The organism is Campylobacter sp. BCW_6871 (genome assembly GCF_001762325.1).
GTDB lineage: Bacteria > Campylobacterota > Campylobacteria > Campylobacterales > Campylobacteraceae > Campylobacter_D > Campylobacter_D jejuni.
Map to the genome: position 1 here is coordinate 1 of NZ_MJWQ01000069.1, position 49,215 is coordinate 49,215.

Sequence of the window (49,215 nt, forward strand, 5' to 3'; positions counted from 1 at the left end):
ATAATTAAGAAAATTGACTAAAAAAGTCGTTTTTATATCGTTTATTTGCATTTCATCTTGATAATCTAAAGAATATTCTACAAATTCTAGTAAAATACGCCTATAAAGTAAAAAAGTATTATTTGAATAGGATAATGCTTGAATATGTTTCAAATAAGCTTCTATCCAACGCTCTAAATCTTCGCTTATTGTAGTATTTTTAAGTTTCATTTTATTTATATCCTTTTTTTATAACATAATAATATATTATGTTATATTTATTTGCTTGTGTTAATACCAAAATATATATTTTAATAGGCTTATTTTGAAATAAGATTATGTTATATATTTTAAATTATACCATAAAAATATTTATATTTTTGCATTATTTGTCTATTTATACAATTTTTTATTAATATTATGGTATAATTTATATATTTTAACAAATAAAGGATAAAAATGGAAAAAAATACAATAAATAATGAAAATATTCAAAAAAATGAAATATTAATTCCAAAAAGAGTATTATTTGATGAAAAAACATTAAAAATGATAGAAATGATGATTCCTACTTACAAAGATGAAATTTCTAATGCAAATAAAGAAAATGAGAAAATTAATCAAATGATTAAGCTTGCTATAGAAAAAATGTTTAAAAATGATTTTTTGAATAAAATAAATAATTTTTAATTAGGTTTTTTTATGAATAATGTTTTGTTGCACAGAATAACTGAGAAAGGAAACATTCGCTATTATAGCATAGAAATTATTGCCACTCTATTTGAGGAATATATGGTTGAGAGAGTTTACGGAAATGTGCGTTTTAAAAGTTGCACAGGAAGAAAAAATAATGTATTTCCAAGTTTTAATGAGGCACAAATTTTTTTTGAGAAGTTAAAGAAACAAAAAATGAAAAAAGGGTATGCGTAGGTTTTTGCTCAAAAAATAAGAAAAAACATTGATAAAATAGGCTTTTGAGATAAGTCTATTTTACCATGTAAACAATTAATAATAGGCTAAAACAACTTCTTTGAACATAAAAAACTCCTTTTATTTTACCATGTAAACAATTAATAATAGGCTAAAACACAAAAGGTCGACCGCGCAAAGAATACTAATTTTATCATATAAACAATTAATAATAGGCTAAAACTGTATGTTCTAAATTATCTGAATTTTACCAATTTTACTATATAAACAATTAATAATAGGCTAAAAAATAGCTAATAATGATAAGATTATGAGTTTATTTTATCATATAAACAATTAATAATAGGCTAAAACATTTTGCTTGATTTTACTCAAAAAAATGCCATTTTATCATATAAACAATTAATAATAGGCTAAAACTTCAAACATATTGCATAATATTTTATATTTATTTTTTTATGCAAATATTTAATAAAGTATTATTTAAAAATATAATATTTTTTTAAGTAAAAGAATATTACAATTTCATAAAACAATTAATAATAGGCTAAAATAAAGGTTTAGCACTTCACCTGAGCGTTTATTCGTTAAAAAGTGCGTTTTCTACAATTTAATTTTATTACAATCCTTTCTAAAGACTAACTTTATCAGGGCTTGAAACTCTCTTATAAGATTTTCATCTAGCCTTTTTGGAAAATCAGACAAAATCAGTTCATCTCCTACCTTTTCCATCTCTTGCGGTAGTCCTGCAATCTCTAAAGTGTTTAAATTTGCTACATAGCCTTTATATTTGATTAAATTCATATCATGGCTAAATTCAAATTTATTACCATCTATTGTATGTTCTATCAAGTTTATAAAATAATTATCGATGATGATATTTTTTAAATCTATTATATTTGCTAAAATTTTTTTAGAACTTGCTTTAGAAACATTATCCAAAATGCACTCGTATTGAGTTTCTATCAATTTTCCTAACTCATCATAATTAAAAATTCTGCCATTTTCACAAACTGCTAAATTATCTCGTATTAGCCAGAATTTATTACCAAATTGACTTTTTTGGGGCAATAAGATTTTATCATCTTTCATATTTTTTGCCTTTTTTATTTTTTTAAATTCTAGCAAAAAATACTTTTGATTTCAAAAACCAAATTTTTTCTTTTGAAATTCTTCGCAAAGAACTTTAAAAGAAAAAAGGTTGAGCAAGTAAGGACAAAAGCCTTACTTCTCTAAAAAATTATTTAAAAATAGATTTAATTAAATCAAAAATTGTAGGCTGCAAAATAAACATTAAAGTAGCAAGAATAATTACATATGTTTTAACTTCTGTTTTAAAATTATCTAGCTTGTTTTCAACCTTATCGATTCTAGTATCAACCTTATCGATTTTGGCTTCAACCTTATCGATTTTGGCATTCAAAAGATCTGTAGTTGCTAATTTTGAAAGCTCTTCTTTAATTTCTCTAAGAGCTTCATCTTTTATCTCTTGAGAATTTATTTGATTTTCTTTGTTGAATTCATTAAGAGCTTTAATAAAATTTTCTTCAGTTTGATCTTTAAAATAGACAGAAAATAAAGCTTTTACACCTTCTGAAATATAATAATTTCTCACTATATTGCCTTGCATTGTATTTCTCCTTGATTATATCATATTTTTTTTACATATAGCATTTAATTCTTCAAGCATTTCATCTTTTTCATTTTCAAAATACTCATTAATGCTATTTTTTGCATATTTTGTTACATTTGGAAGCACGATAGTTTCTTTCTCTTTCAAAAGTTTTTCTATTGTATCTTCACCTACTTTCCCTTCAAAAACAATAGGAATTTGTTCACTAATGTATTTGATTTCATTCTCTAAATTTTCTTTTAGATTCTCTTTGTTGATTTCACCTTCTTTAATTTTTGTCTTCATGGCTTCAATTAAAAAATCTTTCTGAATTGAAGGATTTAAAGCACTAACAGCATAACTTAAGCTATCTAAGTCAATATTTGTATCATTTGGAACGAACACAAAATATTCATTATCAAAATCTTCAAAAGGTGTGCTTTTTAAGTCTTCTTTGTAACAAAGAATTCTTGGAATATCAAAATATCTATTTTCATCAAGAGTATCACTAAATTTATCTGCAAAATCTTGACTATTTTTGATTTGATTTTCGGCTAAAAAGCATTCAAAATCAGGTGTTAAAGTGATAACTAAATCACCTTCATCAGTAAATCTAAAAGCTTTGGTAAAAATTTCATTATTTTTCATTGTTTCTCCTTTTTTTATTCTATTTTATGTTGATGATTATTACTTTTATGTTTTTATTTCTAGCTATCTCGATCATATTCCTTGTTCCTTTTGAAACTCCATTCCAAAAAGCCAAAACACAATCGTTGCTATCTAACATAGATAACATTCTTTGATTTCTAATAGGACCTGCAGCTTTTCCAAAATGTTGCCAATCTGCCTTCACCTCAATAAGTTTAATCTTATTTTTTAAAGCATAATTTTTAGCCATATTGTCAGCACCACTAGCCCCACCTTCAACAATAGTATCTATTTGATTTTGATACAAAGAAAATATATTACTCATTTCTTTATTGAAATGTTCTACATCTTTGTAATCCCTTCCTCCACATACTAATAATTTCATTGATTTTCATACCTTTCTTTGTTGTCATTTTTAATTCTTTTTTGTGATAATTGTATAAGCAGCTTGAAAAATACATTCTGCAACAATTGTTCTAATAGCTACTAATAATTCATTTGTAAAAAAATCACTAATATCACTTGAACAATTATTGCATATGAAGTCATTGTAATCTCGATAAAGCTTAATAGCTAGATCTTCATCTAACATATTCATAACCTTGCTACATTCAGAATAGCATTCCCTAATAAAGAAAAGTTCTTCTTTTGTGTAGTTAAGATTTTCAAAATTTTTATCAAATAATTTACAACATAATTCGTAGCTTAATGCCATTTTGTACTCCTCTAAGCTTTTAATTTAATGCTATTCATTTTATTTGCTAAAAGCAAGTCATTTAAATCTTTTCCATCCGCTATATCCCAAGTAAGGCTATAGTTTTTAATATTCAAAAGGTTTAATTTCTCGCTTAAACTTTTTTCTCCATTTACCCCTGCTTCATCTTTATCAAAACAAAGCATAATTCTTTTATCTTTAAACACAGTGAGTATTTCTTCTCTAAAACTGAAAGTTCCTGCAAAGCTAATAAACAAGGTTTTTGAATCTTGTTTGTAGTAGTTTCTTGCTGATAAGCAATCAATGTGTCCTTCGGTGATTACTATTTTTTCACATTCCTTTAATAATTTATTTTCTAAACCAAAAGGCGTTGCAAAAACAATATTACCGCAGGAAATATTTACTTCTTTAGCTCCATTATAGGTACTATCAATAACGCGAAGAGAAAAACCCACAACCATATTTGAGTAAAGATCAAAATTTGGAACAAGAGCTACATTAAAAGCATATTTCCAAGCTTGTTTCTCTTTACTGAAAATTTTAAACTCAATTAAATCTTCTATAGGAAAATATTCTTTTAAAAGATTTTCAAGTTCTTTTATGTTGTTAAAATTTAAAAAACCAATTTTTTCAACTAAGCTCAAATCTTTAATACCCCTTTTTAGGTAATAAAGGTTTTTTGCTTTTTGCTCAGTTGATAAAGAAAAGCGATAGATAGTTGTGTAAACTAACTTTAATTTTTGTGCTTTTGTTAATGTTGAATAATTTTTCACAAAAGGGGCTAATTTTTCAACTTCTACATATTTTTTGTTAGGTTCAAAAAACACATAATCCTTTGCTTTAGGTTTTGGTTTTTCAAACACCTTTTTATAGGTTGCTTGTATTCCATTTAAGAATGGAATATTAAATTGTGAATGCAAATATTCACAAGCTTCTTTAAAATTACCATTAAAGATGGTTTTTACAACATTGACAGGATTTCCACCTATTCCGCATGCAAAACAATGACAAGTATTAGTGTTTTCATAAATGCCTAAAGAAGCATTATGATCGTTGTTTTTATGCGCGGTTATATTAAAGCAGTGTATAATCCTTTTATTTTTGTCGCTAATTGCACCTAAAGACTCCAACACATCCATAATAGGAATATTATTGAGTCTTTCTATGTCGTATTTCATATTTTTCCTTTCTTAGTTTAGCGCCAAACTTAAAAGTTTGGCACAAAATTAAAAATTTTTAAGATGTGTTTAATTAGTTTATTTTCAAAGCTTTAAGTACTTCGTAATATTCTAAATCACCTTCAAACTTATATATCAATTCTTCCCAAGCATCATTTGCATCATCTTCTGTTTCAAGAACCCTATATATGCCATACTGTTTTAAGTCAAGCTGAACATTGTCTATGAAAACTTTTAAAGCTTCATTGTAATCATCATAAAGCATTACGGCATCCTCAGTATCAAATTGGCATTGATCGATTAATGGTTGCTTAAGAATTGCATAGACTTTTTTAGTCTTTTTATCTTCAGGTAAAAAAGATTTTTCTAAAGTAAGCATGTTTTCTTGATCAATCTTATAGTCTTTGAAATAATCATCAGGAATTAACTCCAATAATGATTGGACATTGCTACCACAATAGCAATTAATGACTTTTAAATCATCAACTAAGCAATAATTATCATGCACTTCACAATCAATATTGTTTTCTTCCAACTCCATTTTTACTTTTTCCAAATCTTCTATATTTTGTAAATAATATTTTTGCTTTTGAATGTCCCATAGAAAAAAAACTGTATATCCTAAAGGGTCTTTTCCTTCTCTAACCTCAAAATCCATATAGTTAAGAATTTCCACAATTCTTATATCCAATAGATTAGTAGGTGTTGTGATTTTTTCAGTATTTTTATCAATAATCAAGCAAGAATGATCAAAACACAGACAATCATCTATTAAAGACTGTAAAGTCTTTTTATAAAGATCACTCAAGCTCTTTTCAAAAGCGTTTCTTGAAATACCTGTTGTTGCGAAGTTTTTTTCAAAAATATCCAATTCATCATCTTTTAAAACATAATAAGTTGAATCTTTATAAGAAAAAGTATAAGGTGTATAGTTGTGTTTTTTAAAGAAGCCTATAAACCTATCATCGCATTCATTTTTACCTTCATTTAGCCTATTCAAAGCATCAATATTAATAAAAACAGGAAGTTCTGTGTTCACATTTTTAATGCTTTTTCTATTTTCGTATATTTTAAACGCATTGTCAAAACCTTCTCTAGCAATATTAAGAATGTGATGATCTAACAAAGCAATGCTTGCCCCTTTATCAAATTTTTTTGATGCTATAGGAGCAAGTTTGATAAGCTCTTGAGAGCATTTTCTATATATTTTAAATAGCTCTTCACTTTCTAATTGATAGTCATAAGCCTTTATTGAGTCTATTTTATAACCAAGCCCTGTTACGGTTTTAATTATTGCGTTTATTTCATTCATTGTATTCATTTTAATTCCTTTCTGTATTTTTAAAACAAAATTTTGTATATTCGTTAAGCTCATTGTCAAACATGACATATTCTTTTATTCTTTTTAAAAAAGATTCTGCATCATCGCAAAGAAAAGAAACTTGATATCTGCCATCAATTCCCATTTCGACTTTATCAATGAACAGATCTCTACCTATATTGTCAACAATCTCTTCAGGAACTGAGTTTAACAGCATTGAATAATGAAGGCTATAAACTATATCCTCTACGCTTTGTTCATTGTTAGGTTCATTATCGCCTTTGACATAATTGTCAACAATTAAGCGTTTGAAATCATCAACTTGTTCTTTTGTTAAGCTGACATTTTCTTGATTGTACATTGCGCAACAATCTTGTAAGGCATAAGTTAAAGCATTAATCTCAGTTTCATTTGCTACATTTTCTAAGCCATAGTGTTTGATTAAATCCTTAGACATTTCTGTGAATTTTTTCATATACTTTCCTTTGTATTGTTTAAAATGTAGTATTTGTATTTAATTAGGCAGTAAAACGCTCAAGTGTTTGAAGCATTTGTTCTTCATCGTAACCGATAAATGTCTCTTCAGGAATATCATCTACATAAAGCGTATAAATATTTCCTTCCAAATAAGCTTCAAGTTCTTTGATGAAAAACTCAATATTTTTGCAAAGCTTGTCTTTAAGCTTTGCACTGATTCTTTTTACACCAAAAATTTTTCTCACTTGTTCTTTTTTATAATAAGCGTATCCTGCACATCCATAATCCCAACCATAAGAATATTTTCTAGGTTTATTTCCTTCAGAATACAAAGCTATACCACTATGAATATAAGCTCCTACTCTAATCCAAATATAACCTTTGCTATTCAAATAGTTTTCTATTTCTTGAATGTTTTCAAAATCTGTGCAATTTAATCCATCTATCTCTTTTTCACCAATATTATATTCTTTTAAAAGGTTGAAAAAAGAAGGATTTCCACAATCATCAAATGGATTATAAAATTCATCTCGTTCGATTTCTATTTTTTTACCATCCAAAGTAAAAACACTGTTACCTTTGTGCATTAATTTTTCAAACATATTTTCTAAAACATTTATTTTCATAATTTTTCCTTTTCTATATTTTTTAAATTAAAAAAGGATAGAAGTATCCCTAGTGGGATAGGTTTCTATCCCAACTAAGGGCTTGATTATTTAATAGTCAAATTATTAGCTTTAATATATTCTAATAATTCTTTTTTTAGCTTTTGAATACTTTCTGTAGGTAATTTGTTATTTCTACTAAAATTTTCATTCTTAGAAACAAACAAAATCATGTCTTTATTACGAATGGATTGAAGTTCTAAATAATCCTTGTAAAAATAGACATCAAGATTAAAATTTCTTAATCAACTTATATTTCATTGTTTTTCATAAATGAGGCGTATTTATCATTAAAAATAACTTGAACAGAACCTCTTAATGTAAAAAGATACTTATAAATATATTCATCATTGGAATTTACAAAATCTTTTTCATTCTTAAAGTAAATATTTTTAGCCTCATCATCAAAAACTGTTATGTTTTTTATATCTTTTTCTAAAGAAGTTATATGCCTTAGTTTTAATAGTTTGTTGATTTGATTATTGTATTTAAAGTTAAAAATCAATCTTGAATCATCATCAAATTCATCGTTATGTGTCGCAAATTGACATTTTAAAGCTTTGATTTTGCCACTTTTTAATTCTTTTCCTATTAAAGAGTAAGCTTTCTTATTTCTTAGCATAGAAAAAGCTTTTCTAAAGTGTGTTTCTTGCAAAATCTCATCTAGCAATTTAACTTCATCATTAGTTTCTTTATAGTTTTTTACATACCAATTGCCATTCCTGAATAGATAAAAATATTCTATATTAGAAAATTTTAATAAATTTTCTAACGGATTATTTTTAAAATATTCTTCACTGTTTTTAAATATATTTATGTGTTGACTGTTTTCATGAAATTCACTTTCATTGACTGTAGTTTTCAATGAAATTAATGAACTGCTATTTTTAAACAACTCATCTACCTTTTCCTTATTGTTATAGAATTTGTTTAAAATAACACCATTCCAAGATAAACATCCATCACAATGGCAATATTTTGCAACTACCGATCCATCATATCTTTCTTTTGCTATAAAAGACCTTGTTCCCATAATTTTTCCTTTTTTATATTTTTAAAACTAAAAAAGGATAGAAGTATCCCTAGTGGGATAGTTTCTATCCCAACTTAGGGCTGTTTAATTTTAAAAAATTATACACTCTCCAGCAAATTCAAAAAACCAGAAAATTTAACTTCATTATATCTTTTTAAGTAATCAACCCAATCAAATACAGCATAATCCATATAGGCAAATACAGCAATTTGTTTGTTTTTGTTATTTATTTTATTGAAAATAAATAAAGGTGCATTTGTTAATCCAAAACTGTTTGGATACAACTTTTCATTATTAGATACATAAGTTATTCTTGATTTTATAAATCTCTGAAAAGATTTCTCATTGCGATTTGAATGTAAATCCAATTCGCTTTGAATATTTTTATTGTCTAAAAATTTTTTTAATTCACCTGTATAAATTAATACAAGTTTTTCATTTTCAATTTTTAACCAGTCTTTTTGAAAATTCTGATTAATATAATGGATTAATTCATCATTTTTCATAATTTTTCCTTTTTTATATTTTTAAAACTAAAAAAGGATAGAAGTATCCCTAGTTGGGATAAAACTATCCCAACTAGGGGCTGATTATCAATCTATAGACTGATTCTTTGTTATTTCATTAATAAAAGTTTCCATATTAGGATAAAATGGATTAAAGTTACCTCTATTAGGCTTATAAGAAAAATAATTGCGATAAGCTTCATCATAACACTTTAAATGGCTTGCAATATTAAGCCATAAAGCAAAACTCATATCCATTCCGCAACCTCTAATGGTAATGCCTTTTTCATCTACTTTTCTATCTGAAACCGCCTTGGCAATTTCATCAGGAATAGGCAAATATTGTTCTTTTTTATTTTTATAAAACACTTTAAAAGTGCGTGTCATTCCGCTTTTTGAAACACTTGTTAAAACAAGTGCAAGATTGCCTTTTAAAAGCGCTTCTTTAAAATCTTCGTAATTTTTTTCCATTCTATGTCTCCTTTTTTATAATTTTAAATAATCTCTTAAGAATAATTTGATGATTCTGTAAATTCTAAAACCATGAAAATCATGGAATTGTGTTTCATGATAATTTGTAAAAAAACTTTCTTCGAATAAAATTTCTTCTTTAATCTCTTTTTCTTTGCGAGAGATTTTAAGAATTTCAATTTTAATCTTTTCTTTCACATCTATAACGCAGGAAATTCTTGCTATAATCTTTTCACCTTTTGCCATTCTTTTGACAAAGATTTCTTGATTTTTATTCTTCATTCCTCTAAGACGAAATGCTTCTTCACATTCACGAAACTTTTTAAATTCTTTTAAATTTAAGTCATCAATATCATTTCTTAGTAATATGTTCATTTCTTTTTTCCTTCAAAAATTAGTTCTAAACAAACCAAAGGTACTGTTAAGAAAAACATTAAAAATCTTAATAAGCTCATAGGCTTTAACTTGCCAAAACACATCATAATTAACATGCAAAAAAGGCAAATTAAAACATAAGCCAAACTAAATATCCCAAACATACATATTATGCCCATTACAAAACTCCTCTTTTTTTAAGATCAGCCAATTCTTCATCAGAAAGCAAATTTTCTTGTCCCCTTTTATATGTGGTAACTAAAACCGCCCCAAATTCGCCTTGTCTTTCAAGAACGACAACAATATTGCTATCTTCATCAAAATATTTTTGAGTTGTTGCGATATGATAATCAGCACCACGCTGTAAAGGTGAGGTGTTTCTAATAGCTCTTGAAATAGCAACTGATAATGTATCATTTTCGACTTCTTCAAATCTTTGTGATACACGATCTGTAAAATGTTCTGTTGCTTTAATGCAGTTTTGGATTTGTTTTTTAAAAAGATTTATTAAAAAATCAACTTTGTTTTTGTCTTTTTTAGCTTCTTTATAGGCTAAAGCTCTTGCAAGCTTAGCTACAACAAGCTCGTTTGTATAAGTTAACATTTTTGTATCTCCTAATTGATTAGCCAATAAGAGATACTAATAACCCCTTTAGGGAATAAAAGCATCCCCTAAAGGCGAGTTTTAAGTAAAATAAGCTACATTTTATAGCATTCTTCACAAAAGACAAAGTAGTTATTATTAATACCACCATCGCCTATATGAAAAATTGCACTTTCTTTTTTGCCACAACGATCGCAGTCCGCTTTTAAATGTAAAATTTCATCTGCATAAGATTTTAGTGTTTCCACATTATCCCAAGCATTTCCTTTTACATCATTAAGCAAACCTGCTACTGTTATAGTTATTTCTTTTTTTCTTGAAAGATTGATAATTTGTTCTAAAAAATCTTTCTTAAAAAATTGTATTTCATCTACAAAGATAAATCTGTACGAACTTAAGCTTGTATTTTCATTTCCAAAATTAAAGCGCTTAAGATCATCATTCTTGTATTTTCTTGTGAAGAATTCCCTTGTATCACAACTTGGGCGAATAATGATAACTTCATCTTGAAACAATATATTAGAAGCTTCATCTATAAGTTTGGCAGATTTACCTGCTTTCATAGTGCCTAAAATCATTTTAAGCATGCAAACTCCTTATTTAACAGGATAACCTGTGATAATTGTAATAACTCCATTATCTCTATCTACAGCAAAAACAATAGCAGAGTTATTGTTTATAAGCTTGTAGCTTTTTTGAAATGGATTTTTTGCAATTTCTTGATAAATCAAAGCTACAAGGCTAAGATCAACTTTTCTTTGTTGTAATCTTTCCGCAAAATGTTTGCTTGGTATAATTTTAAAACCACTCATTATTCTCTCCAATCTATTCTAATAAAACCAAAATCTTTACAATATTTAGCTGTTTTAGCTGTTTTTATAAGATTTTCCATAAAGATTAGCTCATCGCTATCCAATTGATAATCAGATAATTTCAAGCTAAACAACTGTTCTGTAGGGATTTCTATAATAAAATCACTTGGCTCAGAATAATCAATTTGTAATTTTTCAAATAAATCCTCAAGCTTTTGCGTTTCATTTTGAAAATACCCTTTACCATAAACTATTTCATATTTCTCAACTATGCAACATTTAAAATTCATATTAAGCTCCTAAAACCATGATAATCTAATATAGCCACTATTTTTAGCATAAGGCGCTGTTTTTGCAACTTTAATTAAATCTTTTAAGAAGTCTTTTTCATCCTCATTTAAATCATAATCTTCTAAATTAAGATAAAGAACAGCTTCAGTAGAAACTTCAATTTCTTCATGCCCTTCATTCATCCAAGTATCATCAAGTAGTTCAACTTTTTCTAACAATTCCAATAATTCATTTTCACTGTTGTTAAAATAACCACCTGTATATTTAACTTCATAATGAGTTGCTATATGACATCTGTATCCCATAATATTTTCCTTTTCTATATTTTTTAAATTAAAAAAAGGATAGAAGTATCCCTAGTGGGATAGGTTTCTATCCCAACTAAGGGCTGTTTAAAAAATCAAAGTAAGTATGTTTTACCTGTGAATACTACAGGAGATAAATCATAATTATCTTCAACCAAGAATTCAATAGTATTCTCAGTTGTATCAAGTTTATCAACAAAACTATCTATTGAAGCGTAATCATGATCTGTATATGCCTTATCTGCAAACTCATCAAAATATTTTTTCAAATATTTTTTTGCAATATTAGGATTCTTATAAACCCTAATATCCGATTCTTTTGCAATTATGATAATTTTTTCCATTTTATTCTCCAAAATAAGCTTTTAATAAATCAATTTGTTTTTCTTTAACGAATTTATCTAAAGTAGTTTCTTCGCCAAAGCTAAGATTTTCAGTGTAACTAAAGAAATATTTACGAATAAGATTATCGATTTTTTCATCGAAAATTCCTACTAGATTGACACTTCTTTCTTCTTCTAAATAGAGTTCGAAAATTTTTTGAGCAATTATTTTTGATAAATATTCATCACTCAATTTCTCTTCAAATTCAACATCTAGCAATTCAAGATTGTCTTTTATTTCTTTGTAACTTAACTTTAAATCAACTATTTCCTTTTCAAACAATTCATAAGCTTTGTCTTGATTAATATAAGCTAATTCCCAATCATAATTTAAAAACTTAGCCAAATTTGTATCCAAACAAAGTTCTTTATTGTTTTCAAATTGTTTTAACGCATATTCTTTTGCTTCTTCTAATAACTTTTCTTTATTGTAATTAAAACAAAGCTCTTGCGTTAAGATACATCCTTCAGAAGCTTTGCAATAATGCCAACGATTTTTTGAATAGAGATAAAAATACTCTATATCACATAACTCGTTGCCTTCGGTAAAATCTAAAAATTCCGTTAAAAGCATTTTATCGCTTTGATCAACTTCTAATTTTTCACACTGATTTAGTTCTTTTTTTAAAGAACTAATATCACCATGCTTCATTAATTTTTTAACAGACTCAGGATCATTGTAATATTGTAAAAGAGTATATCCTACACCTTCTACATATCCATCATAATGACAATAGATATGATCTACATAATAACCGCTATCTGTTTCCATTGCAATCCAAGATCTTGTACCCATTTTATTTCCTTTTTTTTCTTTTTAATAAAAATAAAATAAATTGAATTATCCATTTAACAGGATAAACGCTTGCGAAAAATAAAAACATTATCCAACAAGCAGCTGCCAATATTGCTAATTTAGCGAATGCAAAAATAACTGTGCAAACAAAAAATAGCGTTATCATGGCTACAAAATCCCAAAACTCTTGTTCTAATTTTCCTTTATTCATAAATTTTCCTTTTCTATATTTTTTAAATTAAAAAAGGATAGAAGTATCCCTAGTTGGGATAGTTTCTATCCCAACTTAGGGCTGATTAATTTAAGCAGACAATTTCATCGTGAAAAAAAGGTTCTATAATTTGAATCAATCTTCCATCATTTAAAAGAATAAAATTGCTAGTATCAACCCTAATACGGATCTCTCTTGCATCTATATTCACATTTTCAATGTAACTATCTGTTATTCTATTCCTGATACTTTGATTTTTGACTTCATCATTATCAATAACCCAAGTGTCATTTGTTTCTCTTGAATAAGAAATTTTAGACTTTTTGCTTTTGTAAAAATTTTTGGCAACAAAATCCAAAGCTTCATCAAAACTAGCAAAAACGCCAATTCTATACCGCTCTGAAAGATAATCATTGCATAAAGCTTCAACAACATATACATATGCTATATCAAAGCTTTTTTTACAAACGCTAAAATTCTTTTTTTTATATTTCATTTTTAATCCTTTTTTATTGATAAGTCCAAGTCTGACTTTTGACATGTAATATTTTATGTTCAGCATAAACTTGAAAAGTGCGTTCTAAGTCCAATAAAATATTGTCGTAGTTTGCATATGTTATAGTTGAAATGGCTGTTAAAAATATCTCTTCAACATATACTTTTTCAGGTTCTTGCGGATGTCCAGAGCTTTTTAAAAAAGCTGTAAAAACTATAGATAGTTTTTGATGCTTAATTTTTAAAGCTTCATATTTTTCAATAATTTGTCTTTTTGCCTCATCATTAAATCTATCAAATTTAATTTGACCAAGAAATCTACCTTTTTCTTCAAAAACAGCTTCAAAACTTATTTGTTTTTTAAAAACTTGCCAATGAGTACTTTCAATCAAATCAATATCAATAGTAGCATCGTATCTTTTCTTGTCTAACATATAAGAAGGTATAATTTCGTGATTTACTATAAAATGCGAAAGCATTCCCAACCATATTTTTTTATAGCTTTTATCATAAACAAAAAACTCATTTCTTTTCATCAATGGATTGACTACAAGATACATAGGAAGTCCTTGTTTATTTAAATAGAATGCTTTGTTTCTTGGTTCAGATAAAAAGTTTAACAGTTCTCTAAGCGTCATTCATATCCTTTCATAAATACATTGCACTTTTAATTCTTCATCACTAAAAAGTTTCGGAAGTTTCCTATCTTCTAGTTTTGAAATATAATTTTTAAATTCTTTAGAATTTTTTATTTTTTAAATATAAAAAATTCTATTTCCTCAACTTCTCTCATGAATTCCTTGAAAAGCAAAAATAGCTCTTTTTCTCGAGCCTTTTTTGCTAGTCTTTTTGTTGATGTTTTACTCATGTTAATCCTACTTAATACTTAAATAGCCTTTTCTTTGAGAAGTTTTTTGATATTTTTCAAAAAGACTTTCATAAAGCTCAGGCTCATTATCTTTCAAAGCTTTTGTATCGAAGCTTACGCTTGTGGTGTCGTTTGATAAAGAAATAAAACTATCATCGATCTTGATTTTCTTAGTACCGCAAGTTCGCATATACTCTTCAATCAAGGTTTTTTTCTCTTCAAGTTCTTTTTCAAGTTCTTTTTTCTTAGTATTTAGCTCAATTATTTTTTTGCCTACCTCAAGCAAATCACCACTTAGTTCACTACCTTCACTTTTCTTTACCATTAAAGGACAAGAATCTTTATGAGGGCAAGTAGAACAATAAAGTTGTTCGCTAGCAATAGGCTCTTCTTTGTTTAAAAGAGCATTTGCTAAAATTTGAGCATTCTCAATTGCCATTTTTTCATGCACTTGATTGCCATTCACTTCAAACGATTTAAACCAACCTGTATTTAGATTGATAGCAACAACATAAGCTCTTAACTTTTTTTGTGTTTGTGTTGCAAGCATAGCAAGCTGAAAATTAACCTGCATAACCCAAGAGTCATAAGGCTTATCAACAGCTGTATTAACACTTTTAGCTTCAACAACCACAATCTCATCTTTATTTTCCAAGCAAAAATCTATGTGAGCTTTTAGATCAAAACCATCTATTGTCACTTTAACTTCTTTTTGAAGTGTAGGATTTAATCCATCGAGCATTTTTTCAATAATGCCTTCAGCAACATGTCCCCTTTGAAAGCGAATAAGAGTGGCTAAATCGTGTTCATAATTAGTTGTTTTATCAAGATAAGCCTTTCTAAGACAACCACCTATGTCAGATGATCCAATATATTTAGATCTATCTCCTAAGCTCTGTTCAGTATCTTTTTTCAAAGCCTTTGGTAAGTTTTTTGCTACAAATTCATCAAATTTATTTTTTTTCATAATTTTTCCTTTTTTATATTTTTTAAATTAAAAAAGGATAGAAGTATCCCTAGTGGGATAGTTTCTATCCCAACTTAGGGCTGATTAATTTAGATTAAGCGTAATAAGCTTTTTTATGTTTTTCCTTGCGACTATACTTAGTCTTATCTTTACTCATACGAGTATTAAGAGAAATTTCTCTACGATAAGAAGCTAATACCATCACATCTCTTTGTGTTTTTTTCATTTTTTTCCTTTTTAACAATAGCTTGTAAATTCAAGAGCTTTGCCTTTATATTTAAAAAGACTTTTAGTATAACCGTCTCTTGAATCTTGTGGATATCTTGAGAATGTCTTAAAAGCTACATTGTTGAAATTGAAAGCATTTTTGCATGGACTTTTTAGACCTTGTTCCCAACCTGTTATTTTCACATTTTCCTTTATATCTGCAAGATAAATAGTTTTTTCAGTTGTGGCTACAACTTGATAAAACTCAACATTTGTTTGTTCATAACCCCAATTTGAATAAAGGATATCTCCTACTTTATAGCCATTTGTATTATCCTTGCTTTTTTTATTGATAAAAGTCTGAAGTTTTTCAATATTTGTGATTTTTTCTAAAAAATCCCTATAGTCTTGGGCAAACACCATTCTCTCATCCCATTCTTTAGTTTTGCAAAGATATTTCTCATTTACGGCTTTGTAAAATTTTGAAAATTCCTTTTCAACTACAAGATTATAAAGTTCAATTTCATTAGAAGCTTCAAATAAACCTTTATGCGCTTTAAGAAGCTTCTTTTTTTCTTTCTCAATTTTTTTTATTTTTCCTTGTAAATTCATTGTATTTTCCTTTTTTTGATTTAACAATTAAAAAAAAGGAATAGAATACTCCCTAAAAAGTGGGAATAACTATTCCCACCAATAGGAATTAACATCAGAAGTATCTCTAGCTAGGATAGTTATTTCCCAACCAAAGGATTAAATTAGCACTAGATTGTTCTAGTGCGAGAATATTATTTTAAATGTTCTGTCATTAGGCTACATTTCCAATTTGCTTCCACCATGTTTTTTTCTTAGAGTGAAATCTATAACCTAATTGCTTGATTTTTTCATTTAAACCATAGGTATTTCCTACAATCCAATAATAACCATCTTCATTTTTCACTTCGAGTCCCAAAGATAACAAAACTTGTCTTTCATCTTCGCTAAAAGTTGTAGCGTTTGATTGTGAAAAGTTTTGTGAGAAATCAACTTTCTTTTTGTTTTCTTGAGTATTGTTTTGTTCGGCTTCAATATCGATAATAATGTCGTTACTTTCAGTCATTCCAACACCCATTTCTTCAGCAGAATATAACCCACTAAGATTGAAAGCTTTTCTAAGTGCCTGTGACTCGGCTACTTTTTTCAACATGGTATCAGGTTTTGTAGTCCAAAATGAAGTAGCTTCGCCTGATGCTTTCTTTTGCGCATATTCGCTATAAGCAACTTCTACGACAAAAGGTTTATCGCTATCAGTGCGATGGACTTCACAAACAGCAACTAGATCTTGAATGTATTCCCATTTTCCTTTATTATTTAATCGTGGAAATTGTTTAATTTCACTATAAGAGCGAATTCCACCAAATTTACCTGTTTTGTGGGCAATAGCCAAAAAACCATCTCTTCCCACTAAAGGTTCAATTTTATCCACCCACTCTTTTTTATCATTAATTTTAACCTGCGCTCTTCTTGGCACAAAAAATATCTGTTTCAAAAACGGATCTAAATTGTACTTATTGGCAATATTTAGACAATATTCCATTTCAGCAATTGTAGCATTGTTAGGAAAGAAGTGTTTTTTGATCAGTTCAATTTTTTCTTGTGTGAATGAAGTGCTAACAGCTTGATTTTGAGTATTTGTAATTTTTGTGTTCATTTTTATATCCTTTTTTATATTTTAAATAAAAAAAGGAATAGAAATTTATATTACCCAAGAAGGGAATAAAAAAATCTATTCCCAACTTATAGGGCGTGTTAAGCTAAAAGTTAAAAATTAACTTTTACTTTCGTTAGTGTGTTTGTCATTAAAATAGTGAGCTACTAAAACCAATGTGCCAAAAACGAGAGTGATAGCACCAATTAAAATAGCTATATTATAACCATCCATTTTTTCTCCTTTTTTCAAAAAAAGCTCAATCTTTAAGAAAGATTGATGATAATGCAACTACCGTTAAAATTAGCAAACTTTCGATGAGGATAATAAAAGCTCTACCATCGCCTGTTTGTAAACCATAAAGACTATTTACAAACAATCCTATGCCGATAGACTCCATAAATCTTAAAATTGCTTTTGTAGGTATTTTTGTTGCTATTTTTTTGAAAAAATTTTTCATTTTTTCTCCTTATCTTATAACATAAAAAATGTTAGAAGTCAAGGGATAGAAGTACCCCTAGTGGGATAGTTTCTATCCCAACTTAAGGGCTGTTTAATTAAAAAGGAAAATTCTCTCCTTGCTGTACAGGCTCACTAGCTTCAGGAGCTTGCTGTACAGGCTGACTAGCTTCAGGAGCAGAAGTTTCTTGAACATTTTTATAAGAATTACCTGATTGATTGTTATCAGCAGGTTTGCTATCTAAAAACTTCATAGCTTCGACAGCAATCTTATAGCTTGTTCTGTTTTTTCCTTCTCTATCTACATAGTTTTCTTGAACCATTCTTCCTTGCAAAAAGATTTTTGAACCTTTATGTAAGTATTGATTCATGTTTTCGGCTAATCTACCAAAGACACTAAAGTTCAAGTAGCAAACTTCTTCTTTAATTGTACCATCGTTAGCAGTATATTTATAACTACTAGCAATAGCATTGTTTACAAAAGCCACACCACTTTGAGCATAGCTCAACTTAATATCTTGGCAAATATTGCCTATAACTGTAATTTGATTGAACATGCGTTCTCCTTTAAAAAAAATTATTTAAGACATTGTCTTATAAAAACAAAAGAGAACACGCCCTAAATAGGGATATTCTTTTTGCTTTTATAAAACAAAAAAGAAATCCCTAAAAAAGGGATTAAATTATGCTCTAAAAAAAGGGCGAAACACTTTAAAAACAAAGTGTAAAAATCTGTATTTAAAAGAAGAATAGTTCTTATGAATATAATAACCATCTTCAACAGCAGACCAAAAACCTAAAGAATCTACAGCTTTAGTAATCTGAGAATGAATCTTTAAGCTCATTTTTTCATCACCTTTTTCTAGGTAGTGAAGTTCCATTTGCTCTAAAAGAGCGATGTGTTCATCAAGTAAATCTGTCATCATAATAAGTCCTTTGTGTATAATTTTAAGAATAAAAAATTCTTAAATAAAAACACAAAGAATATACTTCACCAAAAGATGAGATAAAATTTGCGTTCTTATTTAAGAACATTTATCCATCTAATGGATTCCTATTCGTTTAAATTAATACCCATGTATAAACTTACTTTGCGTTCTACGCAAATCGCAACTTTGCGTACGCCAAAATAAACATTAAAAGGACTAAAATGCTTATTTGGCAGCTTTAGCTCACGCTAAAGAACGGACTATATCTTGACTGTAGTAAAACAGCCCCCTCCGTTTGGGTTATCTTATATAAAAAAATCCTTTTTACCCCATTTCAAAAACTACTCAGCTTTAACATTCTGTGCTTGAATTTCTCTAAGAATTGTTCTTCTTAAAACATTATTGGAGATATGTCTTACATTTCCAACTTTTACTAAAATTTCTTTACCTTTATTTTGCAATTCATTGATGCTTTTTTTAATTAAATTGATTTCTTCTACCCATGTTTCTGCATCTTTAGAATCAACTCCGTTTCCCCATAATTTTCTTATGGTTGAGTCCATTGCATCTAACATTCTCAAATCAGAAAAAATTTCAGTACCTGCTATGGAATCACTAACAAATACTTGAGCGTTTGAATTTAAATCGATAGTTCTTTTTTTGCCTTCGATTCTTCTTCTTAAAAACTCTGCCCTAGATATCCTCTCTGAATTTTGATTTGTTTGAGTTGTAACATTTGATTTTTCATTTGTTTGAGTTGTATTTTCATTTTGATTTTTATTTTTTGCCATAGAATTTCCTTGTTTGTTTAAATACTTTGAAAGTTTAAATTGAATGAAATGGGGTTTATTAAAAAAGATTTGAATATATTGCTTATAACCTACTCTACTTGGTTCTCTCATCTAAAAAAGATGATACCCTTTCGATAGTCTCTGAACTTTATTCATATTTAAAACAAATTTGAATTTGCAGAATTCGCTCGTGAGTTTGGTATTGTTTTAACTTAAAAGGATACTAAAAGTATCCTTTGTTTCAATTTTTTAAGATTTGGGCTAGTACCCTTTAAAGTTAAAAGCAATACTTTAGCAAACTCTACAAATTCAAATTATATTTTAAACTTAGAATCTTAGCTGCTGACTGACTCATGAATTGATATTTTTTACCTATCCAATTAGGAAACAATAGTATTTCTACTAAAGCTTGGTATATCAATCCTATCTAAGACTATATCTTAGCGTAATTGCGAGCAGACTTACGAATCTGTCTGATCTCCACATCGTAATGTTCTTGACCAGCTCTTCCCAGCAATTAGAAGGGAATTAATCGGCTAAGAGCTAACCGAATTTCAATATCACAACCTGTTTCTATGTGACTCGCTCATCACAAAGCTATATAAGGCAGGAGGTGTGGACCTGTCATTCCTTATTGCTATTCCGAACTTAATAAAAAGTTAATAGGCAAATTATATTTTGTTTTTTTTAAAAAGTCAATAGTTTTTATTATTTTTTTTAAAAAACCATATAAATACCTATTTTTCCATATTTTTATCACAAGTGGAACTGTTATAATAATTCAAAATCTCTATTTTTACATAATTTTAAATTTTAATTAAGTTTTTTATCTTAATTCTCACCCTTCTAATATCTATTTTATCACAAGTGGAACTGTTATAATAATGAATTTATCCCTATTCTCCATAATCTTAAGTTTTTTATAAGTAAAAAACTCTCTTTTTTTAAAAAAATGTGGAACTGTAATAATAAAATGTGGAACTGTAATAATAATCAAAAAAAATAATTTTTAAAGCTCAAATATCTATTAGTTAGCATTTAGAAATAGTTTTGGAAAAAAACTATTATTATTTATTAAAAAATAAGCTAGACTAAATCACTTTATGCTAGTTATTTTAAAATTATTTTAATTAAAAAAAACGGAACTGTAATAATAAAAAACGGAACTGTAATAATAACCCCCTTTAAGAATTTATTTTAAGAGATTAGTTTATTAAAAAAAGAGAGTTAAATTTATATATTAGATTAATATTCTTAAAGTTAAATTTATATATTAGATTAATATTCTTAAAGTTAAATTTATATATTAGATTAATATTCTTAAAGATAAATTTATATATTAGATTAATATTCTTAAAGATAAATTTATATATTAGATTAATATTCTTAAAGATAAATTTGTCAATTAGAAATTAGTATTTTTAGAAGTGAATCAGAATAAATCTTCTTCATTTTCTTTAGTATTATTTCTATTGCTGTACTTCTTTTGTTCTGTATTAATTTTTTTAAATAAGTCAGGATCTTTAATTAGAAAGGAATCTCCTTCACCTGTAATTAAATAAATAGGATTAATACCTAAGAACTTATAAAGTTTTGTAATTATGTAGCTGTTTAATACTGTATATCCTTTTTCCATTCTCATGTAAATAGCTACTGTTATGCCTAAGATTTCTGCTATACGATCTTGACTTAAATTAAGGGAAGTTCTTAAAAGCCTTAGTCTCTTTCCACAAGCTGCGTTATGAATTTTTTCTTCTTGTAAATCTTTGCTTTCTTTATCTGCATTTTTAATTTTAGCTTCTTCTTTCAATTTTTTGTAATCTTCTAAATGCTTTGCATATATTTTTTTCCATTTATAGACAGTTTGCAAAGTAACATCATATCTTGAAGCTACCACTTTAGAAGGTAAATTTTCCTCTAATTGTGTTAATAAAATATCCATTATTTGAACATAGCTTCTTTTATTTTTTCCTTTATTGCCTTTTACAAATAATTTTCTCATTATTTTTATTTTTCCTTGTAGCTAAAATATTATTTTAATTTTATCTAAAATCTATTTGCAGAATATAATTTGATACTGTTATAAAATAGTATATATTTATATTATATATTTCTTATTTTTATATATTTATATTATATATTTTAAGATGATATATGTGTATTTTTAGGCATTTAGTTGTATTTATAGTAATATATATTTATATTATATAAAACTATAAATTTTTAATTTTTGTATGATATAATTATATAAAAATGTTATGGAAAAAAAATGAATTTTAAAAGGACATCGGAGCTTTTACAAATTGCTAATAATTACAACATTGAAGTATCTGAAGTGTTTTCAGCGCTTAAACAAGCTCTTGAAGTTGTTTTAAAATGTGGAAAATTACATGCTGATTTTTCAAATGAAAAAATTTTTTTCTATGAGATTATTTATAATCGTTTTGGTGAAAAACGCAAAAAATTTGTTCAAATTAAAAGAAACAATTATAAAGCAGTCCAAGATAGATTTATAAGTATTGTAATTTCTTATTCTTTAGAAAAAAAGAGAGAACAAGTTAAATCTTTAAAATCGATGATTTTTAAAGGAAAGATAGAAAAAGTCTTAAAATCAGGTTTTGAAGTTTCTTCAAGTATAGGTTTTGGATTTTTGCCGAAAGTCGAAATTTTACGGAAAGATTTAGCAAGAATGCAATTAGGGGATGAGCTGTATCTTGCTATCAAAAAGTTTAAAGGCTCAAAAAAAGCTCCTAATGGTACTTTGGTTTTTACAAGGAAAAATATGAATATTTTAGAGCATGAAATTATGGATAACATGAGCGATTGTGGCGTGTATTACATTGAAAAAATAAGCGCAAGAAAAATATCTATCTTTTGCACAAAAATGCCTACAAAAGATCAAATTAAAAACACAATGCGTGTAGCAAATACTTTTCTTGATATTCAAGTAAGAAACTAATTTAAAAAAGGAGGAAAAATGAACAATGTAGTATTTATCAATAATCAAGAAGTTGTTTTTGAAAATAAAGATGAACAAGTTTTTTGCACAAGTTTGGATGTGGCTAAGGTTTTTGGAAAGAATCATTTTCATGTTTTAAGGGATATTGAGAACATTTTGAATAATTTGCGAAAAATAGGGACTTCTCAAGACCTATCCAATTTTGGATTGGTTAAATATAAAGATAAAAAAGGCGAACATGGAAAATATTATTAGAAGCAATAATCAAACTACTAATTATTCTGATTATGAATTTATCAAAAAACAAAACGAAATTTTAAATCAAATAACTTGCACTCAAAGCAATACAATCTATGTTTTGCAAGATAGCATCAGATTTTTAAACAATACCATTAGTTCAATGAAAGAAATTAACAAAGAACTGAAAAAAATTGCAGGTATTGATAAATTTTTATGAGATAGTAGGAGAATATAATGGAGAATGGTAGCGGTAATATAGGCAATAAAGGCGATATAAATTCTTATGGCTCAGGTAGATTTGCACATCCTAATTTAGATTTTGGGGAATTAAAGGAGAGACAGGGCGGAAGCGGTAGACATATTTTTCATGCTTTAAGCGAAATTCAAAGATATCATGTTATCGAAGATCGCAGTGAAGAAATTCCAAAAGAATATTTTACCATTGAACAAATCTTAGACTATTTGAAAATAGGCTTTAAAAGCGGTATGTTTGAAAGCTTTATTTTTACAGGGCTTTTATGTTTTTTACAAGTTATTTATCCAAGTTACAAATATTATTTTTTAGATTCTCCTTTGAGTAAAAATGAAGAACTATTTTTTGATTTATTGTCTTACGCTCCTATTTTAGTTTCTACTTTGTTTATGGCTTATATCTCGAAGTATTATAAAGGATTGCTTACTCGCAGGGCTATTTTTGCCTTAATGAATGGCAGAAGTTTTTCATTTTTGCTTAAAGGTTTTGCTATATTTTGGTTATTTTCATGGCTAAAAGAAATATCAATTAATAATCCACGCACTGTATATTCTTGGGCGGATTGGACACTATGGTTGATACAATATTTCAAACCTAATGTCAGCACTGAACAACTTTATGTGTTTTACTATAAATATGCCATTCCTGCTTTGCATGATGCTAGTTATGAATTGCTTTATTCTATGTGTATCTTTGCTATATTGCCTTATTTAACAATTTTTTACAAAGGCTACAAAGAAAGAGTTAAGCGATTTGAAAATAAAGATGCGTATGAAAATTATTAATTTAAAAAGGAGAAAAAGTGATTTTAGAAACCGAAGTTGTAAGCAATAACAATATTGTTCTTTTTGAAAATGAAGAGCTAGGGCAAGTTAGAGTAGCTGTAGATGAAAATAATGAGCCTTTGTTTTGTTTGAGTGATATTTGTAAGATTTTGGAACTTACAACACCTTCAAAAGTTGCGGACTCTACAAAAAGGGAATTTGAGCTATATGAATTAAGTTCATATAGCTTTGATACAGGTTTTGGTATCAAAGAATTCACTATGATAGATGAACCACCTTATAATGATTTTGATATAAGCGATTTAGAATCTAATCCTAGATACTTAAAATATGCCATAGATTTATGCAATGATGCAATATCTAATAATTTTCTAAGTAGAAAATTAATTTAAAATAAAGTGTAAAAATGTTTCTTAAAAAACCAGAAGAAGAAAAAACATTTATCGGCATAGGTTTTGAATTAGAAGATAAAAAACAAGAGAAGCTTTTGGAAATATATCAAATCGATGATAATTCTAAAAATCACACTTTTGTATTTGGTTCCACAGGTGTAGGTAAAACAAGACTCATTGAAGGGCTTATTGAACAAGATATTCCAAAAGGGAAAAATGTTGTTATCATTGATCCTAAAGGTGATATAGGGCTGTTTTCAAAAATGGTTGAAATCGCTAAAAAAAGCAATAGAGAAAAAGAACTTATGTTTTTAAGTCCTATTTATCCTGAATATTCGATCAAAATTAATCCGTTAGCAAATTACTACATGGAAGAAGAAATCATTGCTCATATTGTTTCAGGTGTTCCTGCAAAAGATGAGTTCTTTTATAATGTTGCAAATGAAACAACCACAGCTGTTGTAAAAGCTTTGCTTATCATTAGGCGCTATGAAAAGCTAGAAAAACCTTTAAATTTTGAAGAAATTGCTGAAAAAGTTTATTATGAAGGTTTAAAAGAGCTTCAATCAGAATTAAAAGAAATACAAAGCAATGGTTTTGAAGATGATGAGATTGCTAGATTGCTTGCTCTATACGATAGGGTTTTATCCTCACCACAAGATTATTTTGCCAAAGTTTCATCAACTCTTAGAACCACACTTACTCAAATGACCATGGGTAATGTAGGAAAAATTATAGGTACCGCACAAGAAAACACTTTTATTAAAAGATTACAAGAAAATCAAGGCGTGCTTTTATATATTATGACAGGTTCTATGCTTACAAGACAAGTGTCAAGTATTATTTCCAAAGTAACCATTTCTATGATTCAATCTTGCGTGGGTAGGGTTTATGCCTCAGGAAAAAAATTTGATAAAACATTAAAAATTTACATTGATGAAGCTGCTTCTTCTGTGTATAGAGGTATAGAAACTTTATATGCTCAAGCAAGGGGTGCAGGAGTAGCTATTATGGGGTTAACTCAATCAGCAGCTGACTTAGCGGCTGAAATAGGACAAGATGGGGCAAACAGATTATTAGAACTCACCAACACTAAAATAATTATGCGCTTAAATGATACAAAAAGCTCTAAAATGATTTCAGATCTAGGGGGTAAAAAAAGAGCTTATTCTTATTTTTTAACCGTAGAAGGAGGAATTACTTCAAGAGAGGTTGAAGAATTAAATATTGAGGTTGATGATGTGACTAACCTACAAAAAAGAGAATTTTTTTATTTTGGTTTTGAAGGGCGTTTTAAAGGAAAGACTTTAAAAGTGAATGATGGAAAATTAGTTGTGGATATGCCTAATGTAACTCAAAAAAACGAGGATTTTAATGTTTGATTTAATTGAAAATGTGATGAGTTTTATTTATCGCCATCAACTCATTAGAAAGGTTGTTTGGCAAATTATAATCACTTTCGTATCTATTTTTCTTTTTTTAACCTTTTTATTTTGGGTAAATTTAGAAAAAATGGGATACTCAAGTTTTAATTTTAGTCTATTATTAAATTTACAAGCCTATATATTTTTACTTTGGGAGTATTCAAGAGAAATAGCTTATTTTCTAATCATAGAACAAGCTTTCTTTATTCTATTGTTATGGTATATGAACAATAAACTCAAAAATCCATCAAATGATAAAGAAGTAGCACATATACATATTAAAGAGCTTGCAAAAATTTGGCTTGAAGATGACAATACTCCTATGTTCGATACTTCCAGACAAGCCACTGAAAAAGCTAATATTATTATGGTAAATAAGCAAGTGCGTGATTCTATTATTTCTTTAGCTAATTTAAAACAAGACATAAGTCAAATCTTTTTAAATGATATTATTAAACCTAATCGCGAAAAGATCCATCCAAAGCACCTTGAAATGATTATTAAATTACTTCAATTGCTCGAAGAAAATATTGCTTGTCCAAGTGTTGTGCAACTTTTTGAAGGAGATCCTAATAGCGCTTATGGAAAAATACCTGCTAGAAGAAAAGATGGTGAAAGGGTTGATACAGTTACTCTTGATGGAAAAACTCGCTTTGATATATATGAAAAAATTAGTCTTTTAAGACATTCTTTAAATGTAGCTTACAAGATTATTGAATTACTAAACGAAAGTAAAGAATACAAGTCTTTTAAAAAAACATTGTTTGGTAAAGCAATTATTGTAGCCTTGGGACATGATATAGGCAAGATTAATAATTTTACACTAAGAGAAAGCTATATCAAAGAACAAAGATTAAAAGGTGATTCAAAACAAGCTTTTATGAATTTAAAAAGAATGCAAGAACATCAAAAAATCTCCTATATAATTTTTTACGAACTCTTTAAAAACTATCCTGATTTAAAAGAACTTGCTACCGTTGTTCAAGGGCATCACTTAGGTAGTATTGATAAAGATGATAAACTTTTGAAATTATTAATTGATGCGGACAAACAAACAAGAGATTATGAATTAGATGCTTATTTGCAAAATAGCGAAGAGTTTGAGAAAATAAGAAATAAAGAATTAGAAAGTATTATTACAACAGTTCCGCAAAAAAATAATCTAGCGTATGAAAATACCCAAAAAACAATTTCTAAAACACCAGAAAAGAAAACTCAAACCATTCAAAATAAAACACAAAATGAAAGCGCTGAAAATGAAATTTCAATTTTAGATTTAAAAGAGCTTCAAGATCGATTTGTTCTTAATTTCAATGAATTTAAAAAGCAATTTTTCCTTTTTGTAGCCGAAGATAATTCAAAAGAATTCCAAGAACTTGTTTATACATTCGCTTTCAAAAATACAGAAAAAGAATTTTATAAAAATAAAAAAGATTTATTTATACTTGTTGAATGCGGCGTGATTAATGGAAACAGAACCGATACCATGAATTATTTTTATGATTTGAGCGATGAGATTAATAAAAAATTAAATAAGAAGATTAAAATAGGATTTGCTATGTTTAGAGATTGCAAAGATATAAATGAAGCTATTGATGGTTGTAAAAAAGCATTAGAATACGCCAAAAATAATAATCAGGTTGTTTATTATGATTATAAAGATTTAAAAATATCAAATAGTGATAAAATATTAATTTCAGATAATACAGAAGCTAAGATAACTGAGAGTGTAAAAATCCAAGAAAAAACAGATACAATCACTACAGATAATCAAGTTAATACATTAGAAGAGATTGATACATTAAAACAAAAGACTATTGATACTCAAATCATAAAAAATATGTTTGAAATGATTGAAAACAAGGTTCAAGAAGTTGAATATTCTTTAAGTCAAGAAGAAAATTTTGACATTCCGCTAATTGAAGCAAAATTTATTGAAATTCTAAAGTCCAAAATTAACACTTTTAAGCGTAAAGGTTTTACTAAGTCCCCACAAGCCATAAGTTTTAAAAATTATGTATTATTCAGCCACGAATGTCTTTTAGAAAGTCTTGCTAAAGCACTTAATGTTAAAAATGAAAATTTGAATGCCAAGCTTAATTTTTTAATTCGTTACTATAGAAATCATCCTGATAAAAACAAAAGACTGATTTGGTTTGTTAATGTGGACAAAGGCTTTTACTATTCAACTTATCTTTTAAGATTTGATGAAAAGCAAGATGAAGTTTTCTTTTGTGTGCCTTTTGATTGCAAAAGGGCTTTTGGAATGAGTGTTTCAGAACTTAGTATTCATAAGGATAATAGCGGATTAAGAAATTGTATTGTTAAGCCTTATGTAAAAAAGGAGGAAAAATGAAAAAAAGAAGAGCCGATTTACTTAAAAAGCACAATTCAAAAATCGTGCTTGCGGATACATTGGAATCTGAAGCTATGGTTGATTTGGCAATGAAAGCCAATGATATTTTTTTAAAACTTAAAAAAACTGCAGGCGTGGGTTTGGATTTTAAAGATGCAGATGAAATGCTAATGTTGTGGAATTTAGTATTAGTCAAAAGTTCACAAACTCTTGAACAAATTTCGCAGAAAATAGACATGAAATATGATGAACCCTTTACAATAACTTTAGCTCGTGAGAAGTTAGAAAAATGAAAGTAATCTTTTTTTTAACCTCCCTACTTTTTGCTAATTTGCTCTTTGCTCAAAAAAATTATTTTACACAGGCAGGAGAGAAATTCGGAATCAATCCGCAATTGCTTTGGACCATTGCTTATAAAGAAAGTCGCTTAACGCCCAATATTATTAGCAAGCCAAATAAAAATGGTACTTATGATATAGGCATTATGCAAATTAATAGCATTCATTTACCAAGATTAAAAAAACAATATGGTATTAATGAAAATGATTTATTAAGACCTAAAATTAATATTTTTGTAGGAGCTGAAATATTAAAAATGTGTTTAGACAAACACGGATTAAATGAAGAAGGTATTACTTGTTACAATGGAAAAATTATCAACAATCCCTATGGAAAAGAAGTAATTAAATTACTCAAAAAAGCAAGAATAACAAATGGAAAAATTAATTAAATTTCAAAAGGAGATATAATGAATAATTTATTAGAAAAAAATATTAATGAGATTAATGAAATGCTCATTAAAAGTTTGGATGATTTACCGCCATTACCTGAAACCATTCAAAAATTACAAGAATATATCGCTACACATGGAAGCAATATTGTTATTGATGAAGTGGCAGATATTATTAGTACAGATCCTTTAATTACGGCTAATTTATTGCATTTAACTAATTCAGCTTATTATGGTTTTTCAAAAGAAATTAAAACCGTTAATCAAGCCTTGGTTCTTTTAGGGGTAAGCAATGTTAAAAATATGATCATTGCTGATTATGCAAAAAGTTCTTTTGTAATTAACTTAAGTCCTTATGGCATAGAAACTGATCGTTTTTTAGCTTTGATTCATGAGCAAACCAATTTTATTTCTACTTGGCTAATAGAAGAAGATAAAATATTATGCTACAATCTAATTCCATGTGTTATGATGCTAAGATTAGGCATCATGGTGTTTTCAAATTTTTTAATTCAAAACAACATAGATAAAAAATTTTTATTGCATTTAAGCAAGAATAATTTTAATAATATATTAAGACTAGAAAGAGAATTCTTAGGAGTTGATCATATATCTTTTTTATCAAACTTATTTAAAGTTTGGAATTTAGATGAAGATCTTATTGAAATTATAAGCTCTCTTGATTATCTTGGTTCTACTAGCACAAAAGTAAAAAAAGAAACATACGCTTTAGCTGCCATTGAAGCCCTTTTTAGCCCTGAAAAAAACGCTTATGATGATTTTTGTGTACAAAAAGCTTATCAAATTTTAAAGGATGGTAAGGCAAATGGAGTTGATTTTAATTTAGAAAATTTTTTAAATAAATTGCCTGAAAAATTTATAGAAATTTTAAGCAAAAGCAAGGAACAATTATGAATATAGTTGATCTTGTGAAAACAATAGAAAATATTGAAAATCCACAAAATCTTAAAATTATAAGAGAAGGCGCTTGCTTTTACATGTGTTTAGGTGAAAATAAAAAATATTTTTATTTTTTTAAAGCTAATTCTAAAAATAAAGAAAGTCTTCCTTATACACTCACATTGGATGATTTAAAATCTGATGAATGGAAAATTTTAAAGGATTAAAATGAATACAATACAAAAACTCAGAAGAGAACTAAAAATCTATACAGCAGGAATAATTGTATTGCCTATATTATCAATTATAAGCTATATGTTTAATAATCAGAAACTAGATTATAATTTTTTGATATTTTTTGCCCTGTTTTTTGGGCTTTTTTTCACTATTTGTGTGATAGGTTTTTTTAGCGCTAAAAAAGCAATTAAAACATATTCGCAATTAATAGAAAGATCTCAAGAAGAATTTGGAGAAAAAAATGAAAATCATAGGATTTAATTTAGGTATTGCTAATATCGGTTGGGCATTAAGAGAAAATGATGAAATCATAGATTGCGGAGTAAGAGTATTTGATATACCTGAAAATCCAAAAAATGGTAATTCGCTAGCTCTTGAACGCCGAGAAAACAAAGCTCGTATGAAAATAGTCAAAAGAAAAAAAGCAAGAATGCTTGCAACTAAAACTTTTTTAAAAAAAGAGCTTAATGTTGATTTATCCAAACTTTTTTTAATCGGATCAACTCAATCTATCTACGAATTAAGAACCAAAGCTTTAAGTTCTTTAATCAGCAAAGAAGAATTATCTGCTATTATTTTACACATTGCTAAGCATAGAGGATATGATGATAGTGCATTGAAAAATGAAAATGGAACTATTATTGAAGCCCTAAATAAAAACAAAGAAGCAATGCTTAAATTTAAAAGCGTAGGTGAATATTTTTATAAAAATTTTGTTCAAAATAAAGAAGTTAAAAAAATAAGAAATACCACAGAAGATTATTCTAATTCTGTTCCAAGAAGTTTATTAAAGCAAGAACTTGATCTTATTCTTGATAAACAAAAAGAATTAGGATTAATTAAAAATGCTGATTTTAAAGAAAAACTATTTGAAATCATCTTTTTTAAACGCCCTTTGAAAGATTTTTCAAATAAAATAGGAAATTGTATTTTCTTTGAAAACGAAAAAAGAGCTGCTAAAAATACCATAAGCGCTTGTGAGTTTGTTGCTTTGGGAAAAGTTGTAAACCTTTTAAAAAGCATTGAAAAAGATATAGGTATAGTTTATGAAAAAGATAGCATTAATGAGATTATGAGCATTATTTTAGATAAAACAAGCATTAGTTATAAAAAAATCAGAGATATTTTAAATCTTCCACAAGACATAAACTTTAAAGGCTTAGATTATTCAAAAAATAATGCTGAAAACTCCAAACTTGTAGATTTGAAAAAACTTAATGAATTTAAAAAAGCTTTAGGCGATGGTTTTGCTAATTTAGATAAAGATATACTTGATAGTATTGCTACAGATATCACCTTAACCAAAGACACAGCAACTTTAAAAGAAAAGCTAAAAAATTATAATGTTTTAAATGCAGAACAAATCGAAAAACTCTCAGAACTTGTTTTTAATGATCATATTAATTTATCTTTAAAGGCTTTAAAACAAATCATACCTTTAATGTATGAAGGTAAAAGATACGATGAAGCTTGTGAGCTTTGCAATTTTGCAATTGCTAAAAATCAAGAAAAAAGCGAATATTTGCCTTTATTTGAAAAAACACGCTTTGCTAAGGATATTTCTTCTCCTGTGGTTATTAGAGCTATTTGTGAGTTTAGAAAATTGCTTAATGACATCATAAGAAGATATGGTAGTGTCCATAAAATTCATTTAGAACTAACAAGAGATTTTGGGATAAGTTTTAACGATAGAAAAAAAATAATCAAAGAAATTGAACAAAACGAACAAAGTCGTATAAAAGCTTTAGAAGCAATAAAAGAATTAAAACTAGAAGAAACTTCTAAAAACATACAAATAGTTAGATTATTTGAAGAACAAAAAGGAATATGTCCTTATTCAGGCTTAAAAATGGATTTAAATCGCCTTGATGAATTAGTAATTGATTATATACGCCCTTATAATAGAAGTCTTGATGATAGTTATAGCAATAAGATTTTAACTTTTAAAAAACTAAGCGATTTAAAACAAGGAAAAACACCTTTTGAAGCTTTTGGAGAAGATGAAAAACTTTGGGCTGAAATCAATGAGAGAATTAAAGAATATAATGGCAAAAAAAGATTTAAAATTTTTGACAAATTCTTTAAGGATAAAAAGCCTTTTGATTTTACAGAACAAACCTTACAAGATACAAGATGGCTAACTAAACTTGTTGCGAGCTATCTTAACGAGTATCTTTCATTTTTACCTATCAGTGAAGATGAAAATACAGCCTTAGGCTATGGAAAAAAAGGAAGTAAACAACATGTCGTTTTAAGCTCAGGGATGATTACTCAAATGCTAAGAAATTTTTGGTATTTAGGCTTTAAAAATCACAAAGATTATAAAAACAATGCTATGGATGCCATTATAGTAGCTTTTACAACCAATTCTATTATTTTTGCTTTTAATAATTTTAAAAAAGAATTAGATTTAGCAAAAGCTGAATTTTACGCAAACAAAATATCTGAAAGTGATTATTTGTTAAAAAGAAAGTTTTTACCACCTTTTAGTGGTTTTAAAGAGCAAGCACTTGAAAAAGTAAAAAATATTTTTGTTTCGCATTCTTTAAAAATTAAAAATAAAGGTACTTTGCATGAGCTAACACCACTTAAAATAAAAGAACTTAAAAATACATATGGTGATTTAGATCTTGCGGTAAAATTAGGTAAAATAAGAAAATATAATGATAAATATTATGCGAATGCTAAGGGTTCTTTAGTAAGAACTGATTTATTTGTAGATAAAGAAAATAAATTCCATGCAGTGTCTATTTATAAAGCAGATTTTTCTACAAAAAAACTTCCAAATAAAACCCCTGCAACTACATCAAATGGAGAAACCAAAGAAGGCATTGAAATGAATGAAAATTATAACTTTTGCATGTCATTGTATAAAAATACTCCAATTAGCGTAAAAATAAAGGGTATGAAAGAGCCTATCATTTGTTATTATCATGGTTTTAATACTTCAGGAAGTAAAATTATCTATAAAAAACACGACAACAATTATCACAACCTTAGTGAAGATGAAATGGTTGTTTTTAGAAAAAATGATAAAGAATCTATAGTGGTAGGAAAAATACTTGAAATTAAAAAATACAGTATAAGTCCTTCAGGTGAATTAAGTTTAATTGAAAACGAAGAGCGTAAATGGTTTTAGATATTTTTGCTCAAAAAATAAGAAAAAACATTGATAAAATAGGCTTTTTAGATAAGTCTATTTTACCATATAAACAATTAACAAGAGACTAAAACTTCAGAGCAAGAATATGCGAACTGGATTAAATTTTATCATATAAACAATTAACAAGAGACTAAAACTCGCTTCTTTCATTTTGAAACCTTTATGCTATTTTATCATATAAACAATTAACAAGAGACTAAAACCTTTCAAAATCAATTTTACAAACTTTAAAAATTTTACCATATAAACAATTAATAATAGGCTAAAACGCGATATGAGACTTTATTATAAATATAGTCAATTAATAATAGGCTAAAACACAACAATGTTTGATTACTATGGATTGGATATTTTACCATATAAACAATTAATAATAGGCTAAAACCTTATAAGCTTTCTAATGACAGCGCTTTGAATTTTACCATGTAAACAATTAATAATAGGCTAAAACTATTCTACCCAAATACGCATTAAACTCATCATTTTGCCATGCAAACAATTAATAATAGGCTAAAACCAAATCCAAAGAGTGTGAAATGGAAAATTAATTTTACCATGTAAACAATTAATAATAGGCTAAAACCTTTCAAAATCAATTTTGCAAACTTTAAAAATTTTATCATATGGATAATTAATAATAGGCTAAAAATAGCTTTTAAATATTTAAATTCATAAGAAAATATTTCTTAATCTACTTTCATCACAACTTTTCAAAAAATCATAGATTTTCTTTCTATAAGTTGATTTATCCTTTTTCCAAGTATTTAGCGTTGGCAATGGAATCGTTGTAATTTTGGCAATTTTAGAATCACTTAAGCCTGTATTAGAAGAATTAATAGAATTTGAAAATATTTCTTTTAATTCTTCTTGATTAGTGTTTTTTAAAAAAAGATATATTTTTTCCCTCCAATTATCTTTTTTTTGTTTCCAGTCTCTAATAGTGAAATAAGGGATATTAGTAATTTGTGAAATTTGGACATCATTGTTCATCAGGCTTGAAACCACTATCTAAAATTATTTTTGTCATTACACCCTTAAGTTTATCAAAATGATTTAAAGCTTGCACATTGCTAACTCTAAGCAATCTTATTTTCCCATCTTTTTTATAAAACACCTGAAAAACTTCATCGCTTTGTTTGCATTTCACCATGTCATCTGAAGTAGGACTATCTATGAATTCATATTTTTCAACAAAATCTTCATTTGAAATATCAAATAAATCTTTTCTATAGCCACTTGGCGAATTTGGATCATAAGAATAAACATTAGCCAATGATTCCTCTGTAGCCTTTTGTAGTTCTTCTTTTGAAATTTTATTCATCTTAACTCCTAATAATTTTTGTAAAATTATACAACAATATAAGATTATACAATAGTATAACACAAATAAAAATTGTATAAAAGCTAAAATCTAATGAATGTATATTTGGAAAAATATTAAAGAAAAAAACCAGCACAACAGAACAAAGAAAAGAAATTTGCAAAGGTATGAGAAAAATAACAGTCAACTTCTTTTTTTTATCAGCAAACAAATTTATTAATTGATTGTGTTCGGCTTTAATCTTTGCATCTAATAAAAAACCCATAAATAATATCATATGTAAAATCATAAAAATTCTAACAAAAAAAATAAAAAAAGCTTGAATTTCTGTGTAGAGAAATATTTTTAAAATATTAGTCCAAACATTTTCATATACGATTAAAAAACTAAATAATATTGACATAAAAGCCCCATAAGCTTCTATTATTTTCAATTCTTTATTTCTCATACAAACTTTCCTTTTTTAATACAAGTAAATCTTCCATGGTGTTATCTATAATTAGAATTTTATAATCTTGTTCTTCTTTATTTTTTATATCTATCTTCTTATTTACTCTTTTATTTGATTTAATTTTCTTTATTAATTCCAATACAACAGCAAAAACCATCATGATAGCAAATATTACTAAAACATATTTACCAACATTCCAAATCCATTCCATAATTGGATAAGATAGATTAATAGTGTTTCCTTCTTCAATTATCATGCCCACTGCAGCCAATAATGATGCTAATAACATAAAAAATACGCCTAATGGCGGATTAAGAAACAGCGTTATTACGCTTATCCAAAAACCAATAAAACCTAAAATTTTAAAAATCAATACAATCATATTATTGTACTCTATTTTTTATACTGTTGTCTAGTGAATTTTCGATATGATCTAGTTTGATATCTTTTTCAATGTTAATTTCTTTTTTAAAATCTAAATTTTTAAGTTTATCAAACAACTTTTGAGCTTGTTGAACCAATCGCTCCTCATTTCTTTCCAAATCTGAGGTATGTAGTTTATTTTTAATTAAAAAATATTCTTTGCAATTCTGATTAAGAATTAAAATTATGCTATTTAATTCTTTTTCAATATAACCTTTGCTAATGTTTCCTAAATTGATTGTATCCATATAAACTATAATATCAATAAGTTTTTCTTTAATATCTTTATATATGGCTCTTAATTTATTATTTTCAATGCTATTTAATTTATCGCTATTCATGTATAATTTCATTTTTACTCCTTCACAAATCTTGGTTTTTTAGAATCATCCCACTCCATTCCACTTTCATAAAACATACCATACCTATGTTTAACATTTCTCACATCCCAAGAACTTAAGTCTTGATTAAAAGATTTACATCCCTTAAGCATCTTTGTCATTTTCTCAACATTTTTAACATTCCAATCTGAGATGTCTTGGTTAAAGTTTTTACAATCTCTAAACATGCCATTCATATTTCTAACATTCATTGTATTCCATTTGGAAATGTCTTGATTAAAGTTTTTACAATCCCAAAACATATCTTCCATGGTTTTAACATTACTTGTATCCCAAGGTGAAATATCATAGTTGAAATTTTCACAACCATAAAACATATAATTCATATTTTTAACAAAAAATGTATTCCACTTCTCAATGCCTGAGAAGTCTTTACGAGTAGAGTTTGCAAATAAAAAACTCATATCATCAATATATATTGTATCAATATCACCTAGATAAATACTTTCATCTTTAACTAGAGCCTTAAGCTCTTCTTTGGTTTTAGGCGTGTATTTGTATTTTTTTATGATTTTTACTTCTTCAACAATTTCAACAATAAAATTTTCCTTTTTTAATGCAAATAAATCTTCCATAGTATTATCTATGATTAGAATTTTTGGGTTTTGAGAAACTACTGTGATAACCCTATCTTTTTTAAATTTCTCTACCATTAATGTTTTTAATCCGAATGTAATAGATTCTTTCCAATATTTTTTACAAAAATCAAAACTTGTTGTAAAACTCCAAAAGATAAATAGTGTTTGAATAGAGATGATAAAAATAAAAAAATAAAGCCCTATCTTTTCAAAAGAAAGAGCAAGTTCATTGCTTAATTCAAACATAATTCTTTCCATTTTTATTTAACATGATTGATTAACATATTTTTAGAATTAATTTCATCCATTAATTTGTCAAAATTTTGCAAGTGCTTTTTAATATCATCTGTAGCCTTAATTCTAAAGTCTTTAATCTTCTCAAAACTTTCCAAACATTCTTTAAAAGAAGTTTCTAAAGCTTGCATATCAAGCATTGCTGATGAGGCTTGCATTTGAATACTTGCACCTTGATTTTTAAGTTGTGTAGAAGTTTGTTTAATCAAATCAGAAGTTACTCTATTTAAACCATTTACGCTATTTAATATTCTTTCTTGTTCTGACAATGATTGAGCCATTAAGATAGCAACCCCCAAGGCTTCAACTGTGACTTCTTTTGCTCTATCTAAAGAAACGATAAGCTCTCTATTGTTTGCAATGAGAGTTGTAAATGCAATCACTGATTGTTCCATTACCATTACTCTTTGCTTTACATCAGTCATTTTCTGCAATAAAGGAAAATAGGTATCACTTTTAAATCTATTTATTTCAAATTCATCTTTTTTATTAATAGACAAATATTCATCGCATTCTTGTTGCGCTTGAGACAATTCTTCAATTAAATTTTTAAGTTCATTGCGTTTAATTGCCATGCCTTCAATTTCTAATTTTAGTGCTTTGTTGTCATTTTCAAGCTCTTCTTTGCTTTTATTTAAATAAAGAATAATATTATCAATTAACTTAGATGAATTTTCGAATTTATCAATATATCTTGAAAGATGGTTGATTTTAAATGCTTTGGATAAAATTTTTGGAATAACCCCTGCTTTGCCAAAAACAGATTTATTCCTATATGGGCTTACATTGTCAATTAAAACTTGAAGCTCATCAAGCTTTTTATAGACTTCTCCATTATCTGTATTTTTAAGTTGATCCATAGAAATTTTAATTAACGGACTTGCAGATACAGCAGAGCTTTTTTCGCTATCTTTTTTTAACAATACCATCACTTTTTCATTCATTGCTTCATATTGTTGAGTTGAACTCATTTTCTCTCCTTGAATTTTGTTTGTTGTAGTGTATATTATTAACACTTATTTTATGCTTAAAATTAGCGTATTAAATATATTTTTATATTAAATACACTAAATAAAAATTTTTGTAATTAAACAAGTGTTTGAACAAAAAAAGAAAAAGCGTTATAGTTGCAACAATTAATCCACAAAGGAAAGCTTGCGGAAATAATAAAAAAATCAAAAACATAAGAAATAACCATTATAAATATAAAAATTTTCCATAAAAATAAACACGGCATTTCTGTTGTGTAATATTGAAAAATAAAAGAGCAAATAACATAAACTATTGATCCATTAAAAATAATGCAAAAAACTTAAATTAGTCAAAATGTTAATTAATATATCCATATTTTTAATCATTTTTTACTCCTTATAATTCTTATCTTTTTTAATTAAAGCCAAAGAAATAATTATAAGAAAACATAAGGAAATACCCCACAAAATGTCAATATTAAAAATATTAGATATTAACATCAAAATTAACGAAAACAATCCTAAAAAATAAATTTGTTCTTTTTTTAATTTACCTAATAAGTTCATTTTGGTTCCTTCTTATAATAAGCGTTTAAAAAGTGATATGGTAAATAATTTTTAAAACTTTCTTTATCCATATAAATTGCTATAGTACTATTAATCTCTTTTCTAGTTTTATTATAAAAACTTTTTTCTTGTGAAAATCCTTTAAATTTTGAAATTCGACCATATCTTACTATACGACCTCCTAATTTTTCATTAGTTATTTCATAACTTATTTCATTAATAAATAAATCGCAATCGCTTATAGTATATTCAAGACGCATAATAACTAGAAAAGTTTCTTTATTTTTATTATAAGTAAAACTAAAGCATTTTTCGTTAAATCCTATTTTTTTGGCAAAAGCTCTATTCCAAATATCGCTTAAAACTTCTTTCATTGTTTTTTCATACATTTTCACTCCTTTTTATATTTTCAGTCAATGATTTTTTCATACTCTAAAATATATTTTTTTGCAGTTTTTATATTTACTTTTGCGTGTAAAGCTATTTTTTCTATATCAAAATTTCCTTTTTCATCTTTATAACTATCTAAAAACAATCCGCTTAAAAGGGAAAAAATTTTCTCCTTTTTATTCTTGGCTCTTTCTTTGTTAATTTTAACCATATTAAGTGTTCTTTTACTCTTATTTTCATCTTGGAACTGACTTAATCCTATTATTTTAAACTTCATAAGCAATTCATTATTTTTCTTACATTTTTTACATTTTGCAAGCAAGATTACTTCTTCATTAAAAGAAGTCAATATTTGTTCTGCTTTTTCTAAACTTTTTAAACTTCCTAAGCTTGTATCATTAATCTTTTGACAATTAATACAAGTCCAAATCATTTTATTGATTTTCATCGGTATTTAATCCTGTAAAATGAACTATTACTGCTGTTACAAAACAAGAAAATATAACAATAAGTATAATAAATTTAATAGGAAAAAATTGCAAGTCGCAAAGTTTTCTAAAATAATTGAGACTAAAATTAGCGTCAGAATAATAAAAAAATAAAAAAAGCAATGGAGTAGCAATTAATAAAAATATTAAAATGCCAACTATTTTATTTTCTAAACATATTAATGTTACACAAACAAAGGCTAGGCTACAAAATAAAACAATGCCTGTATAATAATAAACATCCTCTATCGCTGAAAAAAAGTTCCATAAATTTTCAAATATTAAAAATGTTAAATTTAGAAAATCTTTTCCAAAAAAAATAATAAAAGCAATAATGCCTATATAAATAATATAGGCTAAAATAAATTTTTTATTTTCCATACAAACTCCTTTAATAAAATTTATTTTTTATTTTTTCCGTGTGATATTTTTTTCAATCTCTTTTAATAAGTTCATTTTAGCTCCTGACTATATTTAATTAAAATGATTATCTATGTTTCTTTGTCGTTCTATAGCTTCATCGTTATATCCAAAAAGAAATAAATCAAATCCATATTGTTAATCCTCCTACCTTTCAGTTCGTATCTTTAATTCTTGATTTAAGCCGTTTTCGATTTTTTTTAATATTTCTAAGTAATTTTCGATTTCTTTTATTTTTCCAAGCTCAAAATTTATATTTTGATTTGTTCTTACAAAATTCTGAAAGACTTCTTTGACAATAACCATTTCATTGTAAGATAGGGTTAGATTAATTTCTTTGTTTTCCATATAAACCTCCTTGCTTTTTTTAATTTTAGTAATTTTTCTTTTGCATTTTTCAATGTTTTTCTTTATTTCTATAATCTGATATAGAAATACGAAATAAATCATCCTGAGTATTATCAATTATTAGTGTTTTATTATTTTGCTTTTGAGTGTAACTTTCAATATTTATATCATTAGAACGCTTGATAACATAAGAATCTTTTTCGCAAATGATTAATATTCTATGAAAACCAATTATTGTTACAAGTAATGTTAAAAAATCTACTACTGCAATAAATACAGCATATGAAGCACTACCAAAGGAATCATTAAATTCTATAAAACATGATGAGATTATTGATATTACTAGCGAACCTATTATTGAACTAATAATGCCACCAAAATTGTAGCATTCTTTAATAAATTTTTTATTCTGCGTTTCAACCAATATAGTCGAAAGCAGTGATGCTAATATTGTAAAAAATATCCTATATAATTCATTATATGTGGGCTTTATTAAATATTCCGCATTTATTAAAAACACAGACATTAATATTATATAAAGTAATATTAAACCTGTGCTATCTATTTTTAGTTTCACTTTTTTCCTATTTTTTATTTATTTCTTGGATAAAATCTTTTACTAAACCACTAAAGTGAGTTTTTAAAATTTCAATGGTTTTATTTTCACCCATATTTTTAGTGGCATTAATTAACCCAAGAAATAAATCTTGTTGTTCTTGATTTAATTTTTCATATAAATAAACAACATCTTCTACATGAATTTCTTTGATATCGTTTACACTTATATTTATTTCTAGTTTCATTTTTTCTCCTTGATTTTTATTAATGTAGCATACACTATTAACACTTATTTTATTCTTAAATATTAGTGTATTAAATATATTTTTATATTAAATACACTAAACTTTGGATTTATATTTAAGATTATTGTAGAAAATTTCCCCTATTTTCTAGGGGCTTCATGGTTGATATTTGTGGAGCGTTAGAATTGACACTTGATCTGATAAGATCTTATACTCTCATTTTCTACTTCATGATTTGGCACTTGATAACATTCTTTAAAATTATCACCTTTTAAAATCTTAGTGTAAGAGCTTGGAATGGCAAAATGCTTCATAATTCATTTTAATTCTCCGATTTATAATTTATGAAATTGCGTGAAATAAATACCAGTAGCTTTTAAATCTTTTTTTATTTGATTAGAAATAAGATGATAAACAACTTCAAAATCTGTTTTTTTCCAAAAATATCTACTATAATCTACTAAACAACTGCCTGTTATAATTTTATCCTCTTTATTTGCCTTATAACTACAAAAATAATAAACCTTGACTTTAAATAAATCTAATATTTTCATTTTAGTAACTCCTGATTATAAAAATACTCATACTCTTCTTTACAAAAAGAGCCGAAAAATAAAAAGCATAAATAGTTTAATTCTTTAATCTTGTTTTGCTTTAAAAGTTCAAAAAATTTCTCTTTGCTTAATTCTTCTTCTTTTTCGCCACCTTGCGTAAAATAAGGAATGATTTCTATATCATGTTTAATAAAAAAATCAGGCATTACAAATTCTCTTTTTTCAAAATCAATCTTAATGCTTTGCTCTATTAATTTTTTAAATAATGGTGTTTTTTTAAATAAGTCCATTGTTTTAAAAATATCAATGTTTTTGTATTCTTGAAAGTGCTTTTTTGGCAAAAAAACTCTAAGACTTATCATCTCAGTTTCATTTTTTTGATTGAGATCGCACCCAAACAAAAACCTAATTCCGACATTATATTTTTTAAAATATTCTTCTTTGCTCATTGTTTGAAATTTTTTATAATTCATTTTCTATAAATCCTTTATAAACTGCCCAAAATTTCATTTTTAAAAATGCAAATTAAAGCGATAATTGCTATAAAAATTGCATAAGAAAATATTTCTTTTTTAATTAATTTTTCTTCAGTCATTTTTGTATCTCCTTTAACCATTCTTTATCTATTTTTCCACACACAAGATAAAACATACAATCTTTAATTGAGAAACCATAAGCTAATTGAGCATAAGCAAAAAATATAGATATAGCTGTCATTAAATCAACTAGAAATAAAACTGTTCCCATATAAGATAGATCCGCATTAAATACCAATATTAAAAAAAGTAGAGTTCTTAAATTAATAAAAATCGCGTGAATTTTTGTGTAACTTAATAGTTTGTATATTGTATTTCTAGCATTAAATAAAAATCCACACATTAGTTTGTTTAGTCCAACAAGAAAAAATAAAAGTCCTATTGAAATCATTTTCACTCCTTAACCTTCAACTTCTTCTTTTTCTCTAGACATTTCATAAATTGCCACTGGTGCGATAAGAGAAGAAGAAAGAATTAAGAAAATAACAAACATTGCTTCACTATTAAGGTAATCAACACTCAATTTGGCGTCAGAATAATGAAAAAATAAAAAAAGTAATGGAATAACAGTTAATAAATACACTAAAACACCCTTTATCCCCCTTTTTTCCAAGAAGCTTATTACAATAAAAACGAAAAACATACTTATAGGCAAAATGAGCATATAATAAGCAGGATTTACTGATAAGAAAAAGTTTTTTAAATTATCAAAAACTAACAAAAAATCTTTTCCAAAAAAATAAATCAAAGCAATAATGCTTATATAAATAGCATAGACTAAAATATTTTTTTTATTTAATAAGTTCATTTTTTACTCCTGATATTTTTTTAATTGTTAAATTCATAATCTTTACTTCTTATATTTTAATAAATTAGTCTTATTGTGTATATTTCCAATGACTTCGATATCTTTCATATCATTAATTTTTGAAAATAAATACAATGAAAACCTATCGTTTTCAGTTCTATTATATAGTTCAAACTTTTCTAAATCAGCTATTCTAAATATCTCAAAGATATTAATATCCTTGTTTATAGTTACAAAATAAAAAAGAGTTGTTCCTTGAAATGTTATGTAAGATACAATATCACCTTCATAGATCTTTTTACCATTTTTATCATAAAGTCCTGTAAATAATTCTATCTCTAAATTAGAATTATCTAAATCATCTAATTCAAATTCATAATCGTAACAATCTTGACTCCTATTTAAGCATTTAATATGGTCATTGATTTTGTGTATATAAACACCGCCTTTAATATTGTTTATATATTTCTTACCATCCCAAATTCTAAAATCAAAATCTTGTAGTCTCATTGTTTCTCCTTGTTAGTTTCATTAGCAATTGTCTTTTTTGTCTTTAAAGAGTATATATCATTAACACTTATTTTATTCTTAAATATTAGTGTAATATATATATTTTTATATTAAATCCGCTAAATAAAATTTTTTATTTTTATTTTACTTTAAGCTTTGGACTTAGGGCAAATGAAATTGGTATTACTCTTTGCGGCTAAAATTGAACATCATTCCACCGCTTTTTTTCTGAGCCTTATTATCATTTTTAGGCTCATTTATATTAGTTTGAACATTGTTTTCTTTTGAAATTTTAGATTGTAAATTATTCTCTTCAGAGTTTTTCTCTTGCTGTTTTACCTTATTTATTCTTCTTGTCTTGGTAATTCCATGAAAAAAGAATTCTACTTTAGGTTTTTTTAAAGAATATTCTAAAATAGCTTGTTCGATAAACATACTCCTAACGCCCTTCGGTAATTGCTCTAAAATCGAAGCAACTTTTTCATCATTCATAAAAAAAGTTACTCTTGTTGATTTATTTTCATTATCTTTCATTGTTTCTCCTTAATTCTTTTTTCTAAAAGCTCAATTTTTTTAATATTTAATTCCAAGATTTTAATATTTAATTCTAATGTTTTTTTGTTTTGTTCTAAAAGCTCAACTTGTGCTTTTTGATATTTATAGTTAAAAAACATCAGAATGAAAAATAATATAAAAAGTAAAACTAAGATGATATTTAACATTTTATAACCTGCAACTTTCATAATCAGCTTTATACCATTTTCTAATATAATAATCTTCATAATCTCCATTATTATCTTCGATTTTTATGCACCAAAAATCACTACCTTCTTTGTCTAAAAAATATTTATTTGGCACATTTGTTAATTTAAAATCATTAATTGCTAAATCAAAAGCCTCTCTTTCACAATAAGCTCCTATTTTTTCGACAAATCTATTTAATCTCTCATCATAAAACCCTGTACGACTTTCAATCTCTTTAATTTTTTCTAGCATACATTTATAGAAGTCAAAACCTAAGTTTTTAACTAAAATCTCTATCTCAACAATTAATAAATATTCAAAATCTTCATCTTTGCTATTATTATAAACTGTCTTATTATTGTGTTCTGTAAAATAGCTTGTAAAATGGTCAATCAAATGAATCATACCTGCTCTTTTTATATTTGAAATTTCTCCAAATTTTAATTCAAAAGCATTAAAGAAAAATACTGCAATATCACACAAAGCTTCAACTCTTTCTAAGTCATCTTTTGCTCTAAAATACTCGCTTACTTTTTCAAAAACATTACCTAAAAATTCTGCTTGCTGATTTTCATAAGTTGAGTGTCTTTCTTCACGCCATTTAGATAATCTTTCTTTAATTTTGTTAAATTGTATTTCTGTCATTTTTTATTATCCTTATACTTTAAAAAATCCGTCTAAGTCTAAATTGCCTTTTTTATCTCTTAAGATAAAACCTAAAGAATATATAGGTCTTGCATATTCTATTTTATAAGAGTCTTCATTTTCTTTCATATCATTATAATTTAATCGTCTAAGTGTAACTTTTATATTTTCTTCATCTTCAACTTTAACCTCCCAAAACCAAAAAATCCTATCATCTAAAATATTCATAAAATCTTTTAAATCTTCTTCAAGTATATATTCCCTACAAAACTTTTCGCAATGTAATGTATCAACGCTTCTAAAAAGATATTGTTTAGTTTCTAATTTAGATTCTACGAATTTATAAACTTTTCCATAGTAATACTTATTGCTTTTATTAACACAGACATAATAATCCCCTTGTGTTAAGCTATATTTTAATTCTTCTCTAGGCTTAACCCTATAATCACAAGATAACCAATTCCATTGTGGTTCCTTTACATCATGCCAATCAGAATTTGTATCTTTAACCTGAACTTGTTTACCGTTTTTGAAAGCTTCCATAACTTCTATTTTTTCTTTTAAAGTTTTCATTTTAATAACTCCTTGTTTTCGTGGATATTGCCTATTATTTCGGTATCATATCCTTCATCTTTAACTAAATAAATTAAAGAGCCTATGTAATCTCTACTTTTACTCTCAAGATAAAAAGTCCCTTCTTTATGAATGCTAACTTTTGCCAAAAAGCAATCGTATGGACTTTTAGTTTTAACAATATCCCCTTCATAAATCTTATTTCCGTTCTTATCATAAAGTCCAGTGAAAAGCTCTATTTCACAATCTTCTTTAAACTCGGACAACCTTGTTTTGGCTTCTTCACCATAAACATATTTTGTTTGGCATTTGCAATCCTTATTGCCACAACCCTTGTGATGTTTATCCCATATCCTAAAATCAAAATTTTGTAGTTTCATTATCTCTCCATACCCTATAACAATACTAACTTTATAAGTTCGCTAATTTCCATTGTTTACCCTCTTCTAACAGTTCTGGATTTTCGTGAATATTGCCAACAACACTCATGTTTTTATCTGAAACAAGCATTTTTAACAAATTGATACCACCAGAATTTCTTTTTCTGTAAAGGTTTCCATTATAGTCTTTACCATAAAGGATTATTTCAGACATTTTATAAGTGTCATCTCTAGTAATATAAAAAATCTCTTCAGTCAGTTCATTCATGAGAATATCATTTTCATAGATTTTATTTCCATTTTTATCAAAATAGCCTGTAAATAATTCTATGGAAAACGCATTTTCATTATTAAAATATTCCTTATTTTTCCAATCATATGGGTTATCTACTGAAAATCCTACGTGGTCATAATTCTCTATGATACGATTACAGTTACTAGCATCGTTATGTTCGGTATTTTCAATATATAAACCGTGCGGTGTTTTAATATACTTCTTTTCAATATTATCCCAAATTCTAAAATCAAAATCTTTTAATTTCATTCTCGCTCCTTAAAAATTTCTCAACATCTTCAAATGCTTTAACAATAAGCTTTTTTTCATGAAAGAAATTTCTTTCATGTGGCTTGTTTTTATAAATTGCATAAACTTTTTTAAGATCTTCTTTGTTTATGTAATTTTTCCAATTTATCTTCTCAATTTTTATTTCATTCTGTTTTGCAAAATCGCAAAAACAAGTCCTTCTTTCGCTAAATGGTATGATTTTTACAATCGCAATATAGTCATCAGTATTAAAAGTTTTCATATATTCTCTTCTGCATTATAATATGTGCCTAAAGTGATTCATGCGTTGAATATCCTAATAAGGAAATTCAACTTTTTCTTCACGCTTTGCTTCTATTCTATTCTCGCCTTCTTCAATGTGTCCATTAAAAAAAGTATAGAAAAATACTTCATCTCTCCATAACATTGTAAGAGCAGCTTCAATAGCTTTTTCTTGCATGTTTTTTGGAACTCTTTGCCATTTTTTATAAGCATTTTCATTCATTGGAACTTCTACATTTTTAATTTCTTGATTCATTTTTCTCTCCTTTGTTAAAATTATTGTTGATATTGTTGTGAATTTCTCTATCTTTAAAAAACTCTTCCCTAGCTTTTTTAACTTCATTTTTAATCTTGTTTTCAAAATAAAAAAGATAGTTTAAACAAGTTTCACCTGTATAATTATTCTCATAGCATAAATTAAAACCAAAAGTATTAGGTATAGAACTAAATTGTTCTTTGATTTTATCTTTAAATCTTGGTTCTATTTTGTTTTCTATAGTTTGTATATAGTTTTGAACAGCTTCTTTTTTGGCGCTATTTGTTTCATAAGAAAAAAAGTTATAAAGCTTATAACTTACAAAAAACCAAATAAACAACACTAAGTGTATCAAAACTAATGTGGTTTTAAAGTTTATATTTTCACTATACCGTTTTGTCATGAATATCACTAAGCTCGCTAAAGCCATTAAAGACAAAATAATAATAAAATAATCAATATTTATATCAAGTATTAAAGAAAACATTATTTATCTCCTATATATTAGTTTTCAAAAGCGCCTTTATAATAACCTCTAACATTTGAAAATTCATGCGGACTAGGCGCTAAAATAATATTTGGGTGCGTTTCTTTTATATATTCTTGATCTAAGAAATAAGCGCCGCCTCCGCCTATAATAACACCATCAGAACGCACCATCAAATCACCACACTTATTAGCAAATTCATCTAATACAAAATCAATATATCTTTCAGTCATGGATTTAATTTCATCTTTAAAATCAATTACTTTACCAGCGATTTTAACTTCCTTATTTAAGAATACTTTCTTAGCTTCTTGCTCACTAAAATCTACTCTAAACTCTCTTGTTAATATTTTTTGTAAATCTACTATAATACGATTTGCTCCGCCTTGATTTGCAAAACAAAGATCTGATCTTGGTTCTTTATCTTCAAAAACCAAAAAGTCTAAAGTGTTGTAGCCAATATCAATCACACCCACAAGACTATCTTCATGATTTGGATATTCTAAAAATATACCCTGCCCTTGTGCAAATAAAAATACACTTGGTTCAAGATGAATTTTATTAATTGTAAAATTTTCTATCACTTCTTTAAAATCATTTGCGCTATGATAATTTAAAATAGAAAGCCCTGTTGCTATTTCAATAGGTTGTGATAAATCTGCTCCTGCTTGATTAAGAGCATGAAAAACTAACAAAGGAGAGTATTTATTTAAAAAATTAAAACCCCTAGTTGCTATAGCATTTGTAATTGCTTTTTCCCCTACTCTATATTGAGTTCCATTATAGGTATATATATCTGTTTTTGTTTCAGATAAATCTACTTGAGCTTGTCTCACCTCAGAAACAGCTGATGGAAATTTTAAAGTTTTTCCATTGAAAAATACTTTTGTATCTCCATATCCTATATCAATGGCAATTTTTTGTGTTGACATTATTTACTCCTTTTTTGGTAAAAAATTGTTTTTTATCTTATATATAATTATATTACATATTTTTTAAATTTTGTAATAAATATATAATATAATTGTATAAAAAGAAACATAAAATAAACATAAAAAACAACTTAATTACACTTTTTTTTGAAATAAATCACACTTTATTTACAACTTAACTACAACTTAACTACAACTTGAGTGCAACTTAACTACAACTTCACTACACTTTTATTACAACTTGAGTGCAAAAAAACGCTACTTGATAAACTGCACTTTATTTACAACTTAACTACAACTTAACTACAACTTGAGTGCAACTTTATTACAATTATTTTCAACTTAACTACAACTTGAGTTCAACTTTATTACACTTTCACTACACTTTAACTACAAAAATGTGAAAATTTGCATGTTTTTTGAAGTAAAAGTGTAGTTAATATGTAGTTAATGTTATTTTTACTATAACTTGAGTGCAACTTTATTACAACTTAACTACAAAAAAGAGTTTGTTTAAAATACTATTTTATAGGGTTTTTAATATTAATTTAATTTTTATTGTTGAAAAAAATATACTAAAAAGTGTAATAAAAAAATAAAATATCAATATTTAGGGCTTATTATGCTAAAATCCTTATTTTTAGGCTCTTTTGCTTTTTTAAAAAAAATGTAAAAAGTTGAGCCAATGGGCATAATGCAATAATATAGCCTAAATATAGGCGTTTAAATCTTATTGTTGTAGGCAAATTATGCTAATGTTTTACCGACATTTTGCGATTTGTAAAAAGCTTTTAAAATATCTATTTTGTAGGTTTTTAAGCATTATTGATAATCGAGTTATTGTGTAAGATTTTTGGCAAAAATAGACTTTAGAGCTAAAAACTACAAAATTTTCTTCATGGCGTGTATTTTTGATTGTGCTTGATTTATAGCGATAAATATGAGAGCTAGGGCTTATTTTAGAAGTTCTTGCGAATTTTCAAAAATGCTTTGCAGTTTTGAAATGGACTGTGGTTTTTGTAGGTTTTTTTATGTTTTTTTGATTGCAAGTGTGTATCTTGAATGGATATAGGGTTTAAAATGACAGAATTAGCCTTTAAAAGGCTAAAATGATTTTTTTAATGGTTTTTATCGTTTTAGGGTTATTTTTTTGATTTTTGGGTGTTTTTTGAAAGAATATCGATTAGTGTTTCAAAATCTTGGATTTCTGATTTGGTGATTTTGAATTTGTCTTTGAGGGTTAGGAATTGATAGGCTGAAACTATATCAAGCTTTGGGTATTTGGCTTGTAAATCGATAATGCTCTCATGGTTTTTAACTCTTTTTAGTTTGGCAATAAAAGTGTTTTTTGTTTTTTT

Annotated in this window: 73 protein-coding genes and 3 pseudogenes; 14 read left to right on the top strand and 62 right to left on the bottom strand. The window is 26.7% G+C overall.

The genetic code is table 11. The annotated features are described in order from the left end of the window. On the bottom strand, positions 1-210 hold a 210-nt coding region (locus AJ930_RS08480; RefSeq protein WP_070274974.1), incomplete at its 3' end, for a hypothetical protein. Positions 211-438: 228 nt separating this feature from the next. On the opposite strand from AJ930_RS08480, the gene AJ930_RS08485 reads away from it, so the two are divergent. Beyond that, the gene (locus AJ930_RS08485) at positions 439-669 is read left to right on the top strand and encodes a hypothetical protein (RefSeq protein ID WP_044779695.1); all 231 of its coding nucleotides are present in this window, start codon (positions 439-441) and stop codon (positions 667-669) included. Positions 670-681: 12 nt separating this feature from the next. Then, positions 682-909 (top strand): WGR domain-containing protein, encoded by a 228-nt coding sequence (locus tag AJ930_RS08490; RefSeq protein ID WP_044260235.1) that lies wholly within the window; start codon positions 682-684, stop codon positions 907-909. A 603-nt stretch (positions 910-1,512) separates the two neighbouring features. On the opposite strand, the gene AJ930_RS08495 is transcribed toward AJ930_RS08490, so the two are convergent. From AJ930_RS08495 to AJ930_RS08645, 32 genes are all read right to left on the bottom strand, one after another. Further along, positions 1,513-2,001: a hypothetical protein gene (locus tag AJ930_RS08495; RefSeq protein WP_070275174.1), complete on the bottom strand. Its 489-nt coding sequence runs from the start codon at positions 1,999-2,001 to the stop codon at positions 1,513-1,515. A 148-nt stretch (positions 2,002-2,149) separates the two neighbouring features. Beyond that, the gene (locus tag AJ930_RS08500) at positions 2,150-2,524 is read right to left on the bottom strand and encodes a hypothetical protein (RefSeq protein ID WP_070275222.1); all 375 of its coding nucleotides are present in this window, start codon (positions 2,522-2,524) and stop codon (positions 2,150-2,152) included. A 30-nt stretch (positions 2,525-2,554) separates the two neighbouring features. Then, entirely contained in the window at positions 2,555-3,169 is a 615-nt protein-coding gene (locus AJ930_RS08505) for a hypothetical protein (RefSeq protein ID WP_070275175.1), read from the bottom strand. A 19-nt stretch (positions 3,170-3,188) separates the two neighbouring features. After that, a complete protein-coding gene (locus AJ930_RS08510; RefSeq protein ID WP_070275176.1) occupies positions 3,189-3,554 on the bottom strand; it encodes a DUF2493 domain-containing protein in 366 nt (121 codons plus the stop codon). A 30-nt stretch (positions 3,555-3,584) separates the two neighbouring features. Further along, positions 3,585-3,884 carry a hypothetical protein gene (locus AJ930_RS08515; protein WP_070275177.1) on the bottom strand — a complete coding sequence of 100 codons (300 nt, stop codon included), beginning with the start codon at positions 3,882-3,884 and terminating at the stop codon, positions 3,585-3,587. Between the two features lie 11 nt (positions 3,885-3,895). Beyond that, positions 3,896-5,062 carry a toprim domain-containing protein gene (locus tag AJ930_RS08520; protein ID WP_070275178.1) on the bottom strand — a complete coding sequence of 389 codons (1,167 nt, stop codon included), beginning with the start codon at positions 5,060-5,062 and terminating at the stop codon, positions 3,896-3,898. 73 nt (positions 5,063-5,135) lie between these two features. Beyond that, a complete protein-coding gene (locus AJ930_RS08525) occupies positions 5,136-6,383 on the bottom strand; it encodes a hypothetical protein (protein ID WP_070275179.1) in 1,248 nt (415 codons plus the stop codon). A gap of 1 nt (position 6,384) precedes the next feature. Further along, positions 6,385-6,858 carry a hypothetical protein gene (locus AJ930_RS08530; RefSeq protein WP_070275180.1) on the bottom strand — a complete coding sequence of 158 codons (474 nt, stop codon included), beginning with the start codon at positions 6,856-6,858 and terminating at the stop codon, positions 6,385-6,387. Between the two features lie 43 nt (positions 6,859-6,901). Further along, a complete protein-coding gene (locus AJ930_RS08535) occupies positions 6,902-7,486 on the bottom strand; it encodes a hypothetical protein (protein WP_070275181.1) in 585 nt (194 codons plus the stop codon). A 289-nt stretch (positions 7,487-7,775) separates the two neighbouring features. Then, positions 7,776-8,558, bottom strand: coding sequence for a hypothetical protein (locus AJ930_RS08540; protein WP_002840595.1), 783 nt, complete (start codon positions 8,556-8,558; stop codon positions 7,776-7,778). A gap of 98 nt (positions 8,559-8,656) precedes the next feature. Further along, positions 8,657-9,064: a hypothetical protein gene (locus tag AJ930_RS08545; protein WP_070275182.1), complete on the bottom strand. Its 408-nt coding sequence runs from the start codon at positions 9,062-9,064 to the stop codon at positions 8,657-8,659. Positions 9,065-9,151: 87 nt separating this feature from the next. Then, positions 9,152-9,535 carry a hypothetical protein gene (locus AJ930_RS08550; protein ID WP_070275183.1) on the bottom strand — a complete coding sequence of 128 codons (384 nt, stop codon included), beginning with the start codon at positions 9,533-9,535 and terminating at the stop codon, positions 9,152-9,154. Positions 9,536-9,550: 15 nt separating this feature from the next. After that, positions 9,551-9,910, bottom strand: coding sequence for a hypothetical protein (locus AJ930_RS08555; RefSeq protein ID WP_002794775.1), 360 nt, complete (start codon positions 9,908-9,910; stop codon positions 9,551-9,553). A gap of 178 nt (positions 9,911-10,088) precedes the next feature. Next, on the bottom strand, positions 10,089-10,514 hold the full coding sequence (locus AJ930_RS08565) for a hypothetical protein (protein ID WP_070275184.1): 426 nt from the start codon (positions 10,512-10,514) through the stop codon (positions 10,089-10,091). A gap of 95 nt (positions 10,515-10,609) precedes the next feature. Next, on the bottom strand, positions 10,610-11,101 hold the full coding sequence (locus AJ930_RS08570; RefSeq protein WP_052804576.1) for a thymidine kinase: 492 nt from the start codon (positions 11,099-11,101) through the stop codon (positions 10,610-10,612). 9 nt (positions 11,102-11,110) lie between these two features. Further along, entirely contained in the window at positions 11,111-11,326 is a 216-nt protein-coding gene (locus AJ930_RS08575) for a hypothetical protein (RefSeq protein ID WP_052804577.1), read from the bottom strand. Then, a complete protein-coding gene (locus AJ930_RS08580; RefSeq protein ID WP_052804578.1) occupies positions 11,326-11,616 on the bottom strand; it encodes a hypothetical protein in 291 nt (96 codons plus the stop codon). Before AJ930_RS08580 ends, AJ930_RS08575 begins: the two co-directional genes overlap by 1 nt. A gap of 9 nt (positions 11,617-11,625) precedes the next feature. Then, entirely contained in the window at positions 11,626-11,922 is a 297-nt protein-coding gene (locus AJ930_RS08585; RefSeq protein WP_070275185.1) for a hypothetical protein, read from the bottom strand. A gap of 95 nt (positions 11,923-12,017) precedes the next feature. After that, positions 12,018-12,266 (bottom strand): hypothetical protein, encoded by a 249-nt coding sequence (locus AJ930_RS08590; RefSeq protein WP_002897762.1) that lies wholly within the window; start codon positions 12,264-12,266, stop codon positions 12,018-12,020. A 1-nt stretch (position 12,267) separates the two neighbouring features. Then, entirely contained in the window at positions 12,268-13,101 is an 834-nt protein-coding gene (locus tag AJ930_RS10075) for a hypothetical protein (protein WP_083263168.1), read from the bottom strand. A gap of 1 nt (position 13,102) precedes the next feature. Beyond that, positions 13,103-13,312 carry a hypothetical protein gene (locus AJ930_RS10435; protein WP_070283432.1) on the bottom strand — a complete coding sequence of 70 codons (210 nt, stop codon included), beginning with the start codon at positions 13,310-13,312 and terminating at the stop codon, positions 13,103-13,105. Between the two features lie 85 nt (positions 13,313-13,397). Next, positions 13,398-13,808 carry a hypothetical protein gene (locus AJ930_RS08595; RefSeq protein WP_070275186.1) on the bottom strand — a complete coding sequence of 137 codons (411 nt, stop codon included), beginning with the start codon at positions 13,806-13,808 and terminating at the stop codon, positions 13,398-13,400. 13 nt (positions 13,809-13,821) lie between these two features. Further along, positions 13,822-14,445 (bottom strand): hypothetical protein, encoded by a 624-nt coding sequence (locus tag AJ930_RS08600; protein ID WP_070275187.1) that lies wholly within the window; start codon positions 14,443-14,445, stop codon positions 13,822-13,824. Between the two features lie 237 nt (positions 14,446-14,682). Continuing rightward, the gene (locus AJ930_RS08610; protein ID WP_070275188.1) at positions 14,683-15,642 is read right to left on the bottom strand and encodes a PD-(D/E)XK nuclease family protein; all 960 of its coding nucleotides are present in this window, start codon (positions 15,640-15,642) and stop codon (positions 14,683-14,685) included. A 94-nt stretch (positions 15,643-15,736) separates the two neighbouring features. Then, positions 15,737-15,868 (bottom strand): hypothetical protein, encoded by a 132-nt coding sequence (locus AJ930_RS10610; RefSeq protein ID WP_257408794.1) that lies wholly within the window; start codon positions 15,866-15,868, stop codon positions 15,737-15,739. 11 nt (positions 15,869-15,879) lie between these two features. Next, positions 15,880-16,461, bottom strand: a complete 582-nt coding sequence (locus tag AJ930_RS08615) for a hypothetical protein (RefSeq protein WP_070275189.1) — start codon at positions 16,459-16,461, stop codon at positions 15,880-15,882. 193 nt (positions 16,462-16,654) lie between these two features. Next, positions 16,655-17,536: a phage recombination protein Bet gene (bet, locus tag AJ930_RS10080; RefSeq protein WP_083263169.1), complete on the bottom strand. Its 882-nt coding sequence runs from the start codon at positions 17,534-17,536 to the stop codon at positions 16,655-16,657. Between the two features lie 256 nt (positions 17,537-17,792). After that, complete coding sequence (locus AJ930_RS08625) at positions 17,793-17,993, bottom strand: hypothetical protein (protein ID WP_070275190.1); 201 nt, start codon at positions 17,991-17,993, stop codon at positions 17,793-17,795. Between the two features lie 97 nt (positions 17,994-18,090). Further along, positions 18,091-18,549: a single-stranded DNA-binding protein gene (gene ssb, locus AJ930_RS08630; protein ID WP_070275191.1), complete on the bottom strand. Its 459-nt coding sequence runs from the start codon at positions 18,547-18,549 to the stop codon at positions 18,091-18,093. Positions 18,550-18,675: 126 nt separating this feature from the next. Beyond that, positions 18,676-18,918, bottom strand: a complete 243-nt coding sequence (locus AJ930_RS08635) for a hypothetical protein (RefSeq protein ID WP_070275192.1) — start codon at positions 18,916-18,918, stop codon at positions 18,676-18,678. A 344-nt stretch (positions 18,919-19,262) separates the two neighbouring features. Then, on the bottom strand, positions 19,263-19,712 hold the full coding sequence (locus AJ930_RS08640; RefSeq protein ID WP_070275193.1) for a hypothetical protein: 450 nt from the start codon (positions 19,710-19,712) through the stop codon (positions 19,263-19,265). Between the two features lie 1,432 nt (positions 19,713-21,144). Continuing rightward, positions 21,145-21,714 carry a helix-turn-helix domain-containing protein gene (locus AJ930_RS08645; RefSeq protein ID WP_070275194.1) on the bottom strand — a complete coding sequence of 190 codons (570 nt, stop codon included), beginning with the start codon at positions 21,712-21,714 and terminating at the stop codon, positions 21,145-21,147. 267 nt (positions 21,715-21,981) lie between these two features. Between AJ930_RS08645 and AJ930_RS08650 the strand changes: the two genes are divergently transcribed. The 12 genes and pseudogenes from AJ930_RS08650 (at position 21,982) to cas9 (ending at position 33,127) form a co-directional block, all read left to right on the top strand. After that, a complete protein-coding gene (locus tag AJ930_RS08650; protein WP_070275195.1) occupies positions 21,982-22,671 on the top strand; it encodes a hypothetical protein in 690 nt (229 codons plus the stop codon). An 18-nt stretch (positions 22,672-22,689) separates the two neighbouring features. Beyond that, positions 22,690-23,128: pseudogene (locus AJ930_RS10870) on the top strand (Rha family transcriptional regulator). 17 nt (positions 23,129-23,145) lie between these two features. Continuing rightward, a complete protein-coding gene (locus AJ930_RS10390; protein WP_002840135.1) occupies positions 23,146-23,949 on the top strand; it encodes a hypothetical protein in 804 nt (267 codons plus the stop codon). A 17-nt stretch (positions 23,950-23,966) separates the two neighbouring features. After that, positions 23,967-24,341: a BRO family protein gene (locus tag AJ930_RS08665; protein ID WP_070275196.1), complete on the top strand. Its 375-nt coding sequence runs from the start codon at positions 23,967-23,969 to the stop codon at positions 24,339-24,341. A gap of 14 nt (positions 24,342-24,355) precedes the next feature. Further along, positions 24,356-25,723 (top strand): type IV secretory system conjugative DNA transfer family protein, encoded by a 1,368-nt coding sequence (locus tag AJ930_RS08670; RefSeq protein ID WP_070275197.1) that lies wholly within the window; start codon positions 24,356-24,358, stop codon positions 25,721-25,723. Beyond that, positions 25,716-28,121: an HD domain-containing protein gene (locus AJ930_RS08675; RefSeq protein WP_070275198.1), complete on the top strand. Its 2,406-nt coding sequence runs from the start codon at positions 25,716-25,718 to the stop codon at positions 28,119-28,121. The genes AJ930_RS08670 and AJ930_RS08675 overlap by 8 nt, the downstream gene beginning before the upstream one ends. Then, entirely contained in the window at positions 28,118-28,414 is a 297-nt protein-coding gene (locus tag AJ930_RS08680) for a hypothetical protein (RefSeq protein ID WP_002793632.1), read from the top strand. The genes AJ930_RS08675 and AJ930_RS08680 overlap by 4 nt, the downstream gene beginning before the upstream one ends. Beyond that, a complete protein-coding gene (locus AJ930_RS08685) occupies positions 28,411-28,851 on the top strand; it encodes a lytic transglycosylase domain-containing protein (protein ID WP_070275199.1) in 441 nt (146 codons plus the stop codon). Before AJ930_RS08680 ends, AJ930_RS08685 begins: the two co-directional genes overlap by 4 nt. Before the next feature lie 18 nt (positions 28,852-28,869). Then, positions 28,870-29,766 carry an HDOD domain-containing protein gene (locus tag AJ930_RS08690; RefSeq protein ID WP_070275200.1) on the top strand — a complete coding sequence of 299 codons (897 nt, stop codon included), beginning with the start codon at positions 28,870-28,872 and terminating at the stop codon, positions 29,764-29,766. Continuing rightward, positions 29,763-29,978 carry a hypothetical protein gene (locus AJ930_RS08695; RefSeq protein ID WP_070275201.1) on the top strand — a complete coding sequence of 72 codons (216 nt, stop codon included), beginning with the start codon at positions 29,763-29,765 and terminating at the stop codon, positions 29,976-29,978. The genes AJ930_RS08690 and AJ930_RS08695 overlap by 4 nt, the downstream gene beginning before the upstream one ends. Position 29,979: 1 nt before the next feature. Further along, positions 29,980-30,249 (top strand): hypothetical protein, encoded by a 270-nt coding sequence (locus AJ930_RS08700; protein WP_070275202.1) that lies wholly within the window; start codon positions 29,980-29,982, stop codon positions 30,247-30,249. Next, on the top strand, positions 30,230-33,127 hold the full coding sequence (gene cas9 / locus AJ930_RS08705) for a type II CRISPR RNA-guided endonuclease Cas9 (protein WP_070275203.1): 2,898 nt from the start codon (positions 30,230-30,232) through the stop codon (positions 33,125-33,127). Before AJ930_RS08700 ends, cas9 begins: the two co-directional genes overlap by 20 nt. A gap of 693 nt (positions 33,128-33,820) precedes the next feature. Here cas9 and AJ930_RS08710 read toward each other — a convergent pair. The 29 genes and pseudogenes from AJ930_RS08710 to AJ930_RS10440 form a co-directional block, all read right to left on the bottom strand. Beyond that, positions 33,821-34,141 (bottom strand): hypothetical protein, encoded by a 321-nt coding sequence (locus tag AJ930_RS08710; protein WP_023890799.1) that lies wholly within the window; start codon positions 34,139-34,141, stop codon positions 33,821-33,823. Next, the gene (locus tag AJ930_RS08715; protein ID WP_002897966.1) at positions 34,131-34,472 is read right to left on the bottom strand and encodes a hypothetical protein; all 342 of its coding nucleotides are present in this window, start codon (positions 34,470-34,472) and stop codon (positions 34,131-34,133) included. Before AJ930_RS08715 ends, AJ930_RS08710 begins: the two co-directional genes overlap by 11 nt. A gap of 437 nt (positions 34,473-34,909) precedes the next feature. Continuing rightward, positions 34,910-35,305, bottom strand: coding sequence for a hypothetical protein (locus AJ930_RS08725; RefSeq protein ID WP_070275204.1), 396 nt, complete (start codon positions 35,303-35,305; stop codon positions 34,910-34,912). A 1-nt stretch (position 35,306) separates the two neighbouring features. After that, positions 35,307-35,699 (bottom strand): hypothetical protein, encoded by a 393-nt coding sequence (locus tag AJ930_RS08730; RefSeq protein WP_002794923.1) that lies wholly within the window; start codon positions 35,697-35,699, stop codon positions 35,307-35,309. A 2-nt stretch (positions 35,700-35,701) separates the two neighbouring features. Next, entirely contained in the window at positions 35,702-36,571 is an 870-nt protein-coding gene (locus tag AJ930_RS08735; RefSeq protein WP_070275205.1) for a BspA family leucine-rich repeat surface protein, read from the bottom strand. A gap of 14 nt (positions 36,572-36,585) precedes the next feature. Further along, on the bottom strand, positions 36,586-37,590 hold the full coding sequence (locus AJ930_RS08740) for a toxic anion resistance protein (protein WP_052804590.1): 1,005 nt from the start codon (positions 37,588-37,590) through the stop codon (positions 36,586-36,588). 563 nt (positions 37,591-38,153) lie between these two features. After that, on the bottom strand, positions 38,154-38,546 hold the full coding sequence (locus AJ930_RS08745) for a hypothetical protein (RefSeq protein ID WP_070275206.1): 393 nt from the start codon (positions 38,544-38,546) through the stop codon (positions 38,154-38,156). A gap of 20 nt (positions 38,547-38,566) precedes the next feature. Continuing rightward, positions 38,567-38,995 (bottom strand): hypothetical protein, encoded by a 429-nt coding sequence (locus AJ930_RS08750; RefSeq protein ID WP_070275207.1) that lies wholly within the window; start codon positions 38,993-38,995, stop codon positions 38,567-38,569. Beyond that, on the bottom strand, positions 38,982-39,416 hold the full coding sequence (locus tag AJ930_RS08755; protein ID WP_070275208.1) for a hypothetical protein: 435 nt from the start codon (positions 39,414-39,416) through the stop codon (positions 38,982-38,984). Before AJ930_RS08755 ends, AJ930_RS08750 begins: the two co-directional genes overlap by 14 nt. Positions 39,417-39,602: 186 nt before the next feature. Further along, entirely contained in the window at positions 39,603-39,803 is a 201-nt protein-coding gene (locus tag AJ930_RS08760) for a hypothetical protein (RefSeq protein WP_070275209.1), read from the bottom strand. A 49-nt stretch (positions 39,804-39,852) separates the two neighbouring features. Then, positions 39,853-40,380, bottom strand: coding sequence for a hypothetical protein (locus tag AJ930_RS08765; RefSeq protein WP_070275210.1), 528 nt, complete (start codon positions 40,378-40,380; stop codon positions 39,853-39,855). A gap of 7 nt (positions 40,381-40,387) precedes the next feature. Then, entirely contained in the window at positions 40,388-40,606 is a 219-nt protein-coding gene (locus tag AJ930_RS08770; protein ID WP_058914663.1) for a hypothetical protein, read from the bottom strand. A 179-nt stretch (positions 40,607-40,785) separates the two neighbouring features. Next, positions 40,786-40,923, bottom strand: a pseudogene (locus AJ930_RS10875) (DNA/RNA non-specific endonuclease); the annotation flags it as partial. A gap of 18 nt (positions 40,924-40,941) precedes the next feature. Beyond that, complete coding sequence (locus tag AJ930_RS08775; protein ID WP_052773979.1) at positions 40,942-41,160, bottom strand: hypothetical protein; 219 nt, start codon at positions 41,158-41,160, stop codon at positions 40,942-40,944. Further along, complete coding sequence (locus tag AJ930_RS08780) at positions 41,157-41,633, bottom strand: hypothetical protein (protein ID WP_070275211.1); 477 nt, start codon at positions 41,631-41,633, stop codon at positions 41,157-41,159. Before AJ930_RS08780 ends, AJ930_RS08775 begins: the two co-directional genes overlap by 4 nt. 118 nt (positions 41,634-41,751) lie before the next feature. Next, positions 41,752-42,087 (bottom strand): hypothetical protein, encoded by a 336-nt coding sequence (locus AJ930_RS08785; RefSeq protein ID WP_052798557.1) that lies wholly within the window; start codon positions 42,085-42,087, stop codon positions 41,752-41,754. 9 nt (positions 42,088-42,096) lie between these two features. Beyond that, positions 42,097-42,504, bottom strand: coding sequence for a hypothetical protein (locus tag AJ930_RS08790; RefSeq protein ID WP_070275212.1), 408 nt, complete (start codon positions 42,502-42,504; stop codon positions 42,097-42,099). Positions 42,505-42,546: 42 nt separating this feature from the next. Continuing rightward, on the bottom strand, positions 42,547-43,014 hold the full coding sequence (locus AJ930_RS10100; RefSeq protein ID WP_083263171.1) for a YopX family protein: 468 nt from the start codon (positions 43,012-43,014) through the stop codon (positions 42,547-42,549). A gap of 183 nt (positions 43,015-43,197) precedes the next feature. Next, complete coding sequence (locus tag AJ930_RS08800) at positions 43,198-43,548, bottom strand: hypothetical protein (RefSeq protein ID WP_070275213.1); 351 nt, start codon at positions 43,546-43,548, stop codon at positions 43,198-43,200. Next, positions 43,545-43,736 carry a hypothetical protein gene (locus AJ930_RS08805; protein WP_002840066.1) on the bottom strand — a complete coding sequence of 64 codons (192 nt, stop codon included), beginning with the start codon at positions 43,734-43,736 and terminating at the stop codon, positions 43,545-43,547. Before AJ930_RS08805 ends, AJ930_RS08800 begins: the two co-directional genes overlap by 4 nt. A gap of 1 nt (position 43,737) precedes the next feature. Further along, positions 43,738-44,403: a hypothetical protein gene (locus tag AJ930_RS08810; RefSeq protein ID WP_070275215.1), complete on the bottom strand. Its 666-nt coding sequence runs from the start codon at positions 44,401-44,403 to the stop codon at positions 43,738-43,740. Positions 44,404-44,415: 12 nt separating this feature from the next. Then, positions 44,416-44,976, bottom strand: coding sequence for a hypothetical protein (locus tag AJ930_RS08815; RefSeq protein ID WP_070275216.1), 561 nt, complete (start codon positions 44,974-44,976; stop codon positions 44,416-44,418). Continuing rightward, positions 44,973-45,356, bottom strand: a complete 384-nt coding sequence (locus tag AJ930_RS08820) for a YopX family protein (protein ID WP_070275217.1) — start codon at positions 45,354-45,356, stop codon at positions 44,973-44,975. Before AJ930_RS08820 ends, AJ930_RS08815 begins: the two co-directional genes overlap by 4 nt. Before the next feature lie 31 nt (positions 45,357-45,387). Then, positions 45,388-45,900: a YopX family protein gene (locus tag AJ930_RS08825; RefSeq protein WP_070275218.1), complete on the bottom strand. Its 513-nt coding sequence runs from the start codon at positions 45,898-45,900 to the stop codon at positions 45,388-45,390. Further along, a complete protein-coding gene (locus tag AJ930_RS08830) occupies positions 45,881-46,162 on the bottom strand; it encodes a hypothetical protein (protein ID WP_070275219.1) in 282 nt (93 codons plus the stop codon). The genes AJ930_RS08825 and AJ930_RS08830 overlap by 20 nt, the downstream gene beginning before the upstream one ends. Positions 46,163-46,216: 54 nt before the next feature. After that, the gene (locus tag AJ930_RS08835) at positions 46,217-46,438 is read right to left on the bottom strand and encodes a hypothetical protein (RefSeq protein ID WP_070275220.1); all 222 of its coding nucleotides are present in this window, start codon (positions 46,436-46,438) and stop codon (positions 46,217-46,219) included. After that, entirely contained in the window at positions 46,422-46,925 is a 504-nt protein-coding gene (locus AJ930_RS08840; protein WP_070275221.1) for a hypothetical protein, read from the bottom strand. The genes AJ930_RS08835 and AJ930_RS08840 overlap by 17 nt, the downstream gene beginning before the upstream one ends. A 17-nt stretch (positions 46,926-46,942) precedes the next feature. Beyond that, positions 46,943-47,857 (bottom strand): ParM/StbA family protein, encoded by a 915-nt coding sequence (locus tag AJ930_RS08845; protein ID WP_002801656.1) that lies wholly within the window; start codon positions 47,855-47,857, stop codon positions 46,943-46,945. Positions 47,858-48,999: 1,142 nt separating this feature from the next. After that, positions 49,000-49,215, bottom strand: a pseudogene (locus AJ930_RS10440) (hypothetical protein); the annotation flags it as partial.

What these genes read in the sequence shown, in the direction of transcription:
- AJ930_RS08485 (WP_044779695.1), top strand. Translation starts at nt 439, where the DNA reads ATGGAAAAAAATACAATAAATAATGAAAATATTCAAAAAAATGAAATA.
- AJ930_RS08490 (WP_044260235.1), top strand. Translation starts at nt 682, where the DNA reads ATGAATAATGTTTTGTTGCACAGAATAACTGAGAAAGGAAACATTCGC.
- AJ930_RS08495 (WP_070275174.1), bottom strand. Translation starts at nt 2,001, where the DNA reads ATGAAAGATGATAAAATCTTATTGCCCCAAAAAAGTCAATTTGGTAAT.
- AJ930_RS08505 (WP_070275175.1), bottom strand. Translation starts at nt 3,169, where the DNA reads ATGAAAAATAATGAAATTTTTACCAAAGCTTTTAGATTTACTGATGAA.
- AJ930_RS08510 (WP_070275176.1), bottom strand. Translation starts at nt 3,554, where the DNA reads ATGAAATTATTAGTATGTGGAGGAAGGGATTACAAAGATGTAGAACAT.
- AJ930_RS08515 (WP_070275177.1), bottom strand. Translation starts at nt 3,884, where the DNA reads ATGGCATTAAGCTACGAATTATGTTGTAAATTATTTGATAAAAATTTT.
- AJ930_RS08520 (WP_070275178.1), bottom strand. Translation starts at nt 5,062, where the DNA reads ATGAAATACGACATAGAAAGACTCAATAATATTCCTATTATGGATGTG.
- AJ930_RS08525 (WP_070275179.1), bottom strand. Translation starts at nt 6,383, where the DNA reads ATGAATACAATGAATGAAATAAACGCAATAATTAAAACCGTAACAGGG.
- AJ930_RS08530 (WP_070275180.1), bottom strand. Translation starts at nt 6,858, where the DNA reads ATGAAAAAATTCACAGAAATGTCTAAGGATTTAATCAAACACTATGGC.
- AJ930_RS08535 (WP_070275181.1), bottom strand. Translation starts at nt 7,486, where the DNA reads ATGAAAATAAATGTTTTAGAAAATATGTTTGAAAAATTAATGCACAAA.
- AJ930_RS08540 (WP_002840595.1), bottom strand. Translation starts at nt 8,558, where the DNA reads ATGGGAACAAGGTCTTTTATAGCAAAAGAAAGATATGATGGATCGGTA.
- AJ930_RS08545 (WP_070275182.1), bottom strand. Translation starts at nt 9,064, where the DNA reads ATGAAAAATGATGAATTAATCCATTATATTAATCAGAATTTTCAAAAA.
- AJ930_RS08550 (WP_070275183.1), bottom strand. Translation starts at nt 9,535, where the DNA reads ATGGAAAAAAATTACGAAGATTTTAAAGAAGCGCTTTTAAAAGGCAAT.
- AJ930_RS08555 (WP_002794775.1), bottom strand. Translation starts at nt 9,910, where the DNA reads ATGAACATATTACTAAGAAATGATATTGATGACTTAAATTTAAAAGAA.
- AJ930_RS08565 (WP_070275184.1), bottom strand. Translation starts at nt 10,514, where the DNA reads ATGTTAACTTATACAAACGAGCTTGTTGTAGCTAAGCTTGCAAGAGCT.
- AJ930_RS08570 (WP_052804576.1), bottom strand. Translation starts at nt 11,101, where the DNA reads ATGCTTAAAATGATTTTAGGCACTATGAAAGCAGGTAAATCTGCCAAA.
- AJ930_RS08575 (WP_052804577.1), bottom strand. Translation starts at nt 11,326, where the DNA reads ATGAGTGGTTTTAAAATTATACCAAGCAAACATTTTGCGGAAAGATTA.
- AJ930_RS08580 (WP_052804578.1), bottom strand. Translation starts at nt 11,616, where the DNA reads ATGAATTTTAAATGTTGCATAGTTGAGAAATATGAAATAGTTTATGGT.
- AJ930_RS08585 (WP_070275185.1), bottom strand. Translation starts at nt 11,922, where the DNA reads ATGGGATACAGATGTCATATAGCAACTCATTATGAAGTTAAATATACA.
- AJ930_RS08590 (WP_002897762.1), bottom strand. Translation starts at nt 12,266, where the DNA reads ATGGAAAAAATTATCATAATTGCAAAAGAATCGGATATTAGGGTTTAT.
- AJ930_RS10075 (WP_083263168.1), bottom strand. Translation starts at nt 13,101, where the DNA reads ATGGGTACAAGATCTTGGATTGCAATGGAAACAGATAGCGGTTATTAT.
- AJ930_RS10435 (WP_070283432.1), bottom strand. Translation starts at nt 13,312, where the DNA reads ATGAATAAAGGAAAATTAGAACAAGAGTTTTGGGATTTTGTAGCCATG.
- AJ930_RS08595 (WP_070275186.1), bottom strand. Translation starts at nt 13,808, where the DNA reads ATGAAATATAAAAAAAAGAATTTTAGCGTTTGTAAAAAAAGCTTTGAT.
- AJ930_RS08600 (WP_070275187.1), bottom strand. Translation starts at nt 14,445, where the DNA reads ATGACGCTTAGAGAACTGTTAAACTTTTTATCTGAACCAAGAAACAAA.
- AJ930_RS08610 (WP_070275188.1), bottom strand. Translation starts at nt 15,642, where the DNA reads ATGAAAAAAAATAAATTTGATGAATTTGTAGCAAAAAACTTACCAAAG.
- AJ930_RS10610 (WP_257408794.1), bottom strand. Translation starts at nt 15,868, where the DNA reads ATGAAAAAAACACAAAGAGATGTGATGGTATTAGCTTCTTATCGTAGA.
- AJ930_RS08615 (WP_070275189.1), bottom strand. Translation starts at nt 16,461, where the DNA reads ATGAATTTACAAGGAAAAATAAAAAAAATTGAGAAAGAAAAAAAGAAG.
- bet (WP_083263169.1), bottom strand. Translation starts at nt 17,536, where the DNA reads ATGAACACAAAAATTACAAATACTCAAAATCAAGCTGTTAGCACTTCA.
- AJ930_RS08625 (WP_070275190.1), bottom strand. Translation starts at nt 17,993, where the DNA reads ATGAAAAATTTTTTCAAAAAAATAGCAACAAAAATACCTACAAAAGCA.
- ssb (WP_070275191.1), bottom strand. Translation starts at nt 18,549, where the DNA reads ATGTTCAATCAAATTACAGTTATAGGCAATATTTGCCAAGATATTAAG.
- AJ930_RS08635 (WP_070275192.1), bottom strand. Translation starts at nt 18,918, where the DNA reads ATGATGACAGATTTACTTGATGAACACATCGCTCTTTTAGAGCAAATG.
- AJ930_RS08640 (WP_070275193.1), bottom strand. Translation starts at nt 19,712, where the DNA reads ATGGCAAAAAATAAAAATCAAAATGAAAATACAACTCAAACAAATGAA.
- AJ930_RS08645 (WP_070275194.1), bottom strand. Translation starts at nt 21,714, where the DNA reads ATGAGAAAATTATTTGTAAAAGGCAATAAAGGAAAAAATAAAAGAAGC.
- AJ930_RS08650 (WP_070275195.1), top strand. Translation starts at nt 21,982, where the DNA reads ATGAATTTTAAAAGGACATCGGAGCTTTTACAAATTGCTAATAATTAC.
- AJ930_RS10390 (WP_002840135.1), top strand. Translation starts at nt 23,146, where the DNA reads ATGGAGAATGGTAGCGGTAATATAGGCAATAAAGGCGATATAAATTCT.
- AJ930_RS08670 (WP_070275197.1), top strand. Translation starts at nt 24,356, where the DNA reads ATGTTTCTTAAAAAACCAGAAGAAGAAAAAACATTTATCGGCATAGGT.
- AJ930_RS08675 (WP_070275198.1), top strand. Translation starts at nt 25,716, where the DNA reads ATGTTTGATTTAATTGAAAATGTGATGAGTTTTATTTATCGCCATCAA.
- AJ930_RS08680 (WP_002793632.1), top strand. Translation starts at nt 28,118, where the DNA reads ATGAAAAAAAGAAGAGCCGATTTACTTAAAAAGCACAATTCAAAAATC.
- AJ930_RS08685 (WP_070275199.1), top strand. Translation starts at nt 28,411, where the DNA reads ATGAAAGTAATCTTTTTTTTAACCTCCCTACTTTTTGCTAATTTGCTC.
- AJ930_RS08690 (WP_070275200.1), top strand. Translation starts at nt 28,870, where the DNA reads ATGAATAATTTATTAGAAAAAAATATTAATGAGATTAATGAAATGCTC.
- AJ930_RS08695 (WP_070275201.1), top strand. Translation starts at nt 29,763, where the DNA reads ATGAATATAGTTGATCTTGTGAAAACAATAGAAAATATTGAAAATCCA.
- AJ930_RS08700 (WP_070275202.1), top strand. Translation starts at nt 29,980, where the DNA reads ATGAATACAATACAAAAACTCAGAAGAGAACTAAAAATCTATACAGCA.
- cas9 (WP_070275203.1), top strand. Translation starts at nt 30,230, where the DNA reads ATGAAAATCATAGGATTTAATTTAGGTATTGCTAATATCGGTTGGGCA.
- AJ930_RS08710 (WP_023890799.1), bottom strand. Translation starts at nt 34,141, where the DNA reads ATGAACAATGATGTCCAAATTTCACAAATTACTAATATCCCTTATTTC.
- AJ930_RS08715 (WP_002897966.1), bottom strand. Translation starts at nt 34,472, where the DNA reads ATGAATAAAATTTCAAAAGAAGAACTACAAAAGGCTACAGAGGAATCA.
- AJ930_RS08725 (WP_070275204.1), bottom strand. Translation starts at nt 35,305, where the DNA reads ATGATTGTATTGATTTTTAAAATTTTAGGTTTTATTGGTTTTTGGATA.
- AJ930_RS08730 (WP_002794923.1), bottom strand. Translation starts at nt 35,699, where the DNA reads ATGAAATTATACATGAATAGCGATAAATTAAATAGCATTGAAAATAAT.
- AJ930_RS08735 (WP_070275205.1), bottom strand. Translation starts at nt 36,571, where the DNA reads ATGTTTGAATTAAGCAATGAACTTGCTCTTTCTTTTGAAAAGATAGGG.
- AJ930_RS08740 (WP_052804590.1), bottom strand. Translation starts at nt 37,590, where the DNA reads ATGAGTTCAACTCAACAATATGAAGCAATGAATGAAAAAGTGATGGTA.
- AJ930_RS08745 (WP_070275206.1), bottom strand. Translation starts at nt 38,546, where the DNA reads ATGTATGAAAAAACAATGAAAGAAGTTTTAAGCGATATTTGGAATAGA.
- AJ930_RS08750 (WP_070275207.1), bottom strand. Translation starts at nt 38,995, where the DNA reads ATGAAAATCAATAAAATGATTTGGACTTGTATTAATTGTCAAAAGATT.
- AJ930_RS08755 (WP_070275208.1), bottom strand. Translation starts at nt 39,416, where the DNA reads ATGGAAAATAAAAAATTTATTTTAGCCTATATTATTTATATAGGCATT.
- AJ930_RS08760 (WP_070275209.1), bottom strand. Translation starts at nt 39,803, where the DNA reads ATGGAAAACAAAGAAATTAATCTAACCCTATCTTACAATGAAATGGTT.
- AJ930_RS08770 (WP_058914663.1), bottom strand. Translation starts at nt 40,606, where the DNA reads ATGAAACTAGAAATAAATATAAGTGTAAACGATATCAAAGAAATTCAT.
- AJ930_RS08775 (WP_052773979.1), bottom strand. Translation starts at nt 41,160, where the DNA reads ATGAAAATATTAGATTTATTTAAAGTCAAGGTTTATTATTTTTGTAGT.
- AJ930_RS08780 (WP_070275211.1), bottom strand. Translation starts at nt 41,633, where the DNA reads ATGAATTATAAAAAATTTCAAACAATGAGCAAAGAAGAATATTTTAAA.
- AJ930_RS08785 (WP_052798557.1), bottom strand. Translation starts at nt 42,087, where the DNA reads ATGATTTCAATAGGACTTTTATTTTTTCTTGTTGGACTAAACAAACTA.
- AJ930_RS08790 (WP_070275212.1), bottom strand. Translation starts at nt 42,504, where the DNA reads ATGAACTTATTAAATAAAAAAAATATTTTAGTCTATGCTATTTATATA.
- AJ930_RS10100 (WP_083263171.1), bottom strand. Translation starts at nt 43,014, where the DNA reads ATGAGACTACAAGATTTTGATTTTAGAATTTGGGATGGTAAGAAATAT.
- AJ930_RS08800 (WP_070275213.1), bottom strand. Translation starts at nt 43,548, where the DNA reads ATGAAAGATAATGAAAATAAATCAACAAGAGTAACTTTTTTTATGAAT.
- AJ930_RS08805 (WP_002840066.1), bottom strand. Translation starts at nt 43,736, where the DNA reads ATGTTAAATATCATCTTAGTTTTACTTTTTATATTATTTTTCATTCTG.
- AJ930_RS08810 (WP_070275215.1), bottom strand. Translation starts at nt 44,403, where the DNA reads ATGACAGAAATACAATTTAACAAAATTAAAGAAAGATTATCTAAATGG.
- AJ930_RS08815 (WP_070275216.1), bottom strand. Translation starts at nt 44,976, where the DNA reads ATGAAAACTTTAAAAGAAAAAATAGAAGTTATGGAAGCTTTCAAAAAC.
- AJ930_RS08820 (WP_070275217.1), bottom strand. Translation starts at nt 45,356, where the DNA reads ATGAAACTACAAAATTTTGATTTTAGGATATGGGATAAACATCACAAG.
- AJ930_RS08825 (WP_070275218.1), bottom strand. Translation starts at nt 45,900, where the DNA reads ATGAAATTAAAAGATTTTGATTTTAGAATTTGGGATAATATTGAAAAG.
- AJ930_RS08830 (WP_070275219.1), bottom strand. Translation starts at nt 46,162, where the DNA reads ATGAAAACTTTTAATACTGATGACTATATTGCGATTGTAAAAATCATA.
- AJ930_RS08835 (WP_070275220.1), bottom strand. Translation starts at nt 46,438, where the DNA reads ATGAATCAAGAAATTAAAAATGTAGAAGTTCCAATGAATGAAAATGCT.
- AJ930_RS08840 (WP_070275221.1), bottom strand. Translation starts at nt 46,925, where the DNA reads ATGTTTTCTTTAATACTTGATATAAATATTGATTATTTTATTATTATT.
- AJ930_RS08845 (WP_002801656.1), bottom strand. Translation starts at nt 47,857, where the DNA reads ATGTCAACACAAAAAATTGCCATTGATATAGGATATGGAGATACAAAA.